60 protein-coding genes and 4 tRNA genes are annotated in these 55,771 nt (G+C 59.7%); 56 read left to right on the plus strand and 8 right to left on the minus strand.

All coding sequences use genetic code 11. From position 1 onward, the window contains the following. Positions 1–140: 140 nt before the first annotated feature. The 50 genes from birA (at position 141) to bfr (ending at position 36,648) form a co-directional block, all read left to right on the plus strand. The gene (gene birA / locus N5D48_RS08075) at positions 141–1,100 is read left to right on the plus strand and encodes a bifunctional biotin--[acetyl-CoA-carboxylase] ligase/biotin operon repressor BirA (RefSeq protein WP_279882958.1); all 960 of its coding nucleotides are present in this window, start codon (positions 141–143) and stop codon (positions 1,098–1,100) included. Continuing rightward, positions 1,090–1,839 (plus strand): pantothenate kinase, encoded by a 750-nt coding sequence (locus tag N5D48_RS08080; RefSeq protein WP_279882960.1) that lies wholly within the window; start codon positions 1,090–1,092, stop codon positions 1,837–1,839. Before birA ends, N5D48_RS08080 begins: the two co-directional genes overlap by 11 nt. A gap of 7 nt (positions 1,840–1,846) precedes the next feature. Further along, positions 1,847–2,272 carry a hypothetical protein gene (locus N5D48_RS08085; protein ID WP_279882962.1) on the plus strand — a complete coding sequence of 142 codons (426 nt, stop codon included), beginning with the start codon at positions 1,847–1,849 and terminating at the stop codon, positions 2,270–2,272. Positions 2,273–2,424: 152 nt separating this feature from the next. Next, positions 2,425–2,508 (plus strand) — tRNA-Tyr (locus tag N5D48_RS08090). A gap of 24 nt (positions 2,509–2,532) precedes the next feature. After that, a tRNA-Gly gene (locus N5D48_RS08095) sits at positions 2,533–2,606 on the plus strand. Between the two features lie 28 nt (positions 2,607–2,634). Continuing rightward, positions 2,635–2,710: transfer RNA gene (locus tag N5D48_RS08100), tRNA-Thr, on the plus strand. Positions 2,711–2,790: 80 nt separating this feature from the next. Next, positions 2,791–3,984, plus strand: coding sequence for an elongation factor Tu (gene tuf / locus N5D48_RS08105; RefSeq protein WP_010951775.1), 1,194 nt, complete (start codon positions 2,791–2,793; stop codon positions 3,982–3,984). Between the two features lie 54 nt (positions 3,985–4,038). Beyond that, a tRNA-Trp gene (locus N5D48_RS08110) sits at positions 4,039–4,114 on the plus strand. 44 nt (positions 4,115–4,158) lie between these two features. Then, entirely contained in the window at positions 4,159–4,527 is a 369-nt protein-coding gene (secE, locus tag N5D48_RS08115; protein ID WP_279882964.1) for a preprotein translocase subunit SecE, read from the plus strand. A 9-nt stretch (positions 4,528–4,536) separates the two neighbouring features. After that, positions 4,537–5,070 carry a transcription termination/antitermination protein NusG gene (nusG, locus tag N5D48_RS08120; protein WP_011531880.1) on the plus strand — a complete coding sequence of 178 codons (534 nt, stop codon included), beginning with the start codon at positions 4,537–4,539 and terminating at the stop codon, positions 5,068–5,070. A gap of 120 nt (positions 5,071–5,190) precedes the next feature. Beyond that, positions 5,191–5,622: a 50S ribosomal protein L11 gene (gene rplK, locus N5D48_RS08125; RefSeq protein ID WP_084859380.1), complete on the plus strand. Its 432-nt coding sequence runs from the start codon at positions 5,191–5,193 to the stop codon at positions 5,620–5,622. After that, positions 5,622–6,317, plus strand: coding sequence for a 50S ribosomal protein L1 (rplA, locus tag N5D48_RS08130; RefSeq protein ID WP_194791184.1), 696 nt, complete (start codon positions 5,622–5,624; stop codon positions 6,315–6,317). Before rplK ends, rplA begins: the two co-directional genes overlap by 1 nt. A 197-nt stretch (positions 6,318–6,514) precedes the next feature. After that, positions 6,515–7,015, plus strand: a complete 501-nt coding sequence (rplJ, locus tag N5D48_RS08135) for a 50S ribosomal protein L10 (RefSeq protein ID WP_009397369.1) — start codon at positions 6,515–6,517, stop codon at positions 7,013–7,015. A gap of 78 nt (positions 7,016–7,093) precedes the next feature. After that, positions 7,094–7,462 (plus strand): 50S ribosomal protein L7/L12, encoded by a 369-nt coding sequence (gene rplL / locus N5D48_RS08140; RefSeq protein WP_011531883.1) that lies wholly within the window; start codon positions 7,094–7,096, stop codon positions 7,460–7,462. A gap of 219 nt (positions 7,463–7,681) precedes the next feature. Further along, entirely contained in the window at positions 7,682–11,755 is a 4,074-nt protein-coding gene (rpoB, locus tag N5D48_RS08145) for a DNA-directed RNA polymerase subunit beta (protein WP_279882970.1), read from the plus strand. A gap of 64 nt (positions 11,756–11,819) precedes the next feature. Continuing rightward, the gene (rpoC, locus tag N5D48_RS08150) at positions 11,820–16,019 is read left to right on the plus strand and encodes a DNA-directed RNA polymerase subunit beta' (protein WP_279882972.1); all 4,200 of its coding nucleotides are present in this window, start codon (positions 11,820–11,822) and stop codon (positions 16,017–16,019) included. Between the two features lie 211 nt (positions 16,020–16,230). Beyond that, a complete protein-coding gene (gene rpsL, locus N5D48_RS08155; protein WP_003255492.1) occupies positions 16,231–16,602 on the plus strand; it encodes a 30S ribosomal protein S12 in 372 nt (123 codons plus the stop codon). A gap of 106 nt (positions 16,603–16,708) precedes the next feature. After that, positions 16,709–17,179, plus strand: coding sequence for a 30S ribosomal protein S7 (rpsG, locus tag N5D48_RS08160; protein WP_003246741.1), 471 nt, complete (start codon positions 16,709–16,711; stop codon positions 17,177–17,179). A 30-nt stretch (positions 17,180–17,209) separates the two neighbouring features. Next, positions 17,210–19,357, plus strand: coding sequence for an elongation factor G (gene fusA / locus N5D48_RS08165; protein ID WP_054893561.1), 2,148 nt, complete (start codon positions 17,210–17,212; stop codon positions 19,355–19,357). 27 nt (positions 19,358–19,384) lie between these two features. Continuing rightward, on the plus strand, positions 19,385–20,578 hold the full coding sequence (gene tuf / locus N5D48_RS08170) for an elongation factor Tu (protein WP_010951775.1): 1,194 nt from the start codon (positions 19,385–19,387) through the stop codon (positions 20,576–20,578). A 141-nt stretch (positions 20,579–20,719) separates the two neighbouring features. After that, complete coding sequence (gene rpsJ, locus N5D48_RS08175) at positions 20,720–21,031, plus strand: 30S ribosomal protein S10 (RefSeq protein WP_003186070.1); 312 nt, start codon at positions 20,720–20,722, stop codon at positions 21,029–21,031. Positions 21,032–21,111: 80 nt separating this feature from the next. Further along, positions 21,112–21,747, plus strand: coding sequence for a 50S ribosomal protein L3 (rplC, locus tag N5D48_RS08180; protein WP_011531887.1), 636 nt, complete (start codon positions 21,112–21,114; stop codon positions 21,745–21,747). Between the two features lie 12 nt (positions 21,748–21,759). Continuing rightward, positions 21,760–22,362, plus strand: a complete 603-nt coding sequence (gene rplD / locus N5D48_RS08185; protein WP_003255485.1) for a 50S ribosomal protein L4 — start codon at positions 21,760–21,762, stop codon at positions 22,360–22,362. Continuing rightward, a complete protein-coding gene (gene rplW, locus N5D48_RS08190) occupies positions 22,359–22,658 on the plus strand; it encodes a 50S ribosomal protein L23 (RefSeq protein ID WP_003255484.1) in 300 nt (99 codons plus the stop codon). The genes rplD and rplW overlap by 4 nt, the downstream gene beginning before the upstream one ends. Before the next feature lie 14 nt (positions 22,659–22,672). Beyond that, positions 22,673–23,497, plus strand: a complete 825-nt coding sequence (gene rplB, locus N5D48_RS08195; RefSeq protein WP_016393391.1) for a 50S ribosomal protein L2 — start codon at positions 22,673–22,675, stop codon at positions 23,495–23,497. Positions 23,498–23,513: 16 nt separating this feature from the next. After that, positions 23,514–23,789, plus strand: a complete 276-nt coding sequence (rpsS, locus tag N5D48_RS08200) for a 30S ribosomal protein S19 (RefSeq protein ID WP_003255482.1) — start codon at positions 23,514–23,516, stop codon at positions 23,787–23,789. Positions 23,790–23,800: 11 nt separating this feature from the next. Beyond that, positions 23,801–24,133 (plus strand): 50S ribosomal protein L22, encoded by a 333-nt coding sequence (rplV, locus tag N5D48_RS08205; protein ID WP_003103908.1) that lies wholly within the window; start codon positions 23,801–23,803, stop codon positions 24,131–24,133. Positions 24,134–24,146: 13 nt separating this feature from the next. Then, the gene (gene rpsC, locus N5D48_RS08210; RefSeq protein ID WP_011531889.1) at positions 24,147–24,833 is read left to right on the plus strand and encodes a 30S ribosomal protein S3; all 687 of its coding nucleotides are present in this window, start codon (positions 24,147–24,149) and stop codon (positions 24,831–24,833) included. A gap of 12 nt (positions 24,834–24,845) precedes the next feature. Beyond that, positions 24,846–25,259: a 50S ribosomal protein L16 gene (rplP, locus tag N5D48_RS08215; RefSeq protein ID WP_009397508.1), complete on the plus strand. Its 414-nt coding sequence runs from the start codon at positions 24,846–24,848 to the stop codon at positions 25,257–25,259. Continuing rightward, complete coding sequence (gene rpmC / locus N5D48_RS08220; RefSeq protein WP_002555481.1) at positions 25,259–25,450, plus strand: 50S ribosomal protein L29; 192 nt, start codon at positions 25,259–25,261, stop codon at positions 25,448–25,450. The genes rplP and rpmC overlap by 1 nt, the downstream gene beginning before the upstream one ends. Before the next feature lie 2 nt (positions 25,451–25,452). Then, complete coding sequence (rpsQ, locus tag N5D48_RS08225) at positions 25,453–25,719, plus strand: 30S ribosomal protein S17 (protein ID WP_003255478.1); 267 nt, start codon at positions 25,453–25,455, stop codon at positions 25,717–25,719. Between the two features lie 23 nt (positions 25,720–25,742). Then, on the plus strand, positions 25,743–26,111 hold the full coding sequence (gene rplN / locus N5D48_RS08230) for a 50S ribosomal protein L14 (protein WP_008089810.1): 369 nt from the start codon (positions 25,743–25,745) through the stop codon (positions 26,109–26,111). Between the two features lie 11 nt (positions 26,112–26,122). Then, a complete protein-coding gene (rplX, locus tag N5D48_RS08235; RefSeq protein WP_003255476.1) occupies positions 26,123–26,437 on the plus strand; it encodes a 50S ribosomal protein L24 in 315 nt (104 codons plus the stop codon). Positions 26,438–26,457: 20 nt separating this feature from the next. Next, complete coding sequence (gene rplE / locus N5D48_RS08240) at positions 26,458–26,997, plus strand: 50S ribosomal protein L5 (RefSeq protein ID WP_012316517.1); 540 nt, start codon at positions 26,458–26,460, stop codon at positions 26,995–26,997. Positions 26,998–27,010: 13 nt separating this feature from the next. After that, positions 27,011–27,316, plus strand: a complete 306-nt coding sequence (gene rpsN, locus N5D48_RS08245; protein WP_279882975.1) for a 30S ribosomal protein S14 — start codon at positions 27,011–27,013, stop codon at positions 27,314–27,316. 209 nt (positions 27,317–27,525) lie between these two features. After that, complete coding sequence (gene rpsH, locus N5D48_RS08250; protein ID WP_134693400.1) at positions 27,526–27,918, plus strand: 30S ribosomal protein S8; 393 nt, start codon at positions 27,526–27,528, stop codon at positions 27,916–27,918. 12 nt (positions 27,919–27,930) lie between these two features. Next, entirely contained in the window at positions 27,931–28,464 is a 534-nt protein-coding gene (gene rplF / locus N5D48_RS08255) for a 50S ribosomal protein L6 (protein ID WP_011531892.1), read from the plus strand. Between the two features lie 10 nt (positions 28,465–28,474). Next, complete coding sequence (gene rplR / locus N5D48_RS08260) at positions 28,475–28,825, plus strand: 50S ribosomal protein L18 (protein ID WP_011531893.1); 351 nt, start codon at positions 28,475–28,477, stop codon at positions 28,823–28,825. A gap of 3 nt (positions 28,826–28,828) precedes the next feature. After that, positions 28,829–29,329, plus strand: coding sequence for a 30S ribosomal protein S5 (rpsE, locus tag N5D48_RS08265; RefSeq protein WP_011531894.1), 501 nt, complete (start codon positions 28,829–28,831; stop codon positions 29,327–29,329). 2 nt (positions 29,330–29,331) lie between these two features. Next, positions 29,332–29,508 carry a 50S ribosomal protein L30 gene (rpmD, locus tag N5D48_RS08270; RefSeq protein ID WP_011531895.1) on the plus strand — a complete coding sequence of 59 codons (177 nt, stop codon included), beginning with the start codon at positions 29,332–29,334 and terminating at the stop codon, positions 29,506–29,508. Positions 29,509–29,511: 3 nt separating this feature from the next. After that, positions 29,512–29,946: a 50S ribosomal protein L15 gene (gene rplO / locus N5D48_RS08275; protein WP_011531896.1), complete on the plus strand. Its 435-nt coding sequence runs from the start codon at positions 29,512–29,514 to the stop codon at positions 29,944–29,946. Next, on the plus strand, positions 29,947–31,278 hold the full coding sequence (gene secY / locus N5D48_RS08280) for a preprotein translocase subunit SecY (RefSeq protein ID WP_003255459.1): 1,332 nt from the start codon (positions 29,947–29,949) through the stop codon (positions 31,276–31,278). A gap of 29 nt (positions 31,279–31,307) precedes the next feature. Further along, positions 31,308–31,424 (plus strand): 50S ribosomal protein L36, encoded by a 117-nt coding sequence (gene rpmJ / locus N5D48_RS08285; RefSeq protein WP_002555468.1) that lies wholly within the window; start codon positions 31,308–31,310, stop codon positions 31,422–31,424. 131 nt (positions 31,425–31,555) lie between these two features. Further along, entirely contained in the window at positions 31,556–31,912 is a 357-nt protein-coding gene (gene rpsM / locus N5D48_RS08290; protein ID WP_003255457.1) for a 30S ribosomal protein S13, read from the plus strand. Positions 31,913–31,930: 18 nt separating this feature from the next. Further along, positions 31,931–32,320 carry a 30S ribosomal protein S11 gene (rpsK, locus tag N5D48_RS08295; protein WP_003255454.1) on the plus strand — a complete coding sequence of 130 codons (390 nt, stop codon included), beginning with the start codon at positions 31,931–31,933 and terminating at the stop codon, positions 32,318–32,320. A 15-nt stretch (positions 32,321–32,335) separates the two neighbouring features. Then, entirely contained in the window at positions 32,336–32,956 is a 621-nt protein-coding gene (gene rpsD, locus N5D48_RS08300) for a 30S ribosomal protein S4 (RefSeq protein WP_134693401.1), read from the plus strand. A gap of 22 nt (positions 32,957–32,978) precedes the next feature. Further along, positions 32,979–33,980, plus strand: coding sequence for a DNA-directed RNA polymerase subunit alpha (rpoA, locus tag N5D48_RS08305; protein ID WP_003255452.1), 1,002 nt, complete (start codon positions 32,979–32,981; stop codon positions 33,978–33,980). A gap of 42 nt (positions 33,981–34,022) precedes the next feature. Then, on the plus strand, positions 34,023–34,409 hold the full coding sequence (gene rplQ, locus N5D48_RS08310; protein ID WP_003255451.1) for a 50S ribosomal protein L17: 387 nt from the start codon (positions 34,023–34,025) through the stop codon (positions 34,407–34,409). A 171-nt stretch (positions 34,410–34,580) separates the two neighbouring features. Next, positions 34,581–36,020, plus strand: coding sequence for a catalase (locus N5D48_RS08315; protein WP_279882978.1), 1,440 nt, complete (start codon positions 34,581–34,583; stop codon positions 36,018–36,020). 163 nt (positions 36,021–36,183) lie between these two features. Continuing rightward, the gene (gene bfr, locus N5D48_RS08320; RefSeq protein ID WP_028690240.1) at positions 36,184–36,648 is read left to right on the plus strand and encodes a bacterioferritin; all 465 of its coding nucleotides are present in this window, start codon (positions 36,184–36,186) and stop codon (positions 36,646–36,648) included. Positions 36,649–36,720: 72 nt separating this feature from the next. On the opposite strand, the gene uvrA is transcribed toward bfr, so the two are convergent. Then, positions 36,721–39,555 carry an excinuclease ABC subunit UvrA gene (gene uvrA / locus N5D48_RS08325; protein WP_279882980.1) on the minus strand — a complete coding sequence of 945 codons (2,835 nt, stop codon included), beginning with the start codon at positions 39,553–39,555 and terminating at the stop codon, positions 36,721–36,723. 129 nt (positions 39,556–39,684) lie between these two features. Here uvrA and N5D48_RS08330 point away from each other — a divergent pair, with 129 nt between their 5' ends. Further along, positions 39,685–41,079 (plus strand): MFS transporter, encoded by a 1,395-nt coding sequence (locus tag N5D48_RS08330; protein WP_279882982.1) that lies wholly within the window; start codon positions 39,685–39,687, stop codon positions 41,077–41,079. Between the two features lie 9 nt (positions 41,080–41,088). Further along, positions 41,089–41,637 carry a single-stranded DNA-binding protein gene (locus N5D48_RS08335; protein WP_279882984.1) on the plus strand — a complete coding sequence of 183 codons (549 nt, stop codon included), beginning with the start codon at positions 41,089–41,091 and terminating at the stop codon, positions 41,635–41,637. Positions 41,638–41,728: 91 nt separating this feature from the next. Here the strand turns inward: N5D48_RS08335 and N5D48_RS08340 are convergent, their stop codons facing one another. The 7 genes from N5D48_RS08340 to N5D48_RS08370 all read right to left on the minus strand — a co-directional run bounded on the left by N5D48_RS08340 (position 41,729) and on the right by N5D48_RS08370 (position 49,770). Then, a complete protein-coding gene (locus tag N5D48_RS08340; RefSeq protein ID WP_279882986.1) occupies positions 41,729–42,223 on the minus strand; it encodes a heme-binding protein in 495 nt (164 codons plus the stop codon). Between the two features lie 159 nt (positions 42,224–42,382). Further along, positions 42,383–43,732, minus strand: a complete 1,350-nt coding sequence (locus N5D48_RS08345) for a TolC family outer membrane protein (RefSeq protein ID WP_279882988.1) — start codon at positions 43,730–43,732, stop codon at positions 42,383–42,385. Next, the gene (locus N5D48_RS08350; RefSeq protein WP_279882990.1) at positions 43,732–45,819 is read right to left on the minus strand and encodes a peptidase domain-containing ABC transporter; all 2,088 of its coding nucleotides are present in this window, start codon (positions 45,817–45,819) and stop codon (positions 43,732–43,734) included. Before N5D48_RS08350 ends, N5D48_RS08345 begins: the two co-directional genes overlap by 1 nt. A gap of 37 nt (positions 45,820–45,856) precedes the next feature. Further along, positions 45,857–46,837 carry a cupin domain-containing protein gene (locus N5D48_RS08355; RefSeq protein WP_347881611.1) on the minus strand — a complete coding sequence of 327 codons (981 nt, stop codon included), beginning with the start codon at positions 46,835–46,837 and terminating at the stop codon, positions 45,857–45,859. 1,049 nt (positions 46,838–47,886) lie between these two features. After that, the gene (locus N5D48_RS08360; protein ID WP_279882992.1) at positions 47,887–48,198 is read right to left on the minus strand and encodes a hypothetical protein; all 312 of its coding nucleotides are present in this window, start codon (positions 48,196–48,198) and stop codon (positions 47,887–47,889) included. Between the two features lie 143 nt (positions 48,199–48,341). Continuing rightward, on the minus strand, positions 48,342–48,545 hold the full coding sequence (locus N5D48_RS08365) for a LuxR C-terminal-related transcriptional regulator (RefSeq protein ID WP_279882994.1): 204 nt from the start codon (positions 48,543–48,545) through the stop codon (positions 48,342–48,344). 43 nt (positions 48,546–48,588) lie between these two features. Then, on the minus strand, positions 48,589–49,770 hold the full coding sequence (locus tag N5D48_RS08370; protein WP_279882996.1) for an HlyD family efflux transporter periplasmic adaptor subunit: 1,182 nt from the start codon (positions 49,768–49,770) through the stop codon (positions 48,589–48,591). 390 nt (positions 49,771–50,160) lie between these two features. Between N5D48_RS08370 and fdnG the strand changes: the two genes are divergently transcribed. Genes fdnG through fdhE form a run of 4 tightly spaced genes read left to right on the plus strand, consistent with a single transcriptional unit; the run spans position 50,161 to position 55,757 of the window. After that, positions 50,161–53,229, plus strand: coding sequence for a formate dehydrogenase-N subunit alpha (gene fdnG, locus N5D48_RS08375; protein ID WP_279882998.1), 3,069 nt, complete (start codon positions 50,161–50,163; stop codon positions 53,227–53,229). Continuing rightward, entirely contained in the window at positions 53,229–54,179 is a 951-nt protein-coding gene (gene fdxH / locus N5D48_RS08380; RefSeq protein WP_279883000.1) for a formate dehydrogenase subunit beta, read from the plus strand. Before fdnG ends, fdxH begins: the two co-directional genes overlap by 1 nt. After that, a complete protein-coding gene (locus N5D48_RS08385) occupies positions 54,176–54,832 on the plus strand; it encodes a formate dehydrogenase subunit gamma (protein WP_279883002.1) in 657 nt (218 codons plus the stop codon). Before fdxH ends, N5D48_RS08385 begins: the two co-directional genes overlap by 4 nt. A 4-nt stretch (positions 54,833–54,836) precedes the next feature. Next, positions 54,837–55,757: a formate dehydrogenase accessory protein FdhE gene (gene fdhE, locus N5D48_RS08390; RefSeq protein WP_279883004.1), complete on the plus strand. Its 921-nt coding sequence runs from the start codon at positions 54,837–54,839 to the stop codon at positions 55,755–55,757. Positions 55,758–55,771 lie beyond the last annotated feature (14 nt).

Genomic DNA, 55,771 nt, shown 5'->3' on the forward strand with positions numbered 1-55,771 from the left:
GGGCCGCTACGCGCCCCTTTCGCGACACAAGGCCGCTCCTACAGAGATCGTGCCGGCGGCAAGCCCGGCGGTAGCCCTTTTCCTATGCAAGCCCTCGGGGCGTGGCTATCATGCCAGCCTTATTCCAAGTCGAGACTGGCATGCTGAAGTTGTTGAATCTCCTCAAGGATGGCCGGTTCCATTCCGGAGAAGCCCTGGGGGCCGCCCTCGGGGTAAGCCGCAGCGCCGTCTGGAAGCAGCTGCAGCACCTTGAGAGCGAACTGAACCTGACCATTCACAAGGTCCGCGGCCGTGGCTATCAGCTGGCAATACCGCTGAACCTGCTTGAATCGCAGGCGATCGCCGAGTTCTCGGAGGGTGAGCCATGGCCGGCCTTCATTCATGACACCATCGACTCCACCAATGCCGAGGGTCTGAGGCTCGCCGCCCAGGGGCAGGCGGCGCCGTTCCTGGTGCTGGCCGAGCGCCAGAGTGCCGGGCGCGGGCGTCGTGGTCGTGAATGGGTCAGTCCGTTCGCCGAAAACCTCTATTACAGCCTGGTGCTTCGCATCGATGGTGGGATGCGCCAGCTCGAGGGCTTGAGCCTGGTGGTTGGCCTGGCGGTCATGCGCACGCTGAAGGCGTTCGGCCTGAAGGATGTCGGGCTGAAATGGCCCAATGATGTTCTGGCCGGCGGGCGCAAGATCACCGGCATCCTCCTGGAGCTGGTCGGAGATCCGGCGGACGTCTGCCATGTGGTGCTGGGCATCGGCATCAATGTGAATATGCAGGGCGCGGAGCAGATCGACCAGCCATGGACTTCCATGCGCGGCGAAACGGGCCAGTTGGTGGACCGTAATCGCTTGGTGGCGATGCTCAGCCAGCAACTGCAGCACGAGCTGGCACGTCATCGTCGCTATGGATTCGCCGCGTTCCAGGAGGAGTGGGAGCAGGCGCATCTATGGCAGGGGCGGAGGGTCTCGCTGGTCGCCGGCACCACGCGCATCGATGGTGTGGCACTTGGGGTGGATGGGCAGGGCGGCTTGCGTATTGAGGTCGATGGTGTGGAAAAGAGCTTCAGCGGTGGCGAGCTCAGTCTGAGGTTGCGTGATGATTCTTGAGCTCGACTGTGGGAACAGCTTTATAAAGTGGCGTGTGATCGAACCGGCCGATGCCACGATCGCTGGTGGCGGTATCGTTGATTCCGACCAGGCGCTGCTGGCCGCAGTCGCAGCGCTTGGCACTCTGAGCCTGGTTGGCTGCCGAATGGTGAGTGTGCGCAGCGAGGAGGAGACTTCGTCGCTGTGCGCGCTGCTCCAGAACAGTTTCAGTGTGGTGGTGAGTGTCGCTCAGCCGGTGAAGGAAATGGCTGGGGTGCGGAACGGCTACGAAGATTTCCAGCGCTTGGGCATGGACCGTTGGCTGGCGGCGCTCGGTGCGTACCATCTGGCCAAGGGGGCCTGCCTGGTCATCGACTTCGGTACTGCGGCAAAGGCGGACTTCGTCGGCGCCGACGGTGAGCACCTGGGGGGATACATATGCCCGGGAATGCCCTTGATGCGCAGCCAGTTGCGTACGCACACGCGGCGCATTCGTTACGATGATGCCTCGGCCGAGCGGGCATTGAGCAGCCTGGCGCCTGGCCGCTCCACGGTTGAAGCGGTCGAGCGTGGTTGCGTCTTGATGCTCCAGGGGTTTGCTCGAGCCCAGATCGAGCAGGCCAAGGGGTTGTGGGGCGAGGACTTCACGGTATTCCTCACTGGCGGTGATGCACCCTTGGTGCGCGAGGCCGCCCCTCAGGCGAGGATTGTTCCAGACCTGGTATTCGTTGGCCTGGCCATGGCCTGCCCGTTGAGCTGAGGTGCTTATGCGCTGGTTGTTTCTTCTATTGGTCGTGCTGAACATTTTCTATTACGTCTGGCATCAGCAGCAGGCTCCCCTCAAGGTGAAGGAGGTCGCGCCGCTGTCGCTGTACAAGGGTAGCCAGCAGGAAATCCGCCTTTTGCGGGAGACCGGCGCAGCATCGCCAGTCCGGCGTCGTGATGAGTGCCTGGTCGTTGGGGGGCTGGCGGTACGAGAGCAGTTGGATGCCTTGCGCCAGCGCTTGCTGAGTCTGGATATCTCCGCGGTGCCGATTGCGGGTCAGCTGCCAGGAGCTGATGGTCTCTGGCTCAAGGTTTCGCCTGAAAGCGAGCGTTTGCTGGACTCAGCGCTGCTCGTGAGTCTTTCCAAGGATTTCAAAGACTTAAAACACAAAATAATTTTGTGCGAGGGTATTGCAACTGCTGAATAGCTTGATAGAATGGCGCCCGCTTCGCAGGGAACACCACTCAGGTGGTTGAGCTGGAAGTGGTGTCAGAGCGGCTAAGTTTCAGATTTGATTGAAAAAATTTGAAAAACAGCTTGACACTGGTTCGGCAGCCAAATAGAATGCCGGCCACATCTGGAGGGATTCCCGAGCGGCCAAAGGGGACGGACTGTAAATCCGTTGCGAGAGCTTCGAAGGTTCGAATCCTTCTCCCTCCACCAGTTTTAGCGAGAGCCGCAAGCTCCGCGGGTATAGTTTAGTGGTAGAACCTCAGCCTTCCAAGCTGATGATGCGGGTTCGATTCCCGCTACCCGCTCCAAGTTTGCTGTTGTTGCGCAAAGTGTTTCGCTCTTGTAGCTCAGTTGGTAGAGCACACCCTTGGTAAGGGTGAGGTCAGCGGTTCAAGTCCGCTCAAGAGCTCCATTCAGACAAAGGCAGATATGAAAATATCTGCCTTTGTTTTATCAGCGGTATGACTATTTCTTCTGCGGAGGACTGTATCGATGGCTAAGGAAAAGTTTGATCGTTCCCTTCCCCACGTTAACGTCGGCACCATCGGCCACGTTGACCACGGTAAGACCACTCTGACCGCAGCTCTGACTCGCGTCTGCTCCGAAGTATTCGGTTCGGCAGTCGTTGAGTTCGACAAGATCGACTCGGCTCCGGAAGAAAAAGCGCGCGGTATCACCATCAACACCGCTCACGTCGAGTACAACTCGAACATTCGTCACTACGCTCACGTTGACTGCCCAGGTCACGCTGACTACGTGAAGAACATGATCACCGGTGCTGCCCAGATGGACGGCGCGATCCTGGTTTGCTCGGCCGCCGATGGTCCGATGCCACAAACCCGTGAGCACATCCTGCTGTCCCGTCAGGTTGGCGTTCCGTACATCGTGGTCTTCCTGAACAAGGCTGACCTGGTAGACGACGCTGAGCTGCTGGAACTGGTCGAGATGGAAGTTCGCGACCTGCTGTCCACCTACGACTTCCCAGGCGACGACACTCCGATCATCATCGGTTCGGCTCGTATGGCGCTGGAAGGCAAAGACGACAACGAAATGGGCACTACCGCTGTCAAGAAGCTGGTAGAGACTCTGGATGCCTACATCCCTGAGCCAGTTCGTGCCATCGACCAGCCGTTCCTGATGCCGATCGAAGACGTATTCTCGATCTCGGGTCGTGGTACCGTTGTTACCGGTCGTATCGAGCGTGGTATCGTCCGCGTTCAGGATCCGCTGGAAATCGTTGGTCTGCGTGACACCACCACCACCACCTGCACCGGCGTTGAGATGTTCCGCAAGCTGCTGGATGAAGGTCGTGCTGGCGAGAACTGCGGCGTCCTGCTGCGTGGTACCAAGCGTGACGACGTTGAGCGTGGCCAGGTTCTGGTCAAGCCAGGTTCGGTCAAGCCGCACACCAAGTTCACCGCAGAAGTCTACGTCCTGTCGAAGGAAGAAGGCGGTCGTCACACTCCGTTCTTCAAAGGCTACCGTCCTCAGTTCTACTTCCGTACCACTGACGTGACCGGTAACTGCGAACTGCCGGAAGGCGTTGAAATGGTAATGCCAGGTGACAACATTCAGATGACTGTCACCCTGATCAAGACCATCGCGATGGAAGACGGTCTGCGCTTCGCCATCCGTGAGGGCGGTCGTACCGTCGGCGCCGGCGTCGTAGCAAAAATTATTGAATAAGTAGTTGATTTACTTGATCGGGCCGGTATAATGGCCGGCCTGATACAGCGTTATAGGTCAGTAGCTCAATTGGCAGAGCGACGGTCTCCAAAACCGTAGGTTGGGGGTTCGATTCCCTCCTGACCTGCCATTCACCTCGGTGTGATTGGCTTTCTTCTCACAGGATCCTCCTTGATGACTCCCAGAACTGAAGCCCAAGAATCGCGTTTTGATCTGTTCAAGTGGCTGGCTGTCGTCGCATTGGTAATCGTAGGCGTTGTGGGTAACCAGTATTACTCCGCCTCTCCAATCCTGTATCGCGTGCTTGTGCTCCTTGCTCTGGCTGCTGTCGCTGGCTTCGTTGCTCTGCAGACCGCCAAGGGTAAGTCGTTCTTTGCGCTGGCGAAGGAAGCTCGTACCGAGATCCGTAAAGTCGTGTGGCCGACCCGCCAAGAAACCACTCAGACCACGCTGATTGTCGTGGCTGTCGTTCTGGTTATGGCGCTGCTGCTGTGGGGGCTTGATTCCCTGCTCGGTTGGTTGGTCTCCTTGATCGTTGGCTAAGGGTGTCTCGTGGCTAAGCGTTGGTATGTTGTTCATGCTTACTCGGGTTACGAGAAGCATGTCATGCGCTCCCTGATCGAGCGTGTCAAGCTGGCTGGCATGGAAGACGAGTTCGGCGAGATCCTGGTCCCGACCGAAGAAGTCGTCGAAATGCGCAACGGCCAGAAGCGCAAGAGTGAGCGTAAGTTCTTCCCTGGCTATGTGCTGGTCCAGATGGAAATGAACGAAGGGACTTGGCACCTCGTCAAGGATACCCCTCGCGTCATGGGTTTCATTGGTGGTACTGCAGATAAGCCTGCGCCGATCACCGATAAAGAAGCTGAGGCGATTCTGCGTCGCGTAGCCGACGGCAGCGACAAGCCGAAGCCGAAGACGCTGTTCGAGCCAGGTGAAGTGGTTCGTGTCATTGACGGTCCATTCGCCGACTTCAATGGCAGTGTCGAAGAAGTTAACTACGAGAAGAGTCGCCTGCAGGTCGCGGTGCTCATTTTCGGTCGCTCCACCCCGGTGGAGCTCGAGTTCAGCCAGGTCGAGAAGGTCTAGCGGAACTGAAGCATCCCATACCCCGCAGCCCTATGTGCTGCGGGGTTTTGTCGTCACTGGGATAAAACGCAAGTCATCCGGGGAGCCATCTGGCGTTCGTACCCGATTTTGGAGTAGCTCATGGCTAAGAAGATTCAGGCTTACATCAAGCTGCAAGTAAAGGCCGGCCAGGCCAACCCAAGCCCACCCGTTGGTCCAGCACTGGGTCAACACGGTGTGAACATCATGGAATTCTGCAAGGCCTTCAACGCCCGTACCCAGGGTCAAGAGCCAGGCCTGCCGACTCCAGTGATCATCACTGTCTACAGCGACCGTAGCTTCACCTTCGAGACCAAGAGCACCCCTGCCTCGGTTCTGCTGAAGAAAGCTGCTGGCCTGGCCAGTGGTTCGGCCCGTCCGAACACCGTCAAAGTCGGTACCGTTACCCGTGCTCAGCTGGAAGAGATCGCCAAGACCAAGCAGGCCGATCTGACCGCCGCTGACCTGGATGCTGCTGTGCGCACCATCGCCGGCTCTGCCCGTAGCATGGGCCTGAACGTGGAGGGTGTGTAATGGCTAAGCTGACCAAGCGCCAAAAGGCTATCGCCGAGAAAATCGAAGCAGGCAAGGCCTACAACTTCGAAGAAGCCGCTGCTCTGCTGGCTTCGCTGCCGACTGCCAAGTTCGTAGAGTCCTACGACATCGCCGTCAACCTCGGTGTTGACCCGCGTAAATCCGACCAGGTCGTTCGTAGCGCTACCGTGCTGCCGCACGGCACTGGCAAGACCGTACGTGTTGCCGTCTTCACCCAGGGTCCAGCTGCTGAAGCCGCTCTGGCTGCCGGCGCTGATCGCGTAGGCATGGACGATCTGGCTGCCGAAATGAAAGGCGGCGACCTGAACTATGACGTCGTCATTGCATCCCCTGATGCCATGCGCGTTGTAGGTCAGCTGGGTCAGGTCCTGGGTCCTCGTGGCCTGATGCCTAACCCGAAAGTCGGTACCGTGACCCCAGACGTAGCCACTGCCGTGAAAAACGCCAAGGCTGGTCAGGTTCGCTACCGTACCGACAAGAACGGTATCATCCATACCTCCGTTGGCAAGGTTGGCTTCGAAGCCGGCAAGCTGAAGGAAAACGTTGAAGCCCTGATCGCCGATCTGAAGCGTATCAAGCCAGCTTCCTCGAAAGGTATCTACGTCAAGCGCGTTACCCTGAGCACCACCATGGGCCCAGGTCTGATCATCGATCAGAGCTCGCTGAACGTGTAATGCTCGGCCGGTGCGACCTGGTCGCACCGGCTACTAAATTGGGGTCCCTGCCTGGCGGGGGCTATCCAAGACCGTAGGCGGCGCAAGCCTTAAACCTCAAGCCTACGCAGATGGTGCTCCCGATTCGTTCGCGAATCAGACACCAAAACGACATCCGGCTTCGGCCAGATGAAACGGTAGAAACCAGGAGTAAACCCGTGGCAATTAAACTCGAAGACAAGAAGGCCATCGTCGCTGAAGTCAACGAGGCTGCCAAAGTCGCTCTGTCCGCTGTCGTGGCTGATGCCCGTGGCGTGACTGTAGGCGCAATGACCGGACTCCGTAAAGAGGCCCGCGAAGCTGGCGTTTACGTACGTGTCGTACGTAATACCCTGCTCAAGCGCGCTGTTGAAGGCACCGAGTTCTCGGTCCTCAACGATGCGTTCAAAGGCCCGACCCTGATCGCTTTCTCCAATGAGCACCCGGGCGCTGCTGCCCGTCTGTTCAAAGAGTTCGCCAAGGGTCAGGACAAGTTCGAGATCAAGGCAGCTGCGTTCGACGGCAAGTTCCTTGCCGCTAACCAGATCGACGTGCTGGCAACCCTGCCAACTCGCGACGAGGCTATCGCACAGCTGATGAGCGTAATCCAAGGTGCAACCAGCAAGCTGGCTCGTACCCTGGCAGCTCTGCGCGACCAGAAAGAAGCTGCTGCTGCCTAAGGCACGCGCAACACTTTCAAAATCATACGTTTAATTTGATGGCTGCGTAGGCTGTCACCCCAATACAGGATTTAAGTCATGTCTCTGACTAACGAGCAAATCATCGAAGCAATCGGCCAGAAAACCGTTCTGGAAATTGTTGAGCTGATCAAAGCGATGGAAGAAACCTTCGGCGTTACCGCTGCTGCCGCTGTTGCCGCTGGCCCAGCTGTTGCTGCTGCCGCTGCCGAAGAGCAGACCGAGTTCAACGTCGTTCTGACCGAAGCTGGCGACAAGAAGGTCAACGTGATCAAGGCCGTTCGTGAACTGACCGGTCTGGGCCTGAAAGAAGCCAAAGAGAAAGTCGACGGCGCTCCTCAGGTTATCGCTGAAGGCGTTTCGAAAGAAGCCGCTGAAGACGCGAAGAAGAAGCTGGAAGAAGCTGGCGCTAAAGTCGAGCTGAAGTAATTTCGACTTTGCGACAACAGTCCGAGCGTTGAGCGAAGGGCTGATGGCTGGTGGCTTATGCCACCGGCCTTTTTCCGTTATTGGTGGCCGATCAGGTCGGCCCCGATAACGAGCGGCAAGACACCCAAGAGGGTGGCGCAAACCAAGGGGTTTGCACGATTTTCGGCTGCTCCCGCCGGGAGATGCCAAACAAGCAGGTGACCAAGCTGGGGAATGCTGATGGCTTACTCATACACTGAGAAAAAACGTATCCGCAAGGACTTTAGCAAGTTGCCGGACGTCATGGATGTGCCTTACCTCCTGGCCATCCAGCTGGATTCGTATCGCGAATTCCTGCAGGCGGGAGCATCCAAGGACCAGTTCCGCGACGTCGGCCTGCATGCGGCCTTCAAATCGGTATTCCCGATCATCAGCTACTCCGGCAATGCTGCCCTGGAGTACGTCGGCTATCGCCTGGGCGAGCCGGCGTTCGATGTGAAGGAATGTGTCCTGCGTGGTGTGACCTTCGCGGTCCCGCTGCGTGTGAAGGTGCGCCTGATCATCTTCGACAAGGAATCGTCGAACAAAGCGATCAAGGACATCAAAGAGCAAGAAGTCTACATGGGTGAAATCCCCCTGATGACTGAAAACGGTACCTTCGTTATCAACGGTACCGAGCGTGTGATCGTGTCTCAGCTGCACCGCTCGCCGGGTGTGTTCTTCGACCACGACCGTGGCAAGACGCACAGCTCGGGCAAGCTGCTGTACTCCGCGCGCATCATCCCTTACCGCGGTTCGTGGCTGGACTTCGAGTTCGACCCGAAGGACTGCTTGTTCGTGCGTATCGACCGTCGCCGCAAGCTGCCGGCCTCGGTACTGCTGCGCGCGCTGGGCTACAGCACTGAAGAAGTGTTGAACACCTTCTACACCACCAACGTGTTCCACATCTCTGGTGAAAAACTGAGCCTGGAGCTGGTGCCACAGCGTCTGCGTGGTGAAGTTGCGGTCATGGATATCCATGACGGCAGCGGCAAGGTCATCGTCGAGCAAGGCCGCCGTATTACCGCGCGCCACATCAACCAGCTGGAAAAGGCTGGCGTGAAAGAGCTCGACGTGCCGATGGAGTACGTGCTGGGCCGCACCACCGCCAAGGCCATCGTTCACCCGGCCACCGGTGAAATCCTGGCTGAGTGCAACACCGAGCTGACCACCGAGCTGCTGATCAAGATCGCCAAGGCTCAGGTCGTCCGCATCGAGACCCTGTACACCAACGACATCGACTGCGGTCCGTTCATCTCGGACACCTTGAAGATCGACACCACCAGCAACCAGCTGGAAGCCCTGGTCGAGATCTATCGCATGATGCGTCCAGGCGAGCCGCCAACCAAGGATGCCGCCGAGACCCTGTTCAACAACCTGTTCTTCAGCGCCGAGCGTTACGACCTGTCCGCCGTTGGCCGCATGAAGTTCAACCGTCGTATCGGTCGCACCGAGATCGAAGGTTCGGGCGTGCTGAGCAAGGAAGACATCGTCGAGGTCCTCAAGACCCTGGTCGACATCCGTAACGGCAAAGGTATCGTCGACGACATCGACCACCTGGGTAACCGTCGCGTGCGTTGCGTCGGCGAAATGGCCGAGAACCAGTTCCGTGTTGGCCTGGTGCGCGTAGAGCGCGCGGTCAAGGAACGTCTGTCGATGGCCGAAAGCGAAGGCCTGATGCCGCAGGACCTGATCAACGCCAAGCCGGTCGCGGCGGCGGTGAAGGAGTTCTTCGGTTCCAGCCAGCTCTCGCAGTTCATGGACCAGAACAACCCGCTCTCCGAGATCACCCACAAGCGCCGTGTCTCCGCACTCGGCCCTGGCGGTCTGACCCGTGAGCGCGCAGGCTTCGAAGTTCGTGACGTACACCCGACCCACTATGGCCGTGTGTGCCCGATCGAGACTCCAGAAGGTCCGAACATCGGTCTGATCAACTCCCTGGCAGCCTATGCCCGCACCAACCAGTACGGTTTCCTGGAAAGCCCGTACCGCGTGGTGAAGGAAGGCGTTGTCAGCGACGACATCGTGTTCCTGTCCGCTATCGAAGAGGCCGATCACGTGATCGCCCAGGCTTCGGCCGCGATGAACGACAAGAAGCAGCTGATCGATGAGCTGGTAGCTGTTCGTCACCTGAACGAGTTCACCGTCAAGGCGCCGGAAGACGTCACCCTGATGGACGTTTCGCCGAAGCAGGTTGTTTCCGTCGCTGCCTCGTTGATTCCGTTCCTCGAGCACGACGACGCCAACCGTGCATTGATGGGTTCGAACATGCAGCGTCAGGCTGTACCGACCCTGCGCGCCGACAAGCCGCTGGTAGGTACCGGCATGGAGCGCAACGTCGCCCGTGACTCCGGTGTCTGCGTGGTTGCTCGCCGCGGTGGTGTGATCGACTCGGTCGACGCCAGCCGTATCGTCGTTCGCGTTGCCGATGACGAAGTCGAGACCGGTGAAGCCGGTGTGGACATCTACAACCTGACCAAGTACACCCGTTCGAACCAGAACACCTGCATCAACCAGCGTCCGCTGGTGAGCAAGGGTGACGTGGTCGCACGTGGCGACATCATGGCCGACGGCCCGTCCACTGACATGGGTGAACTGGCGCTGGGTCAGAACATGCGCATCGCGTTCATGGCATGGAACGGCTTCAACTTCGAAGACTCCATCTGCCTGTCCGAGCGTGTGGTCCAGGAAGACCGCTTCACCACGATCCACATCCAGGAACTGACCTGTGTGGCCCGTGACACCAAGCTTGGCCCAGAGGAAATCACCGCGGACATCCCGAACGTGGGTGAAGCTGCGCTGAACAAGCTGGACGAAGCCGGTATCGTCTACGTGGGTGCCGAAGTCGGCGCCGGCGACATCCTGGTCGGCAAGGTCACTCCGAAAGGCGAGACCCAACTGACTCCGGAAGAAAAACTGCTGCGCGCGATCTTCGGTGAGAAGGCCAGCGACGTCAAAGACACCTCCCTGCGCGTGCCGACCGGCACCAAGGGTACCGTCATCGACGTACAGGTCTTCACCCGTGATGGCGTCGAGCGCGACAGCCGCGCCCTGGCCATCGAGAAGATGCAGCTGGACGAGATCCGCAAGGACCTGAACGAAGAGTTCCGCATCGTCGAAGGCGCGACCTTCGAGCGTCTGCGTTCCGCCCTGAACGGCCAGGTGGTCGACGGTGGCGCGGGCCTGAAGAAAGGCACCGTGATCACCGATGACGTCCTGAACGGTCTGGAGCACGGCCAGTGGTTCAAACTGCGCATGGCCGAAGATGCACTGAACGAGCAGCTGGAAAAGGCTCAGCAGTACATCGTCGACCGTCGCCGTCTGCTGGACGACAAGTTCGAAGACAAGAAGCGCAAGCTGCAGCAGGGCGATGACCTGGCGCCAGGCGTACTGAAGATCGTCAAGGTCTACCTGGCCATCCGCCGTCGCATCCAGCCGGGTGACAAGATGGCCGGTCGTCACGGTAACAAGGGTGTGGTCTCGGTGATCATGCCGGTCGAAGACATGCCGCACGACGCCCACGGTACTCCGGTCGACGTCGTGCTGAACCCGCTGGGCGTACCTTCGCGTATGAACGTCGGGCAGATCCTCGAAACCCACCTGGGCCTCGCGGCCAAAGGCCTGGGCGAGAAGATCGACCGCATGATCGAAGAGCAGCGCAAGGCCGCTGAACTGCGCACCTTCCTCACCGAGATCTACAACGAGATCGGTGGTCGTCAGGAGAACCTGGAAGAGTTCACCGACGCGGAGATCCTCGCCCTGGCGAACAACCTGAAGAAAGGCGTGCCTATGGCTACCCCGGTCTTCGATGGTGCCAAGGAGCGTGAGATCAAGGCCATGCTGAAGCTGGCAGACCTGCCGGAAAGCGGCCAGATGGTGCTGTTCGACGGCCGTACCGGCAACAAGTTCGAGCGTCCTGTGACCGTGGGTTACATGTACATGCTCAAGCTGAACCACTTGGTGGACGACAAGATGCACGCGCGTTCCACTGGTTCCTACAGCCTGGTTACCCAGCAGCCGCTGGGTGGTAAGGCGCAGTTCGGTGGTCAGCGTTTCGGGGAGATGGAAGTGTGGGCGCTGGAAGCATACGGCGCGGCATACACCCTGCAAGAAATGCTCACAGTGAAGTCGGACGACGTGAACGGCCGTACCAAGATGTACAAGAACATCGTGGATGGCGATCACCGTATGGAGCCGGGCATGCCCGAGTCCTTCAACGTGTTGATCAAAGAGATCCGTTCGCTCGGTATCGATATCGATCTGGAAACCGAATAACACGTGACGCGAAGGGGAGTGGGGCAGGTAATGCCCGCTCCCTGCTCCGCCAGGAGGAAAGGCCTTGAAAGACCTACTGAATTTGCTGAAAAACCAGGGTCAAGTCGAAGAGTTCGACGCCATCCGCATCGGTCTGGCGTCGCCTGAAATGATCCGTTCGTGGTCGTTCGGTGAAGTTAAGAAGCCGGAAACCATCAACTACCGTACGTTCAAACCTGAGCGTGACGGCCTGTTCTGCGCCAAGATCTTTGGCCCAGTCAAGGACTACGAGTGCCTGTGCGGCAAGTACAAGCGCCTCAAGCACCGCGGTGTGATCTGCGAGAAGTGCGGCGTTGAAGTTGCCCTGGCCAAGGTTCGTCGTGAGCGCATGGCGCACATCGAACTGGCCTCGCCGGTCGCCCACATCTGGTTCCTGAAGTCGCTGCCGTCCCGTATCGGCCTGCTGATGGACATGACCCTGCGTGATATCGAGCGCGTGCTCTACTTCGAGAGCTACGTCGTTATCGACCCGGGCATGACCACGCTGGAAAAAGGTCAGCTGCTGAACGACGAACAGTACTTCGAAGCGCTGGAAGAGTTCGGTGACGACTTCGACGCCCGCATGGGTGCCGAGGCTGTCCGCGAGCTGCTGCACGCTATCGACCTGGAGCACGAGATCGGCCGCCTGCGCGAAGAGATTCCGCAGACCAACTCGGAAACCAAGATCAAGAAGCTGTCCAAGCGCCTGAAGCTGATGGAAGCTTTCCAGGGTTCGGGCAACCTGCCTGAGTGGATGGTCCTGACCGTCCTGCCAGTGCTGCCGCCGGATCTGCGTCCGCTGGTGCCGCTGGATGGCGGCCGCTTCGCGACCTCCGACCTGAACGACCTGTATCGTCGGGTGATCAACCGTAACAACCGTCTGAAGCGCCTGCTCGATCTGTCGGCGCCGGACATCATCGTGCGCAACGAAAAGCGCATGCTGCAGGAAGCGGTCGACGCCCTGCTCGACAACGGCCGTCGCGGTCGCGCCATCACCGGCTCGAACAAGCGTCCGCTGAAGTCGCTGGCCGACATGATCAAAGGTAAGCAAGGTCGCTTCCGTCAGAACTTGCTCGGTAAGCGTGTGGACTACTCCGGTCGTTCGGTAATTACCGTCGGTCCGACCCTGCGTCTGCACCAGTGCGGTCTGCCGAAGAAGATGGCCCTCGAGCTGTTCAAGCCGTTCATTTTCGGCAAGCTGGAAATGCGTGGTCTGGCGACCACCATCAAGGCCGCCAAGAAGATGGTCGAGCGCGAGCTGCCAGAGGTATGGGACGTTCTCGCCGAGGTGATCCGCGAACACCCCGTCCTGCTCAACCGTGCGCCAACCCTGCACCGTCTGGGTATCCAGGCCTTTGAACCGGTACTGATCGAAGGTAAGGCCATCCAGCTGCACCCGCTGGTCTGCGCCGCGTACAACGCCGACTTCGACGGTGACCAGATGGCCGTTCACGTGCCGCTGACCCTGGAAGCCCAGCTCGAAGCGCGCGCGCTGATGATGTCGACCAACAACATCCTGTCGCCAGCCAACGGTGAGCCAATCATCGTTCCGTCGCAGGACGTGGTACTGGGTCTGTACTACATGACCCGTGAAGCCATCAACGCCAAGGGCGAAGGTCGCGTGTTCGCCGACCTGCAGGAAGTCGACCGCGTATTCCGCGCCGGCGAAGCCGCCCTGCACGCGAAAATCAAGGTTCGTATCAACGAAACCGTGAAAGATCGCGATGGCAGCATCACCAAGAACACCCGCATCGTCGACACCACTGTCGGCCGTGCGCTGCTGTTCCAGGTTGTACCGGCAGGCCTGCCGTTCGACGTCGTCAACCAGCCGATGAAGAAGAAGGCGATCTCCAAGCTGATCAACCAGTGCTACCGCGTGGTGGGTCTGAAAGAGACCGTGATCTTCGCTGACCAGCTGATGTACACCGGTTTCGCCTACTCGACCATTTCCGGTGTTTCCATCGGTGTTAACGACTTCGTTATCCCTGATGAGAAAGCGCGCATCATCAACAGCGCCACCGACGAAGTGAAGGAAATCGAGAGCCAGTACGCCTCCGGCCTGGTCACCCAGGGCGAGAAGTACAACAAGGTCATCGACTTGTGGTCCAAGGCCAACGACGAAGTGTCCAAGGCGATGATGGCCAACCTCTCGAAAGAGAAGGTCATCGATCGCGAGGGCAAGGAAGTCGAGCAAGAGTCCTTCAACTCGATGTACATGATGGCCGACTCCGGTGCTCGTGGTTCCGCGGCCCAGATTCGTCAGCTGGCCGGTATGCGTGGTCTGATGGCCAAGCCGGACGGCTCGATCATCGAGACGCCGATCACCGCGAACTTCCGTGAAGGTCTGAGCGTACTGCAGTACTTCATCTCGACCCACGGTGCTCGTAAAGGTCTGGCGGATACCGCACTGAAGACCGCGAACTCCGGTTACCTGACCCGTCGTCTGGTAGACGTGGCGCAGGATCTGGTCGTGACCGAGATCGACTGCGGCACCGACCAGGGTCTGCTGATGACCCCGCACATCGAAGGCGGCGACGTTGTCGAGCCGCTGGGTGAGCGCGTACTGGGTCGTGTCATTGCCCGTGACGTGTTCAAGCCAGGCACCGAGGACGTCATCGTTCCGGCCGGTACCCTGGTGGACGAGCAGTGGGTCGAGTTCATCGAGCTGAACAGCATCGACGAAGTGGTCGTGCGTTCGCCGATCAGCTGCGAAACCCGCTACGGCATCTGCGCCAAGTGCTACGGTCGCGACCTGGCTCGCGGTCACCAGGTGAACATCGGTGAAGCTGTCGGCGTTATCGCTGCCCAGTCGATCGGTGAGCCGGGTACCCAGCTGACCATGCGTACGTTCCACATCGGTGGTGCTGCAAGCCGTACTTCGGCTGCCGACAGCGTCCAGGTGAAGAACGGCGGTATGGTGCGTCTGCACAACCTGAAGCAGGTCGAGCGTGCCGATGGCAACCTGGTTGCCGTGTCGCGTTCCGGCGAGCTGGCCATTGCCGACGAATTCGGTCGTGAGCGTGAGCGCTACAAGCTGCCTTACGGTGCGGTGATTTCGGTCAAGGAAGGTGAGAAGGTCGAAGCTGGCGCCATCGTCGCCAAGTGGGACCCGCACACCCACCCGATCGTTACCGAACTGAAAGGTACCGTGACCTTCGTGGGCATGGAAGAAAACATCACCATCAAGCGTCAGACCGACGAACTGACCGGCCTGACCAACATCGAAGTGATGGACGTCAAGGATCGCCCTGCCGCAGGCAAGGAAATCCGTCCGGCGATCAAGATGGTCGATGCTGCTGGCAAGGACCTGTACCTGCCAGGTACCGACGTACCTGCTCAGTACTTCCTGCCGGCCAACGCCCTCGTCGGTGTGGCTGACGGTGCCCAGATCGGTGTCGGTGACGTTATCGCGCGTATTCCGCAAGAAACGTCGAAGACCCGTGACATCACCGGTGGTCTGCCGCGCGTTGCCGACCTGTTCGAAGCGCGTCGTCCGAAAGAAGCCTCGATCCTGGCTGAAGTCAGCGGCACCATTGCCTTCGGTAAAGAAACCAAGGGCAAGCGTCGTCTGGTCATCACTCCGACCGATGGCAGCGATCCGTACGAAGAGCTGATTCCGAAGTGGCGCCACCTGAACGTCTTCGAAGGCGAACAGGTAAACCGCGGCGAAGTTATCTCCGACGGCCCGAGCGATCCGCACGACATCCTGCGTCTGCTGGGTGTGAGCGCGCTGGCCAAGTACATCGTCAACGAGATCCAGGACGTTTACCGCCTGCAGGGCGTGAAGATCAACGACAAGCACATCGAGACCATCCTGCGTCAGATGCTGCGCAAGGTCGAGATCTCCGAGTCCGGCGATTCCAGCTTCATCAAGGGCGACCAGATGGAACTGACTCAGGTTCTGGTCGAGAACGAGCGTCTCGCCAGCGAAGACAAGTTCATCTCGAAGTTCACCCGTGTGCTGCTGGGTATCACCAAGGCGTCGCTGTCGACCGAGTCGTTCATCTCCGCGGCTTCCTTCCAGGAAACCACCCGCGTACTGACCGAAGCGGCGGTAACCGGCAAGCGCGACTATCTGCGCGGCCTGAAAGAGAACGTGGTCGTGGGTCGTCTGATCCCGGCCGGTACCGGTCTGGCCTATCACAGCGAGCGCAAGCGTCGCCGTGATGCCGACAAGCCGCTGCGTGTGAGCGCCAGTGAGGTGGAAGCCGCACTGACCGAAGCGCTGAACTCCAGCGGTAACTGAGTACAGGGCAGGGCCCCGGCACGTCTCGCAAGGGTATCGGTGACATGAATTGTTGCCGATGACCGGGCGAGGAGGGCCGGGGCCTCGTCTTGACTGGGTGCAAGATCCTCTTTAGACTTTTGTACCCTTAAATTTGGTGAGGCTCCGTCTCGCCAATTTTTGGCTTTCTTGCAAGACAATAGAGTCGCAAGACAATCAGTGGAGCTAGTAGATGGCAACTATCAACCAGCTGGTACGTCAGCCGCGTAAGCGTTCGGTCGAAAAGTCCGACGTTCCTGCGCTGCAGAACTGCCCGCAGCGTCGTGGCGTGTGCACCCGCGTGTACACCACCACGCCGAAAAAACCTAACTCGGCACTGCGTAAAGTATGCCGTGTGCGTCTGACCAACGGTTTCGAGGTTTCCTCGTACATCGGCGGTGAAGGCCACAACCTGCAAGAGCACAGCGTCGTCCTGATCCGTGGCGGCCGTGTAAAAGACTTGCCAGGTGTTCGTTACCACACCGTTCGCGGCTCTCTGGATACTTCGGGCGTCAAAGGCCGTAACCAGGGTCGTTCGAAGTACGGTACCAAGCGTCCGAAGTAATCGGTCGTTTGCAGACATCCATTTTTTTGAGTCGATAAGAGTAAGGTCGGGCAGGGGTCGAAGACCCACGTCCCGGGCTAACCTGAAGACCGTTTGAGGGCTTATCATGCCAAGACGTCGTGTAGCAGCAAAACGTGAGATTCTCGACGATCCGAAGTACGGATCCCAGATTCTCGCCAAGTTCATGAACCACGTGATGGAAAGCGGCAAGAAGGCCGTAGCCGAGCGCATCGTTTACGGTGCCCTGGATACTGTCAAAGCACGCAAGAACAGCGACCCCCTGGAAATCTTCGAGAAAGCTCTCGACGCCATCGCTCCGCTGGTCGAAGTAAAGTCCCGCCGTGTCGGCGGTGCCACTTACCAGGTTCCGGTTGAAGTTCGTCCGTCCCGTCGTAACGCTCTGGCAATGCGCTGGCTCGTAGACTACGCCCGCAAGCGCGGCGAGAAGTCGATGGCTCTGCGCCTGGCCGGTGAGCTGCTGGATGCTGCCGAAGGCAAGGGTGCTGCAGTCAAGAAGCGTGAAGACGTGCACCGTATGGCCGAGGCCAACAAAGCGTTCTCGCACTACCGCTTCTAATTCAAGCATCAATCTTTTTGCGAGGGCTTTATGGCTCGTACTACAGCAATTAACCGCTACCGTAACATCGGTATCTGCGCGCACGTTGATGCGGGCAAGACTACCACTACCGAGCGGATCCTGTTCTACACAGGTCTGAGCCACAAGATGGGCGAGGTGCACGACGGCGCCGCGACCACCGACTGGATGGTGCAGGAGCAGGAGCGCGGTATCACCATTACCTCCGCTGCCGTTACCACCTTCTGGAAAGGTTCCCGTGGTCAGTACGACAACTACCGCGTAAACGTCATCGATACCCCCGGCCACGTTGACTTCACCATTGAAGTAGAGCGTTCGCTGCGCGTACTCGACGGCGCGGTCGTTGTGTTCTGCGGTACCTCCGGTGTTGAGCCGCAGTCCGAAACCGTATGGCGTCAGGCCAACAAGTACGGCGTTCCACGTGTTGTCTACGTGAACAAGATGGACCGTGCTGGTGCCAACTTCCTGCGCGTTGTCGGCCAGATCAAGAACCGCCTGGGTCACACCCCGGTTCCGGTCCAGCTGGCTATCGGTGCGGAAGACGACTTCCAGGGTCAGGTTGACCTGATCAAGATGAAGGCCATCTACTGGAACGACGACGACAAGGGTACTACCTACCGTGAGGAAGAGATTCCTGCCGAGCTGGTGGACCTGGCCAACGAATGGCGCAGCAACATGGTCGAGGCTGCTGCCGAGGCCAACGAAGAGCTGATGAACAAGTACCTTGAAGAAGGTGACCTGTCCGTCGAAGACATCAAGGCTGGTCTGCGCGCCCGTACCCTGGCGAGCGAGATCGTTCCTGCTGTCTGCGGTTCCTCGTTCAAGAACAAGGGCGTTCCCCTGGTTCTCGACGCCGTCATCGACTTCCTGCCTGCTCCGACCGAAATCCCGGCGATCAAGGGTATTCACCCTGACCTGATCGACGTGCCGAAGGATGAAGTCACTCCAGAGCAGTACGACGAGCGTCCTGCTGACGACAACGAGCCGTTCTCGGCTCTGGCGTTCAAGATTGCCACTGACCCGTTCGTGGGTACTCTGACTTTCGTCCGCGTCTACTCGGGCTTCCTGACCTCCGGTGACTCCGTCATCAACTCGGTCAAGGGCAAGAAAGAGCGCGTTGGTCGTATGGTGCAGATGCACGCCAACCAGCGTGAAGAGATCAAAGAAGTGCGCGCTGGCGACATCGCTGCTCTGATCGGCATGAAGGACGTCACCACCGGTGACACCCTGTGCAACGCCGACAAGCCGATCATCCTCGAGCGTATGGACTTCCCTGAGCCGGTAATTTCGCTCTCCGTAGAGCCGAAAACCAAGGCTGACCAGGAGAAGATGGGTATCGCACTGGGCAAGCTGGCCCAGGAAGACCCGTCGTTCCGCGTCAAGACCGATGAAGAAACCGGCCAGACCATCATCTCCGGTATGGGTGAGCTGCACCTGGACATCCTCGTTGACCGCATGAAGCGCGAGTTCAACGTCGAGTGCAACGTCGGCAAGCCGCAGGTTTCGTACCGCGAGAAGATCACCAAGTCCAACGTCGAGATCGAAGGCAAGTTCGTTCGTCAGTCGGGTGGTCGTGGTCAGTTCGGTCACTGCTGGATCCGCTTCTCGGAGCCGGACGTTGACGAGAAGGGCAACATCACCGAAGGTCTGGTGTTCACCAACGAAGTCGTTGGTGGTGTGATTCCTAAGGAATTCATCGCCCCGATCCAGAAGGGTATCGAAGAGCAGATGAAAAACGGCGTTGTTGCCGGCTATCCGCTGCTCGGCCTGAAGGCTACGGTATTCGACGGTTCGTACCACGACGTCGACTCCAACGAAATGGCGTTCAAGATCGCCGCTTCGATGGCGACCAAGCAACTGGCCCAGAAGGGCGGTGGCGTGGTGCTTGAGCCGATCATGAAGGTCGAAGTTGTAACCCCGGAAGACTACCTGGGTGACGTGATGGGTGACCTGAGCCGTCGTCGCGGGATGATCCAGGGTAATGAAGACTCGGTGTCCGGCAAGGTAATCACTGCTGAGGTACCGCTCGGAGAGATGTTCGGTTACGCAACCGACGTTCGTTCCATGTCTCAGGGTCGCGCAAGCTACTCCATGGAATTCTCCAAATACGCCGAAGCTCCGTCGAACATCGTCGAAGCACTCGTTAAAAAACAAGGCTAATCCCCTTTAGGCAAGAGGTTCACTGTCGTGGCTAAAGAAAAATTTGATCGTTCCCTTCCCCACGTTAACGTCGGCACCATCGGCCACGTTGACCACGGTAAGACCACTCTGACCGCAGCTCTGACTCGCGTCTGCTCCGAAGTATTCGGTTCGGCAGTCGTTGAGTTCGACAAGATCGACTCGGCTCCGGAAGAAAAAGCGCGCGGTATCACCATCAACACCGCTCACGTCGAGTACAACTCGAACATTCGTCACTACGCTCACGTTGACTGCCCAGGTCACGCTGACTACGTGAAGAACATGATCACCGGTGCTGCCCAGATGGACGGCGCGATCCTGGTTTGCTCGGCCGCCGATGGTCCGATGCCACAAACCCGTGAGCACATCCTGCTGTCCCGTCAGGTTGGCGTTCCGTACATCGTGGTCTTCCTGAACAAGGCTGACCTGGTAGACGACGCTGAGCTGCTGGAACTGGTCGAGATGGAAGTTCGCGACCTGCTGTCCACCTACGACTTCCCAGGCGACGACACTCCGATCATCATCGGTTCGGCTCGTATGGCGCTGGAAGGCAAAGACGACAACGAAATGGGCACTACCGCTGTCAAGAAGCTGGTAGAGACTCTGGATGCCTACATCCCTGAGCCAGTTCGTGCCATCGACCAGCCGTTCCTGATGCCGATCGAAGACGTATTCTCGATCTCGGGTCGTGGTACCGTTGTTACCGGTCGTATCGAGCGTGGTATCGTCCGCGTTCAGGATCCGCTGGAAATCGTTGGTCTGCGTGACACCACCACCACCACCTGCACCGGCGTTGAGATGTTCCGCAAGCTGCTGGATGAAGGTCGTGCTGGCGAGAACTGCGGCGTCCTGCTGCGTGGTACCAAGCGTGACGACGTTGAGCGTGGCCAGGTTCTGGTCAAGCCAGGTTCGGTCAAGCCGCACACCAAGTTCACCGCAGAAGTCTACGTCCTGTCGAAGGAAGAAGGCGGTCGTCACACTCCGTTCTTCAAAGGCTACCGTCCTCAGTTCTACTTCCGTACCACTGACGTGACCGGTAACTGCGAACTGCCGGAAGGCGTTGAAATGGTAATGCCAGGTGACAACATTCAGATGACTGTCACCCTGATCAAGACCATCGCGATGGAAGACGGTCTGCGCTTCGCCATCCGTGAGGGCGGTCGTACCGTCGGCGCCGGCGTCGTAGCCAAAATCATCGAGTAATCACTCGATCGGTTGAAAAAACCCCCGCTCAGCGGGGGTTTTTTTTATTGGGTTGACACTAAATTTGGGCGTCTATAGAATCACGCCTCCTTTTAACGGGCGTAGTGCGCCCGATGGGAACAGCCTGGAGTCTGAAATCCAATGCAAAATCAGCAAATCCGTATCAGGTTGAAGGCTTTCGACCATCGCCTGATCGACCAATCCACCCAGGAAATCGTGGAAACCGCGAAACGTACTGGTGCACAAGTGCGTGGTCCAATTCCACTGCCAACCCGCAAAGAGCGTTTCACCGTTCTGGTCTCCCCGCACGTCAACAAAGACGCGCGTGACCAGTACGAGATTCGCACTCATAAGCGCGTTCTGGACATCGTCCAGCCAACGGATAAAACCGTTGATGCGCTGATGAAGCTTGATCTCGCGGCAGGCGTGGAAGTGCAGATCAGCCTCGGCTAAGACTTCGGTCTGGTCGTGTAACGCTCTGAAATGGGCGGCCATAGCGGGTGAAAGCCCCGTACACTCATGAGGTTTACAACATGACTATTGGTGTAGTCGGTCGAAAAGCGGGCATGACCCGTATTTTCACCGAAGAAGGTGTCTCCATTCCGGTCACGGTCATCGAGATCGAGCCGAATCGTGTCACCCAGTTCAAAACCGAAGAAACTGATGGCTACCGTGCAGTGCAAGTCACTGTCGGCGAGCGTCGTGCTTCGCGCGTGACTGCCGCTCAGGCAGGCCACTTTGCCAAGGCCAACGTTGCCGCTGGTCGCGGTGTCTGGGAGTTCCGTCTTGAAGAAGGCGATTTCCAGGCTGGCGATCTGATCAAAGCTGAACTCTTCACTGCAGGCCAGCTGGTAGACGTAACCGGTCAGTCCAAAGGTAAAGGCTTCGCCGGTACCATCAAGCGTTGGAACTTCCGTGGTCAAGACAACACCCACGGTAACTCCGTATCGCACCGTGTCCCTGGCTCCATCGGCCAGTGCCAGACTCCTGGTCGTGTATTCAAGGGCAAGAAGATGTCCGGTCACATGGGCGCCGAGCGCGTGACTGTTCAGTCCCTGGAAGTAGTACGCGTAGACGCTGAACGCAACCTGCTGCTGATCAAGGGTGCCGTCCCAGGCGCTACTGGCGGCGACGTGGTCGTGCGTCCGGCTGTCAAGGCTCGCGGTTAAGGGGAAACTGACATGCAACTCAATGTAAATGACGCTCAGGCGATCGAAGTTTCCGAACTGACCTTCGGTGGCGAATTCAACGAGACGCTGGTACACCAAGCAGTCGTGGCCTACATGGCCGGCGGCCGTCAGGGCACCAAGCAGCAGAAGACCCGTTCTGATGTAGCCGGTGGCGGTAAGCGCCCATGGCGTCAGAAAGGTACTGGCCGCGCTCGTGCTGGTACTACCCGTGGTCCGATCTGGCGTGGCGGTGGTGTAACCTTCGCAGCTCGTCCTCAGGATCACTCGCAGAAGCTCAACAAGAAGATGTACCGCGCAGCCCTGCGCTCCATCCTCGCTGAGCTGGTGCGTAGCGACCGTCTGGTCGTGGTTCAGGACTTCGCTGTTGAAGCCCCGAAAACCAAAGACCTGCTGAACAAGCTGAACGGCATGGGTCTGAGCGATGTTCTCATCGTTTCGGATGCTGTTGATCAGAACCTGTACCTGGCTGCTCGCAACCTGCCGCACGTCGACGTACGTGACGTTCAAGGTTCCGACCCGGTCAGTCTGATCGCATACGAGAAAGTGTTGATCACTGTCTCGGCCGTGAAGAAATTCGAGGAGCTGCTGGGATGAACCAGGAACGCGTATTCAAAGTCCTCCTTGGCCCGCACGTTTCCGAGAAGGCTACCGTTCTGGCTGAGAAAAAAGGCCAGTTCGTATTCAAGGTTGCTACCGATGCAACCAAGCTGGAAATCAAGAAAGCTGTCGAAGGCCTGTTCAACGTAAAAGTTGAAAACGTGTCGACTGTTAACGTTCTGGGTAAAACCAAGCGTACCGCACGTGGTCTGGGCAAGCGCAATGACTGGAAGAAGGCGATCGTCTCCCTTCAGCCAGGCCAAGATCTCGATTTCAGCAGCAGTGCTGAGTAAGGAAGGGGTGCATCATGGCAATCGTTAAATGCAAACCGACTTCCCCTGGCCGCCGTTTTGTGGTCAAGGTGGTCAACAAGGAGCTGCACAAAGGCGCTCCTCACGCACCGCTGCTCGAGAAAAAATCGAAGTCTGGTGGTCGTAACAACAATGGCCGCATCACCACTCGTCACGTTGGTGGTGGTCATAAGCAGCATTACCGTCTGGTTGACTTCCGTCGCAACGACAAAGATGGCATCCCTGCCACTGTCGAGCGTATCGAATACGACCCGAACCGTACTGCTCACATCGCCCTGCTGTGCTACGCAGACGGTGAGCGTCGCTACATCATCGCCCCTAAAGGCGTGAGCGCTGGCGACCAGCTGATCGCAGGTGCCCTGGCCCCAATCAAGGCCGGTAACTCCCTGCAGCTGCGCAACATCCCAGTAGGTAGCACCATTCACGGCATCGAACTGAAGCCGGGTAAAGGTGCTCAGATCGCTCGTTCCGCTGGTGCCTCGGCTCAGCTGATCGCTCGCGACGGTGTCTATGTGACCCTGCGTCTGCGCTCTGGTGAAATGCGTAAAGTCCTGGCTGAGTGCCGTGCGACCCTGGGCGAAGTCTCGAACTCCGAGCACAGCCTGCGTTCGCTGGGTAAAGCTGGTGCCAAACGCTGGCGCGGCGTTCGCCCAACCGTTCGTGGCGTTGCCATGAACCCGGTTGACCACCCGCATGGTGGTGGTGAAGGTCGTACCTCCGGTGGTCGTCATCCGGTATCGCCATGGGGCTTCCCAACCAAGGGTGCTAAAACCCGTGGTAATAAGCGTACCGACAACATGATCGTCCGTCGTCGCAAGTAACTAGAGGGATACGACAGTGCCACGTTCTCTGAAAAAAGGTCCTTTTATCGATCTTCACCTGCTGAAGAAGGTCGAAGTGGCGGTGGAGAAGAACGATCGCAAGCCAGTTAAAACCTGGTCGCGCCGTTCGATGATCCTGCCACAAATGGTCGGTCTGACCATCGCGGTACACAACGGTCGTCAACATGTCCCAGTTCTCGTGAACGAAGACATGGTCGGCCACAAACTGGGCGAGTTCGCCGGTACCCGCACTTATCGTGGGCACGTGGCTGACAAGAAAGCCAAGCGTTAAGGGGTAAGGAAATGGAAGTAGCCGCTAAGTTGTCGGGCGCTCGCATCTCCGCCCAGAAAGCCCGCTTGGTCGCCGACCAGATCCGCGGGAAGAAGGTGGGCGAAGCGCTCAACCTGTTGGCCTTCAGCAGCAAAAAAGCCGCTGAAATCATGAAGAAAGTCCTCGAGTCGGCCGTTGCCAACGCCGAACACAACGAAGGCGCAGACGTTGATGACCTGAAGGTCTCCACCGTCTTCGTCAACGAAGGGCGTTCGCTGAAGCGCATCATGCCACGTGCCAAAGGCCGTGCTGATCGCATCGTCAAGCGGTCTTGCCATATCACTGTCAAGGTTGCGGACAAGTAACGGAGTCGATCAGATGGGTCAGAAAGTACATCCCACTGGCATTCGCCTGGGAATCGTCAAGGAGCACACCTCCGTCTGGTACGCAGACGGCGCGACTTACGCAGATTACCTGCTGAAGGATCTGCAAACTCGCGAGTACCTCCAGGACAAACTAAAAAGCGCGTCCGTAAGCCGTATCGATATTCATCGTCCGGCTCAAACTGCACGCATCACCATCCACACCGCTCGTCCCGGTATCGTTATCGGCAAGAAAGGTGAAGATGTTGAGAAGCTGCGTCAGGACCTGACCAAGCAGATGGGTGTGCCTGTGCACATCAACATCGAAGAGATCCGCAAGCCGGAACTCGACGCTATGCTGGTTGCTCAGAGCGTTGCCCAGCAGCTGGAGCGCCGCGTTATGTTCCGTCGCGCCATGAAGCGCGCCGTGCAGAACGCCATGCGTATTGGTGCCAAGGGCATCAAGATCCAGGTGAGCGGTCGTCTCGGCGGTGCCGAGATCGCACGTACCGAGTGGTATCGCGAAGGTCGTGTGCCTCTGCACACCCTGCGTGCCGATATCGACTACAACACCTACGAAGCTCACACCACCTACGGTGTGATCGGTGTGAAGGTTTGGATCTTCAAAGGCGAAGTAATTGGTGGTCGCCAGGAAGAGCTGAAGCCTCAAGCACCAGCGCCTCGTAAAAAAGCTGCTAAGTAAGGGGTACGCCAAATGTTGCAACCAAAGCGTACAAAATTCCGCAAGCAGATGACCGGCCACAACCGTGGTCTGGCACTGCGCGGTAGCAAGGTCAGCTTCGGCGAGTTCGCTCTGAAAGCTGTCGCCCGCGGTCGTCTCACCGCTCGCCAGATCGAGTCGGCACGTCGTGCCCTGACCCGTCACGTAAAACGTGGCGGCAAGATCTGGATCCGTGTCTTCCCGGACAAGCCGGTTACCAAGAAGCCTCTCGAGGTTCGTATGGGTAAAGGTAAAGGTTCCGTGGAATACTGGGTTGCCCAGATTCAGCCAGGCAAAGTCCTGTACGAGATCGAGGGTGTTTCTGAAGAGCTGGCGCGCGAAGCTTTCGCCCTGGCCGCTGCAAAGCTGCCTCTCGCCACCTCCTTTGTTAAGCGGACGGTGATGTGATGAAAGCGAATGAACTTCGTGAAAAATCCGCACAGCAACTGAATGAGCAACTGCTCGGCTTGCTGCGCGACCAGTTCAATCTGCGCATGCAGAAAGCAACTGGCCAGTTGGGGCAGTCGCACCTGCTCTCGCAAGTTAAGCGTGACATCGCTCGCGTGAAAACTGTGCTCAACCAGCAGGCAGGTAAGTGATCATGGCTGAAGCTGAAAAAACCGTCCGTACGCTGACTGGCCGTGTCGTCAGCGACAAAATGGACAAGACCATCACCGTTCTGATCGAGCGTCGCGTCAAGCACCCGATCTACGGTAAATACGTTAAGCGTTCGACTAAGCTGCACGCGCACGACGAAGCCAACCAGTGCAAGATCGGCGACAAGGTTTCCATCCGTGAAACCCGTCCGCTGGCCAAGACCAAGTCCTGGGCACTGGTTGAAGTCCTCGAACGCGCTGTTGAAGTCTAAGGGCTAGGGGTCGGAGAAATTTTATGATTCAGACTCAATCCATGCTCGATGTGGCCGATAACAGCGGCGCTCGTCGCGTCATGTGCATCAAGGTGCTCGGCGGTTCCCACCGCCGTTACGCCGGTATCGGTGACATCATCAAAGTAACCGTCAAGGAAGCAATTCCGCGCGGTAAGGTCAAGAAAGGCCAGGTGATGACCGCTGTTGTCGTCCGTACCCGCCACGGTGTACGTCGCGCTGACGGTTCCATCATTCGTTTCGACGGCAACGCTGCTGTTCTGCTGAACACCAAGCAAGAGCCGATCGGTACTCGCATCTTCGGGCCAGTGACCCGTGAACTTCGTACCGAGAAGTTCATGAAGATCGTCTCGCTCGCCCCTGAAGTGCTCTAAGGAGATCCGACATGCAAAAGATTCGTCGTGACGACGAGATCATCGTGATCGCCGGCAAAGACAAAGGTAAGCGCGGTAAGGTGCTGAAGGTTCTCGCTGACGACCGTCTGGTCATCGGTGGTGTCAACCTGGTCAAGCGCCACACCAAGCCTAACCCGATGGCGGGCGTCCAGGGCGGTATCGTCGAGAAAGAAGCGCCACTGCACGCTTCCAACGTCGCCATCTTCAACGGCGAAACCAACAAGGCTGACCGCGTTGGTTTCAAAGTAGAAGACGGTAAAAAAATTCGTGTCTTCAAGTCGACCCAAAAAGCGGTTGATGCTTGAACACTGCTAGGTAGAAGACCATGGCACGACTGAAAGAGATTTACCGGAACGAAATCGCTCCTAAGCTTAAGGAAGAACTTAAGCTGTCGAACGTGATGGAAGTTCCGCGCGTTACCAAAATCACCCTGAACATGGGTCTGGGCGAAGCGATCGGCGACAAGAAAGTCATCGAGCACGCTGTTGCCGACCTGGAAAAGATCACCGGTCAAAAGCCGGTCGTGACTTTCGCTCGTAAATCCATCGCGGGCTTCAAAGTCCGTGAAGGCTGGCCGATCGGTGTCAAGGTGACCCTGCGTCGCGAAAAGATGTACGAGTTCCTGGACCGCCTGCTGGCGATCTCCCTGCCACGGGTTCGCGACTTCCGCGGCCTGAATGCCAAGTCCTTCGACGGTCGTGGCAACTACAGCATGGGCGTGAAAGAGCAGATCATCTTCCCGGAAATCGATTACGACAAGATCGATGCTCTGCGCGGTTTGGACATCACCCTGACCACCACTGCTCGTTCGGACGACGAAGGCCGCGCTCTGCTGCGTGCTTTCAAGTTCCCGTTCCGCAACTGATTGGAGTAGGAAAATGGCCAAGAAGAGCATGAAAAACCGCGAGCTGAAGCGTCAGCTCACGGTAGCCAAGTTCGCTAAGAAGCGTGCTGAGCTGAAAGCGACCATCGTCAACCTGAACGCCTCTCCTGAAGAGCGTTTCGCTGCCGTTGTCGCCCTGCAGAAGCAACCACGTGACGCCAGCGCCGCGCGCCTGCGTAACCGTTGCCGCATCACCGGCCGTCCGCACGGCGTGTACCGCAAGTTCGGCCTCGGCCGTAACAAGCTGCGCGAAGCCGCCATGCGCGGTGACGTGCCAGGTCTGGTCAAGGCCAGCTGGTAATCCGGTTGGCGTGACCGCCGGCGCGAGGGGAGTGATCTTCCGACCGCCGGTGACCTCGCAAAGAAACAAGCCCCTATACGGGGCTTGTTTCGTTTCTGTCTTGTGTCTAGAATGACCGGCTCACCTGAGCCTGGGTTTTTTGCCCTGCCTGCTCGGGTGGTTGTGATAGCCGCAAGGCTAATAATTCTTGTATCAGGAGCATCTAGCCCATGAGTATGCAGGACCCGTTAGCGGACATGCTAACTCGCATCCGTAATGCCCAGATGGCTGAAAAGTCTGTCGTAAGCATGCCTTCCTCCACCCTGAAGGTCGCGGTTGCCAAAGTACTGAAAGACGAAGGTTACATCGCTGGCTACGAAGTCACCGGCGAAGCCAAGCCTTCCCTGTCGATCGAACTGAAGTACTTCGAAGGCCGTCCGGTCATCGAGGAGCTGAAGCGTACCAGCCGTCCTGGCCTGCGCCAGTACAAGGCCGTTACCGAGCTGCCGAAAGTACGCGGCGGTCTGGGCGTGTCTATCGTCTCCACCAACAAAGGTGTGATGACTGACCGCGCTGCGCGCGCTGCCGGTGTCGGCGGCGAAGTTCTGTGCACAGTGTTCTAAGGGGAGATAGGCATGTCTCGCGTCGCTAAGAACCCCGTTAAGCTGCCAGCAGGCGTCGAAGTCAAATTCGCCGGCCAGCAGCTTTCGGTGAAGGGTGCCAAGGGCACTCTCGAACTGAACGTTCACTCGTCTGTTGAAGTTACCGAAGAAGCTGGTGAGCTGCGTTTCTCCGCTCGCAACGGTGACCAGCAAGCTCGCGCCATGGCCGGTACCACCCGCGCCCTGGTGAACAACATGGTCCAGGGCGTAAGCCAAGGCTTCGAGCGCAAGCTCCAGCTGGTCGGTGTTGGTTACAAGGCACAGGCCAAGGGCACCGTCCTGAACCTGGCTCTGGGCTTCTCGCACCCAGTGGATTACGAACTGCCAGCCGGTATCACCGCTGAAACCCCAAGCCAGACCGACATCCTGATCAAGGGTATCGACAAGCAGCTGGTAGGTCAGGTGGCCGCTGAAGTCCGCGGTTTCCGTCCGCCAGAGCCTTACAAGGGCAAGGGTGTGCGTTACGCGGACGAAGTAGTCCGTCGTAAAGAAGCCAAGAAGAAGTAGGGCCTAGCAAATGACCGACAAAAAAGTTACTCGACTGCGTCGCGCTCGCAAAGCACGCCTGAAAATGCACGAGCTCGAAGCCGTGCGTCTGTGCGTGTTCCGCTCCTCGCAGCACATCTACGCCCAGGTCATTTCGGCCGACGGCAGCAAGGTTCTGGCAAGCGCCTCGACCTTGGACAAAGAACTGCGTGATGGCGCCACCGGCAACATCGACGCGGCCACTAAGGTTGGCAAGCTGGTAGCTGAGCGTGCGAAAGCCGCCGGTGTATCTCAAGTTGCCTTTGACCGTTCCGGCTTCAAGTACCACGGCCGCGTCAAGGCGCTGGCTGATGCTGCTCGTGAAGGCGGGCTGGAGTTCTAAGTTATGGCAAATAACGATCAAAAGCGCGACGAAGGCTACATCGAGAAGCTGGTTCAAGTTAACCGCGTAGCCAAAACCGTAAAAGGCGGCCGTATCTTCACCTTCACCGCGCTGACCGTGGTAGGTGATGGCAAGGGTCGTGTTGGCTTTGGCCGTGGCAAATCGCGCGAAGTACCAGCCGCGATCCAGAAAGCCATGGAAGCTGCTCGCCGCAACATGATTCAGGTCGACCTGAAAGGCACCACCCTGCAGTACGCCACCAAGGCCGCCCACGGCGCCTCGAAGGTCTACATGCAGCCTGCCTCGGAAGGTACCGGTATCATCGCCGGTGGCGCAATGCGTGCCGTCCTGGAAGTCGCTGGCGTCCAGAACGTCCTGGCCAAGTGCTACGGCTCGACCAACCCGGTGAACGTGGTTCACGCCACCTTCAAGGGTCTGAAAGCCATGCAATCCCCTGAGTCCATTGCTGCCAAGCGCGGCAAGACTGTCGAGGAGATCTTCTGATCATGGCAACCGTAAAAGTAACGCTGATCAAGAGCGTCTCGGGCCGTATCCCTAACCACAAGCTGTGCGTTAAGGGTCTGGGTCTGCGTCGCATCGGTCACACTGTAGAAGTCCAGGATACTCCCGAGAACCGCGGGATGATCAACAAGGCCTACTACATGCTGAAGGTCGAGGGTTAATCGATGAAACTCAATGATCTGAGTCCAGCGCCGGGTTCCCGTCGCGAGAAGCACCGTCCGGGCCGTGGTATCGGTAGCGGTCTGGGTAAGACCGGCGGCCGCGGCCACAAAGGTCAGACCTCCCGTTCCGGTGGCTCCATCGCTCCAGGCTTCGAAGGCGGTCAACAGCCGCTGCACCGTCGCCTGCCGAAGTTCGGCTTCGTTTCCCTGAAAGCCATGGACCGCGCTGAAGTGCGTCTGTCCGAGCTGGCCAAGGTGGAAGGCGATCTGATCACCGTTCAGTCCCTCAAGGACGCCAACGTGATCGGTCAGCACGTACAGCGCGTGAAAATCATGCTGTCGGGCGAAGTCACTCGCGCAGTCACCCTCAAGGGTATCGCCGTCACCAAAGGTGCACGTGCGGCTATCGAAGCAGCTGGCGGCAAGTTCGAGGAATAAATGGCTAAGCAAGGTGCTCTCTCTTCGCTCGGTAAGGGCGGGATGTCGGAACTCTGGGCTCGTCTGCGCTTTCTGTTCATGGCGATCATCGTCTATCGGATTGGCGCGCACATCCCGGTACCAGGCATTAACCCGGACCGTCTCGCGGATCTGTTCCGGCAGAATGAGGGGACCATTCTTAGCTTGTTCAACATGTTTTCCGGCGGCGCGCTGGAGCGCATGAGCATCTTTGCATTGGGGATCATGCCGTACATCTCGGCGTCGATCATCATGCAGCTCATGACCGCTGTCAGCCCGCAGCTGGAGCAGTTGAAGAAGGAAGGTGAAGCTGGCCGTCGCAAGATCAGCCAGTACACCCGCTACGGCACCGTTATCCTGGCGCTGGTTCAAGCCATTGGCATGTCCATTGGTCTGGCCAACCAGGGCGTGGCGTTTTCTGCTGGCCTCGGCTTCCATGTCGTCGCCGTCTCGACCTTCGTGGCGGGCGCGATGTTCATGATGTGGCTGGGCGAGCAGATCACCGAGCGCGGTGTGGGCAACGGTATCTCGATGTTGATCTTCGCAGGTATCGTTGCCGGTCTTCCGAGAGCAATCGGGCAGTCTTTCGAGTCTGCGCGTACAGGCGATATCAATATCTTCGCCCTGGTCGCTATCGGTTTGCTGGCAGTAGCGATTATCGGTTTCGTGGTGTTCATTGAGCGTGGTCAGCGTCGTATCGCCGTTCACTACGCCAAGCGTCAGCAGGGCCGCAAGGTTTTCGCTGCGCAGACCAGCCACTTGCCGTTGAAGGTGAACATGGCGGGCGTAATCCCGGCCATTTTCGCGAGCAGCATCCTGCTGTTCCCGGCTTCGCTGGGTGCCTGGTTCGGTCAGTCCGAAGGTATGGGCTGGCTGCAGGACATCTCGCAGTCGATCGCTCCTGGTCAGCCGTTGAACATTCTGCTGTTTAGTGCAGGGATCATTTTCTTCTGCTTCTTCTACACAGCGTTGATGTTCAACCCGAAAGACGTAGCGGAAAACCTGAAGAAGTCCGGTGCCTTTATTCCGGGTATCCGTCCTGGTGAGCAGTCGGCGCGCTACATTGATGGCGTTCTGACTCGTCTGACCATGTTCGGTGCTCTTTACATGATGGCCGTCTGCCTTCTGCCCCAGTTCCTGGTGGTGGCAGCAAACGTGCCGTTCTACCTTGGCGGGACCTCGTTGCTGATTGTGGTAGTGGTTGTGATGGACTTCATGTCCCAAGTACAATCGCACCTCGTTTCGCACCAGTACGAATCCCTGATGAAGAAAGCCAACCTGAAAGGCTACGGCGGCAGCGGCTTGCTGCGCTGATAGACCTCCTAAGGTTCGAGGAGTCGGTAATGAAAGTTCGTGCATCGGTGAAAAAGCTGTGCCGCAACTGCAAGATCATTCGTCGCGAAGGCGTCGTTCGCGTGATCTGCAGCGCGGAACCGCGTCACAAGCAGCGCCAAGGCTGAGTGTGATCCGCGTTTCAAACCCAGCAGCTAGTGTGCTGCTGGGTTGATTATTCGTTTCTACAGCGATATTATCTCGCGCCCTATTTCTTGGCTTCCGGGGCGTAGGTAGCTGTCAATTGGAGTCCCACTGAATGGCCCGTATTGCAGGCGTCAACATTCCAGATAACAAGCATACTGTTATCTCGCTGACCTACATCTATGGTGTCGGTCGCACTACTGCACAGAAAATCTGTGCGGATGCTGGTGTAAACCCAGCCGCTAAGATCAAGGATCTGAGCGACGAGCAAATCGAAACCCTGCGTGGCGAAGTCGCGAAGTTCACCACCGAAGGTGACCTGCGTCGTGACATCAACATGAAGATCAAGCGCTTGATGGACCTGGGTTGCTACCGCGGCCTGCGTCATCGTAAAGGTCTGCCGGTTCGCGGTCAGCGCACCAAGACCAACGCACGCACCCGTAAGGGCCCGCGTAAGCCGATCCGCAAGTAATCGCCCAGGAATATAGACATGGCAAAACCTGCTGCTCGTCCTCGTAAAAAAGTCAAAAAGACAGTGGTTGATGGCATCGCCCACATCCATGCGTCTTTCAACAACACCATCGTGACCATCACCGACCGTCAGGGCAACGCACTGTCCTGGGCTACCTCCGGTGGTTCCGGTTTCCGTGGTTCGCGCAAATCCACCCCGTTCGCAGCCCAGATCGCTGCCGAGCGTGCTGGTCAAGCTGCGCTGGAATATGGTCTGAAGAACCTCGACGTCAACGTCAAGGGTCCAGGTCCAGGTCGTGAGTCCGCCGTTCGTGCACTGAACAGCTGCGGCTACAAGATCGCCAGCATCACCGACGTGACGCCAATCCCGCACAACGGGTGCCGTCCGCCGAAGAAGCGTCGCGTGTAATCAGGAGACAGATAAATGGCACGTTACATTGGTCCAAAATGCAAACTGTCTCGCCGTGAAGGCACTGACCTGTTCCTGAAGAGCGGCGTTCGCGCTCTGGAATCGAAGTGCAACATCGAAGCAGCCCCAGGTATCCACGGCCAGCGCCGTGGCCGTCAGTCCGACTACGGTACCCAGCTGCGCGAGAAACAAAAAGTCCGTCGTATCTACGGTGTACTGGAGCGTCAATTCCGCGGTTACTACCAAGCGGCAGCCTCGAAGAAAGGCGCCACCGGTGAGAACCTGCTGCAGATGCTCGAGTGCCGTCTGGACAACGTCGTTTACCGTATGGGCTTCGGTTCCACCCGTTCCGAGTCCCGTCAGCTGGTTTCGCACAAGGCGATCAGCGTTAACGGCAAGACCGTAAACATTCCATCCTACCAAGTTCGTCCGGGTGACGTGGTCGCAGTTCGCGAGAAGTCGCTGAACCAGCTGCGCATTGTTCAAGCCCTTGAACTGTGCGCGCAGCGTGGCCGCGTTGAGTGGGTTGACGTGGATGCTGCTAAGAAGTCGGGCGTTTTCAAGAACGTTCCTGCTCGTAGCGACCTGTCCGCCGACATCAACGAAAACCTGATTGTCGAGCTCTACTCCAAGTAAGGGCTAGAAAATAGGTGCATCCATGCAGATTTCGGTAAATGAGTTTCTGACACCCCGCCACATCGATGTGCAGGTTGTCAGTCCAACCCGCGCCAAGATCACGCTCGAGCCTCTCGAGCGTGGCTTCGGCCATACCCTGGGCAACGCGCTGCGCCGCATCCTGTTGTCCTCCATGCCTGGCTGTGCAGTAGTCGAGGCCGAGATCGATGGCGTACTCCACGAGTACTCCGCGATCGAAGGTGTACAGGAAGACGTCATTGAAATCCTGTTGAACCTGAAAGGCCTGGCTATCAAGCTGCACGGTCGTGACGAAGTTACGCTGACCTTGTCGAAAAAGGGTTCGGGGGTGGTTACCGCTGCCGATATTCAGCTGGATCACGATGTCGAGATCGTCAACCCCGATCACGTAATCGCGAACCTGGCGTCCAACGGCGCCCTGAACATGAAGCTCACCGTAGCTCGTGGTCGCGGTTACGAGCCGGCCGACTCCCGTCAAACCGACGAGGACGAAAGCCGCAGCATTGGCCGTCTTCAGCTGGACGCTTCGTTCAGCCCGGTGCGTCGTATCGCCTACGTGGTCGAGAACGCCCGTGTTGAACAGCGTACCAACCTGGACAAGCTGGTCATCGATCTGGAAACCAACGGCACCCTGGACCCTGAAGAGGCTATCCGCCGCGCCGCGACCATCCTGCAACAGCAGCTGGCCGCGTTCGTCGACCTCAAAGGTGACAGCGAGCCGGTCGTGGTCGAGCAGGAAGACGAGATCGATCCGATCCTGCTGCGCCCGGTTGACGACCTGGAACTGACCGTACGTTCGGCCAACTGCCTCAAGGCGGAGAACATCTACTACATCGGCGACCTGATTCAGCGTACCGAAGTAGAGCTGTTGAAGACTCCTAACCTGGGCAAGAAGTCCCTGACCGAAATCAAGGACGTCCTGGCCTCCCGTGGTCTGTCTCTCGGCATGCGCCTCGACAACTGGCCGCCTGCAAGTCTTAAGAAAGACGACAAGGCGACTGCCTGATCGTCGTAATCACCGAACGTAGTGTTTGGTAAGGAATGAATCATGCGTCATCGTAAAAGTGGACGTCACCTGAGCCGTACCAGCTCTCACCGCAAGGCTATGTTCCAGAACATGGCAGTGTCGCTGATCGAGCACGAGCTGATCAAAACCACCCTGCCGAAAGCCAAGGAACTGCGCCGCGTTGCCGAGCCGCTGATCACCCTGGCCAAGGAAGACAGCGTAGCCAACCGTCGTCTGGCTTTCGACCGTACCCGTTCGAAGTCCGCCGTTGGCAAACTGTTCAACGACCTGGGCAAGCGTTACGCCACCCGTCAGGGCGGCTACCTGCGCATCCTGAAGTGCGGTTTCCGCGCTGGCGACAACGCGCCTATGGCGTACGTCGAGCTGGTTGATCGTCCGGTCGGTGGTGCTGTAGAAGCTGCCGAGTAAGACGTTCTGTCTGCTACAAGAAACCGGGCCTAGGCCCGGTTTTTTGTTGCCAGGTGAATTGCTATTTTCTATTGATACAAGTCACTTAATGAATTTGTTCTTGTAACACTGCTCGTCAATACTCTCTCCAAGCCGATTAGCCGGCAGTTCGAGACCCGATAAGGAGAGCCCATGAGCAAGATTCTCACCACCGCCAGCGGTGCCCCCGTTGCTGACAACCAGAATTCCCGTTCCGCCGGCCCACGTGGCCCGCTGCTGCTCGACGACTTCCATCTGATCGAGAAGCTGGCCCACTTCAACCGCGAGAACATCCCTGAGCGCCGCGTACATGCCAAGGGCTCCGGCGCCTACGGTACCTTCACCGTCACCCGTGATATCAGCGGCTATACCAGTGCCAAGCTGTTCGATGCCATCGGCAAGCGCACCGAAACCTTCCTGCGCTTCTCCACGGTCGGTGGCGAGCGCGGCTCCGCCGATACCGAGCGTGATCCACGTGGCTTCGCGGTTAAGTTCTATACCGAGGAAGGCAACTGGGACATCGTCGGCAACAACACCCCGGTATTCTTCATCCGTGACCCGTTGAAGTTCCCTGACTTCATTCACACCCAGAAGCGCCACCCGCAGAGCAATCTGAAGAACGCCCAGATGATGTGGGACTTCTGGTCGCATTCTCCCGAGGCCTTGCACCAGGTCACCATCCTGTTCTCCGACCGCGGTATCCCGGACGGCTACCGACACATGCATGGTTTCGGCAGCCACACCTACAGCCTGATCAACGCCAAGGGCGAGCGCACCTGGGTCAAATGGCACTTCAAGACTCAGCAGGGCATCAAGAACCTGGCGCCGGCCGACGCCGCCCGCCTGGCCGGCACCGATCCGGACTACGCCCAGCGTGACCTGTTCGAGGCCATCGAGCGTGGCGACTTCCCGCGTTGGACCGTGTGCATCCAGGTCATGAGCGAAGCCGAAGCGGCCGCCCGGGCAGAGAACCCATTCGATGTGACCAAGACCTGGTCGCAGAAGGACTACCCGCTGATCGAAGTTGGCGTGCTGGAGCTTAACCGCAACCCACTCAATTACTTCGCCGAAGTCGAGCAGGCGGCGTTCGGCCCCAGCAACATGGTCCCGGGCGTCGGCCTGTCGCCGGATCGCATGTTGCAGGGCCGGGTCTTCGCCTATGCCGATGCGCACCGCTACCGTGTGGGTACCAATCACCAGCAGCTGCCGGTCAATGCGCCGCGCTGCCCGGTGAACAGCTACCAGCGCGATGGCTCCATGGCCACTGGCAGCTACGGCGGCGCGCCGAACTACGAGCCCAACAGCTACGCTAGCGCGCCGAAGCAGTCGCCACGCCACGCGGAGCCCGCGCTGGCCCTGAGTGGCTCGGCGGATCGCTACGATCACCGTGAGGACGACGACTACTACAGCCACGCCGGCGCGCTGTTCCGTCTGATGAGCGCCGAGCAGAAGGCACTGTTGATCGCTAACATCGCCGGAACCATGGCGGGCGTGAGCGAAGATGTGGTGCAGCGCCAGCTGCAGTACTTCTTCAAGGCTGACCCGGCCTATGGAGAAGGAGTCGCCAAGGCCTTGGGCGTGAATCTCGCCTGAGTCGAAGTGATAAGAAGAACCGCCCTCATTTGGGCGGTTTTTCAATGAATATCACTACTGTTTAACCGATTTTTTGCTTCTAATTGCGCGTTTTTCAGTGACCGCGAGCAAAACCTGGTTCACACTATGTCCCATTGACGTATTCACAGGGAGAAGCAGGGCGATGCAAGGTCACCCGGACGTAATCAACTATCTCGTCACGTTGCTCAAGGGCGAACTGGCAGCGCGCGATCAGTACTTCATTCACTCGCGGATGTACGAAGACTGGGGCCTGACCAAGCTCTACGAGCGCATCAACCACGAGATGGAGGAAGAGACCCAGCACGCCGATGCCCTGATGCGCCGCATCCTGATGCTCGAAGGCACGCCGGACATGCGCGCCGACGACCTGGAAGTGGGCAGCACCGTGCCAGAGATGATCGAGGCTGATCTCAAGCTCGAGTACAAGGTTCGCGCCGCGCTGTGCAAGGGCATCGAACTGTGCGAGCTGCACAAGGACTACATCAGCCGCGACATCCTGCGTGCGCAGTTGGCCGATACCGAAGAAGATCACACCTACTGGCTGGAGAAGCAGCAGGGGCTGATCAAGGCCATTGGCCTGGAGAACTACCTGCAGTCGCAGATGTAATTTCGCTATTGCAGATGCCCCTGTGGGAGCGGGCTCGCCCGCTCCCACAGGGGTTTTTTGTTGGGCCTGGAATCAGGCCCGGTCACGTTCCAGCAGTGGCTTGAGGTAATGCCCGGTATACGACTGCTTCTTCTCGGCCAGTTCCTCCGGCGTGCCACAGGCAATGATCTGCCCACCCTTGGAGCCGCCCTCCGGCCCCAGGTCCACCAGCCAGTCGGCGGTCTTGATCACATCCAGGTTGTGCTCGATCACCACCACGGTATTACCGTGGTCACGCAGGCGGTGCAGCACATCCAGCAGCTGCTGGATATCGGCGAAGTGCAGGCCGGTGGTCGGCTCGTCGAGGATGTACAAGGTCTTGCCGGTATCGCGCTTGGACAGCTCGCGTGACAGCTTGACCCGCTGCGCCTCGCCACCGGACAGCGTCGTCGCCGACTGCCCCAGTTTGATGTACGACAGGCCCACGTCCATCAGTGTCTGCAGCTTGCGCGCCAGGGCCGGCACCGCGTCGAAGAACTCGCGGGCATCCTCGATGGTCATTTCCAGCACCTCGTGGATGTTCTTGCCCTTGTACTTGATCTCCAGGGTTTCGCGGTTGTAGCGCTTGCTCTTGCACACGTCGCACGGCACGTAGATGTCCGGCAGGAAGTGCATCTCAACCTTGATCAGGCCGTCGCCCTGGCACGCTTCGCAGCGCCCGCCCTTGACGTTGAACGAGAAGCGCCCTGGACCATAGCCACGCGAGCGGGACTCCGGCACGCCGGCGAACAGCTCGCGGATCGGGGTGAAGATGCCGGTGTAGGTCGCCGGGTTCGAGCGCGGTGTGCGACCGATCGGGCTCTGGTCGATGTCCACCACCTTGTCCAGATGCTGCAAGCCGTCGATGCTGGTGTGGGCGGCCGGCTCCAGGCTGCTCGCGCCGTTCAGGGCGGTAGCGGCCAGCGGGAACAGGGTGTTGTTGATCAGCGTCGATTTGCCCGAGCCGGACACCCCTGTCACGCAAGTGAGCAGGCCGATCGGCACTTCCAGGTCGACGTTCTGCAGGTTGTTGCCGCGCGCACCCTTGAGCTTGAGCGCGAGTTTCTTGTCGCGCGGTGTGCGCTTGGCCGGCACGACGATCTTCTTGCGCCCCGACAGGTACTTGCCGGTCAGCGAGTCGGGGTGCGCCATGACTTCCTCGGGCGAGCCCTCGGCGACGATCTGCCCGCCATGCACGCCCGCGCCGGGGCCGATGTCCACCACATAGTCGGCCAGGCGGATGGCGTCTTCGTCGTGCTCGACGACGATCACCGTGTTACCCAGGTCGCGCAGGTGGTTCAGGGTGGCCAGCAGACGGTCGTTGTCCCGCTGGTGCAGGCCGATCGACGGTTCGTCGAGGATGTACATCACCCCGACCAGGCCGGCGCCGATCTGGCTGGCCAGGCGAATGCGCTGGGCCTCGCCGCCGGACAGCGTCTCGGCGCTGCGGTCCAGGGTCAGGTAGTCGAGGCCGACGTTGACCAGGAACTGCAAGCGCTCGCAGATCTCCTTGAGGATTTTCGCGGCGATCTCGCCACGACGCCCGGTCAGGGTCAGGTCGCTGAAATAGTTACTGGCTTCGCCGATCGGCAGGTTGGTCACCGCCGGCAGGGTCTTCTCGCCGACCCAGACGTGGCGGGCCTCGCGACGCAGGCGGGTGCCGCGGCAGTCCGGGCAGGGCTGGGTGCCGAGGAACTTGGCCAGTTCTTCGCGCACGGTGGCCGACTCGGTCTCGCGGTAGCGGCGCTCGAGGTTGGGCACGATGCCCTCGAACGGGTGCGAGCGCTTGACGATGTCGCCACGGTCGTTGAGGTACTTGAAGTCGACGCTCTGCTTGCCGCTGCCTTGCAGGATCACCTTCTGGTGATCCGCCGAGAGCTGGCCGAACGGCTCCTCGAGGCTGAAGCCGTAATGCGCCGCCAATGAACCGAGCATCTGGAAGTAGTAGACGTTGCGCCGGTCCCAGCCACGGATCGCGCCTTCGGCCAGGGTCAGCTCGGCGTTGACCAGGCGCTTGGTGTCGAAGAACTGCTTTACCCCCAGGCCGTCACAGGTCGGACAGGCACCGGCCGGGTTGTTGAAGGAGAACAGCTTGGGCTCCAGCTCGCTGATCGCATGGCCGCAGACCGGGCAGGCGAAGCGCGCGGAGAAGATCATCTCTTCGCCTTCTTCACCGTCCATGGGCGCGACCAGGGCGATGCCGTCGGCCAGCTTGAGCGCGGTCTCGAACGATTCCGCCAGGCGCTGTTGCAGGTCGGCACGGACTTTGAAACGGTCCACCACCACATCGATGCTGTGCTTTTTCTGCTTGTCGAGCTTGGGCAGTTCGTCCAGCTCGTAGAGCTTGCCGTTGACCCGAGCGCGGACGAAGCCTTGGGCGCGTAGTTCGTCGAATACCGCCAGGTGCTCGCCCTTGCGCTCGCGGATCACTGGCGCCAGCAGCATCAGTTTGCTGCCTTCGGGTTTTTCCAGCACCAGGTCGACCATCTGGCTGATCGTTTGCGCCTCCAGCGGGATATCGTGGTCCGGGCAGCGCGGGGTGCCGACGCGGGCGTAGAGCAGGCGCAGGTAGTCGTAGATTTCGGTGATGGTGCCCACGGTCGAGCGCGGGTTGTGCGAGGTCGATTTCTGCTCGATGGAAATGGCCGGCGACAGCCCTTCGATGGTATCGACGTCGGGCTTTTCCATCATCGACAGGAACTGCCGGGCATAGGCCGACAGCGATTCGACATAGCGGCGCTGGCCTTCGGCGTACAGCGTGTCGAACGCCAGCGAAGACTTGCCGGAGCCGGACAGGCCGGTGATCACGATCAGCTTGTCCCGAGGCAGGGTGAGGTCGATGTTCTTCAGGTTGTGGGTGCGTGCCCCACGAATCAGGATCTTGTCCACTACGGCCTCGCTCGGCGGGCATAAACAAAGGAGTATACGGCGCGCTGCCAGTACGCGGCAAAGCGTCGCGTATATGCCGCCAAGGCGTCGGACTGATAGAATCGCCGCCGGTTCACACGAGGTTAATCCATGCACGACACCCACAACGAGCGCATGAGTGGCAGCGAAACCCGCGCCGCGAGCGGCCTGGCCCTGGTCTTTGCCTTTCGTATGCTGGGCATGTTCATGGTATTGCCGGTGCTGGCCACCTACGGCATGGACCTGGCCGGCGCAACGCCCGCGCTGATCGGCCTGGCCATCGGCGCCTATGGCCTGACCCAGGCCGTGCTGCAGATTCCGTTCGGGGTGATTTCCGATCGCATCGGCCGCCGTCCGGTGATCTACCTGGGGTTGGTGATCTTCGCCCTGGGCAGTGTGCTGGCGGCGCAGGCCGACTCCATCTGGGGGGTGATCGCGGGACGCATCCTGCAGGGCGCGGGGGCGATTTCCGCGGCGGTCATGGCGTTGTTGTCGGACCTGACCCGTGAACAGCACCGCACCAAGGCCATGGCCATGATCGGCATGAGCATCGGCCTGTCGTTCGCCGTGGCGATGGTGGTCGGTCCGTTGCTGACTCGTGCCTTTGGCCTGTCAGGATTGTTCCTCGCCACCGCGGGACTTGCCCTGGTCGGTATCGCCCTGATCGCCTTCGTCGTGCCCAACACCCACAAGACCCTGCAGCACCGCGAGTCCGGCGTCGCCCGCCAGGCCCTGGGCCCGACCCTGCGCCATCCGGACCTTCTGCGCCTGGACGTGGGCATTTTCGTCCTGCACGCCATTCTCATGGCCAGCTTCGTCGCGCTGCCCCTGGCCTTCGTCGAGCGCGGCGGCCTGCCGAAAGAGCAGCACTGGTGGGTGTACCTGACCGCGTTGCTGGTTTCATTTTTTGCAATGATCCCCTTCATCATCTACGGGGAGAAGAAGCGCAAGATGAAACGCGTCCTGCTCGGCGCGGTCAGTGTACTGCTGCTGGTGGAGGTGTTCTTCTGGCAGTGGGCTGACAACTTGCGCGGACTGGTGCTCGGCACCGTGGTATTCTTTACCGCATTCAACCTGCTGGAGGCGTCACTGCCTTCGCTGGTGAGCAAGGTGTCGCCAGCCGGTGGCAAGGGGACTGCGATGGGGGTGTATTCCACCAGCCAGTTCCTCGGCGCCGCGCTGGGAGGAATCATCGGTGGCTGGTTGTTCCAGCACGGTGGCCTGAGCACGGTGTTCCTGGGTTGCGCGGGCCTTTGCGCCCTGTGGCTGATCACTGCGTTGCGCATGAACGAGCCGCCTTACGTGACCAGCCTGCGCATGCCGCTGACGCCAGAGGCGGTCCGGGAAGCCGGGCTGACCGAGCGCCTGATGGCCGTGCCGGGTGTGACCGACGCCGTGGTGGTGGCAGACGAAGCCGCCATCTACATCAAACTGGATACGAAAATTTTGGACCGTGCGACCCTCGAGCGTCTGGTGAATCCAGCCTCTTCGGCGTGCGAAGCCTAGGAGAACGTTATGGCCCGTGGGGTTAACAAAGTCATTCTGGTCGGCACCTGCGGTCAGGATCCCGAAGTCCGCTACCTGCCCAACGGTAACGCCGTGACCAACCTGAGCCTGGCCACCAGCGAGCAGTGGACCGACAAGCAGTCCGGCCAGAAGGTCGAGCGCACCGAGTGGCACCGCGTCTCGCTGTTCGGCAAGGTCGCCGAGATCGCCGGCGAATACCTGCGTAAAGGTTCGCAGTGCTACATCGAGGGCAAGCTGCAGACCCGCGAGTGGGAAAAGGACGGTATCAAGCGCTACACCACCGAGATCATCGTCGACATCAACGGCACCATGCAGCTGCTCGGCGGTCGTCCGCAGGGTCAGCAGCAGGGTGGCGATCCGTACAACCAGGGTGGCGGCAACTACAACCAGGGTGGTGGTCAGCAGCAGTACAACCAGCAGGCCCCACGTCAGCAGGCTCCACGCCCGCAGCAGGCCCCGCAGCGCCCGGCGCCGCAACAGCCGGCTCCGCAGCCAGCCGCTGATTTCGACAGCTTCGACGACGATATTCCGTTCTAAGTTCGAGCCGTACGGCTTGCCAGAAACCCCTGAAACGCAAGTTTCAGGGGTTTTTTATTGAGCCCGCCAGGGACGTTGGCGCAGCTGCTGATCAGCTTGCGTCGAGCGCGGCCTGGGCGAACTGGGCGTCCAACTCCGGTGTCGCGCCACTGATACCGATACCGCCGATATGCGCACCCTTGGCATCCATGATCGGCAGGCCGCCCTCCAGCAATAGAAAGCCTGGTAGCGAGGCATAGGGATTGGCGGGCAACGCGGCGCTTCGTTCGCCCAGCGAACGAGAGGAGGCCGGAAAGCGGGCGGATGTCGAGGCCTTGAGTTGCGCGACTTGTACGCTGCCGCTGCTGGTGCCGTCCATGCGATGGAAGTGCTTCAGGTTGCCGTGGTTGTCGACGATGCTGACGACGATGGCATGCCCTTTGGCCAGAGCTGCCTGCTCTGCGGCGGCAGCCATGCGCCGCGCTTGCTCGGCGCTGAGGTGTGCAGTGGCTCGGTGGTCGTCGCTGTTGGCTGGAGCGGGTGCCGTAGCCTGGGCCAGTTGCGGTGCGCAGAGGCAGAGAACGATCAGAAACTGCTTTATGGTCATGGTGGTTTATCCCGTCCCGGTGGAACAGAAAACCTAGCAAGTCAGTATGGGGAGGCCGTGTAGTTCATTTCCTAAAATGATGTCGGCCTACACAACCGCCTTTGTCATGATCCTTGTCCGTACCAAGCGACCGGGCGGGGCGTTGTCCTGCCCCTGTATTCATGGTCGCATCGCTTCAGCGTTCAGGTGCTGCTCGGAGTAGGCAAGCAGCCCGTTGACCGCATGCAGGTCCTTTTCCATCAGCCCACCCACGGCGGCCTTCAAGCGTAGTTGGGCGAGCAGTATGGCGTAGCGCACTCGAGCCAGTCGTTGCGTCACCTCGGTGAGCCGCCCTTGGGCGTCCAGCACGTCTCGGCTGACACGCACGCCTACCTGGTATCCCAGGCGATTGGCTTCCAGGGCGGTCGTGGCGGAAGACTTCGCGGTCCCCAGAGACCGTGCCTGCGCCTGGCCATCACGTATCTCCAACCAGGCTTCATGGACTTGAAGTTGCGCGATGCGCATGGCGTCTTCGTGCAGGGCCTCGCTTTGCGTCCGCAAGGCCTGGGCTTGGCGCACCGCCGAGGTAGCGCGTCCACCACCGTACAGCGGTAGCTGAAAGCGCAGGCTGATGCTGGACAGGTCGCTGCGCTCATTGCCAATGCTGGGCTGATGCTGGATACCTCGGCTCGCTACCAGGTCGAGCGTTGGCAGATGCTCGGCATTGCGATTGCGAACTTCGTTCTGCGCGATTGCCAGGCGCAGCGCCTGCACCTGGACTGCATAGGCATCCTGTCGCGCCGATGCCAGCCAGAAAGCGATGTCGGCTGGCGCAGGTGCGGGGAATTGCACGCCTTCAGGTAGGTCGCGCAAGACGCCGGGCGATCGACCGGTCATGCTCGCCAATGCATGCCGCGCCTTTTCGACCTGGCTGATGGCCGCAATCAACGCTGCCTCTGTCTGCTCGGCGCTGGCTTGTGCGTCATGCACGTCGGTGATGCTGGCATTGCCAAGTTCGAAATGCTTGCGAGCGCTGGCCAGGAGCTGAACACCAGCAGTTTGCTGCTGGCGCAAGGCATGCACCTGCGCCTCTGTGCCGAGCACTTCGAAATAGGCCTCGGCGACCCGCAGGAGTAAGGCTTGGCGCGCCTCGTGAAAGCGACAGGTGGCCAGGGCCGCTTGCTGGGTGCCTTGCTGGTACTGGACCCAATGCTTCCAGCGAAACAGTGGCTGGACCAATTGAATGCTGAGTGTCTGGTTCCGGCGGCTATCGCTCATCGTCTCGTGTTCGAGTTGGTACTGGGTTCGCGTCCACGCCTGCTGCGCCTGCAAAGACAGCTCTGGCCACAGGCCTGCACGGGCCTGGACTTCGGACTCCTGGCCCGCCAGGTGCTCGGCGTTGGCCGCAGACCATTGTGGGTCGTGTAGCAACGCGGCCCGATAAGCGCTGACCAGGTCGTCCGCAGCGCAGGCCATCGTAGTCAGCAGCAGCACCAGAGCAAGGCCAAACCGATAGTCCAGGCAAGGCATCAAGCCAAGGCCTGCGTTGCTGCGTGCCGATAATCCTCGACGATTGCGCCGTTTTGCAGGCGTATCACCCGATTTGCCAAGGCAATGGTTTCCTGGCGATGGGCGATGCTGATACGGGTCATGCGCAGCTGTTGCAGGGCCTTCGTTACCCACTGCTCGCCAAGCGGGTCCAGTTGGCTGGTGGCCTCGTCCAGGGCCAGGATCCTGGGTTGCTTGAACAGCGCTCTGGCCAACAGCAACCTTTGTCGTTGGCCGCCTGACAGGCTATTGCCCATTTCCGTCACCAGGGTCTGGTAGCCCATGGGCATCTGGTTGATTGTGTCGTGGATATGCGCCTGACGCGCGGCAGCCTCGATTTCGCCCTGATCGGCTTGAGGGTCGAAGCAGGCGATGTTTTCCATGAGGGAGCCGGCCAGCAGGTGATCGTCCTGCATCACCGTGCCTATCAGGCTGCGCAGCCCTTCGACGCCCAGTTGGCGCACAGGCACATCACCGATCCGAATCTCGCCCTCGGTAGGCTGCAGCAGGCCGAGCATCAGTTTGAACAGCGTCGACTTGCCGCAACCCGACTCCCCGACGATCACGACCGCTTCGCCAGCAGCAATGGTCAGTGACAGGTTGCGAATGATCCAGGGTTCCCCTTCGGCATAGCGAAAAGAAACGTCCCTGAATTCGACACTGGGCACGATGCGGCGCACATCGGTTTCCAGTTGGGCGCTTGGCTCGATGGGCTCCAGCGCGATATCGGCCAAACGCTCGGCATGCAACGACAGCATGCTGATTTCGATGCCCAGGTCGATCAGTTTGCTGGCGCGTCCGGTGAACTGGCTCTTGTAGGCCAGAAAAGCCAGCAGCATGCCCAGCGACAGGTCTGCGTCAAGGACGGCCATGCCGCCGACATACAGCAGCAACATGCCTTCGATGCCGAAGACCAGGGTATTGAGGCTGGCGAACAACAGCAGCATCTTCTGCGTGGCGAGGTCGCGGTTCTGCACATCGGCCAGCATGTTTTGCCAGCAGGCCAGGCGCGCCGAGGTCATGTTGAACAGCTTGATCGACATGGCCGTGCGGATCGTTTCGAGGAAGTATGAGTTTTCCCGGGCGCTCAGCACGATTCGTTCCTCTGAAGCACCGCGCAAGGGATGGTAGAACGCCAGGCGCAACAACGCGTAGAACAGCACCGCGCTGCCTACGATGCAGGTCAGCAGAGGGCTGTACAGCAGCATCATGGCCACGGTGATGACGGTGACCAGGCCATCCAGCAGCACGCTCACCGCGCCATTGGTCAACACGTTGCGGATGGCGGACAGCGACTGGAAGCGTGCGCTGATGTCGCCTAGCTGGCGCCGTTCAAAAAAAGACCAGGGCAGTTGCAGCAAGTGGCTGCACAGATTACCCGACCATTGCAGGGCCAGTTGCTGGTTGAGGCGCAGGTTCATCCAGCCACGGCCCATGCGCAGGGCAAAGTCCACCAGCATCAGCATGCAGCCGCCCAGCACTGCCAATAGCAGCAGGTGCCGGTCCGCCGAAACCAGTGCGCCATCGACCACCCATTGGGTTACCTGGGGTGAGAGCAGGGCCACCATTTCCATGGCGAGCGCCAGTACCAGGATGTTGCCCAGCGCTCGCTTGAGCCCTTGTATCCGTCCGGTCAAGGCGCTCAAGCGTATGCGAGGCTTGTGCCGAGCGGGCGCGAATTCGGTATTGGGCGAGAGCTCCAGGGCGACACCCGTGAAGTGCCGGGATGCTTCCTCCAGCGAGACCCGTTGGCGCCCGTGGGCGGGGTCGAGGATCACCAGGCGATTGGCCTGGCATTTCTCCAGCACCACGAAATGGTTGAGTTTCCAGTGCAGGATGCAGGGCAGGCGCAGTTGGCGGATCTCGTCGAGCTCCAGGCGCACTGGCCGGCAGGTGAACGCCAATTGCTGGGCATGGCGGATCAGTTGCGCCAGGCTGGTGCCCTTGCTCGAAATAGCGAAACGCCGACGCAGTGTCGCCAGGTCCAGGTGCAGGCCGTGCGCGGCGGCGATCATCACCAGGCAGGCCAGGGCGCATTCATGGCTTTCGGCCTGCAAGGTCACGCGCATGGCTTGTGTCCTTCGATCAAAGCTGTCGACTGGGTGTTCACGCGCGAACCAGCTCCAGAATGTCCTGGCGGCACAGGTCGTGGAGCAGCGCGCGTAGTTTGGCTGAGTCCATTTCGGCCAGCCCGTTTGCCAAGTGGTCCAGGCGAATACCGGGGGCTTGCTCGATGCAGCGCACCACGCGCAGCGCCGACTCATCCAGGTTGATCCGAGCACCATTGGCGATCAGTTGGCCGTGCTCGAGCGATGCCGTGCTGTTGGCGGCCAGGCGCAACCGGGCGTCCTCTGGCAGCTGTGTGATGCTTGGGTTGCCGAACAAATCGATGGCCAGAGGCGTCTCGATGCGCTGGGCGATGGCGAACGCCTCCATGAACGTCTGGTACTGACCTGAGTCCGTGAGGCGCTCGGCCAGTTGCGCGGCGAGTGATGCGAGGTTCTCGCGGTCCTGCTCGAAGGTGGTCATCGCCTGACGCGCGGCCAGCAGCTCGGGTAGTTTTTGCATGGTCCAGTGCACATAGTCCAAGGCATTGGCCGGGAACGTGCCAATGGAGAGGTGAAAGGTTTCTTCCTCGAACGGCAGCGGGTTGTGCCACCAGCCACGGGGCAGGTAGAGCATGTCGCCTGGCTCGAGCACCAGGTCCATGTACGGCTCGCTCGGGCAGGGGTAGTCCTGCTCCAGGTCCTTGCTCTGCTGCATGAACAACGGTTCGGCGAAGCTGGGTGGGTAGATGATCCAGCGTTTTCGGCCAATCAGTTGGATGGCGAAGATATCCCGGGTGTCCCAATGGGTCTGGAACGATGCCTGACGGCCAAAGGCCGCATACACGCTGCAGACGGTTTGTCGGCCGGTGAACTGCGCCACCTGGCGGGCCAGGGCGTGGATCTTGGGTTCGTTGACGAGCTTGTTGGCAATCAGGGTGGCGCCATTTTTCATGCGTTCATAGAGCGCCGGCTTGATCAACCGGTGCCTGACCATGCCGACGTCGTAGAAGGTTTCGATGTACTCCTGCTTGGGGACCAAGCCGTTGTGGAGAATCTTGAAGTCGTCTGTATCAATAGACGCTCGCTCGATGATCTCATTAGCGTCGGGCCAGAAAAAAGATAACGGTGTGCGAATGGCGTTACTGATCAAGAGTGGCGATTTACCTTGGTGAAGACTAGTGAAATCGTGCTTCGTGATTTTGAAGTCAATAATCATGGCTGTCGGTATAAAAGGTATGTTGAGATCGGTGTTTGGAGTGTTAGATGTGTGTGAGTGAGGCATGGTCTGATTTTCTAGGTATAGGTAATTTATAAACTGATACGACCATCTGCTGGAGAGGTAAGTTGAAAAGATGGCTTAAGGAAATAACAGTGGGAATAGCTCGAGCGATTTTGAAGTGCGCCAGCCGAGTATCAAAATTAGCATCTTGAAGATTAGTGCTTAGCCCATCATTTCCCAATAAAAACTAATTTCTCCGACCCCTATGGAAACTGTGGCGCTGGCATAGGCTTCAGCAGGTTCGACAATGATTCGATTGGCTGGATTGCCCGGGAGAGGATGTATTTCTGCTTTTAGCGAGGTGAAGGTTGTTTTAAGTTTCTGTAGTTAGTTTGTCAGCCCGAGTAGGGAGCCTAAAGTTTGTGAATAGGTGTTTGTGATGTAGGCGGCAATTATGGCGGGCGCTCCGGTGAGCAATGAAAATTCTAGAGGCTCTGGGATTCTTGGTTTAAAGGTTAGAAGAAGTATTTTTATTAGGATGCAGCTGATCAGTGCTACGCCTACTGTAAGGCTGAGTCTGATCGCTTCAAGGGGATCCATGTCTATCATTCGATTATGCCTAAGGCGATGGCCAGTGTGCGTGACAATTTATCGGCGATGTGGAGCGCTGTTAATGTGGATAAGGTGATGGCGAACGGAAGATATAGTGGGTCTGATATATTTCTCTTGAAGTATAAAAATATGTACTTTATTGCAAGCAGGATTGTCAGGCTTACGCCTATCGTAAGTGCGAATTTTAATGCGCCTAAGGCATCCATATTTTAATTGTCCATAGCTGATGGCGCGCATTGGAAGTGTGGTTTTTACGGCTATCGGTTGTAGTTAGTCCCGGCGGCATTCATCCAATTGCTCATCATTCCGCCTGCCATACCGCTATAAAAACTGACCTGTGTGCCTGCGATAGCTCCGGCTGCAACGGCTGGCGCACTCGCAGGGCCTGCTATGAAGCCGCTTATGGCACCTGCCGCTACAGTCGTTGCGAAACCATTCATTGAGCCTTCACCTGTCATGCTTTGGTACCCGATGTAGCCGGCCCCGGCGATGGCTGCATTGACAACAGCTCCGGGGACACCGTACCCGCCTGCGACCAGCTCGAGCTCTTCGATTAGTAAATCCTTCATAGCGTGTCTCCTGGAACATGGGGTAGTAGGTAGTTGTTTACCTTCGGTTGAATCGTTTGGTGTAAATCTAATTTGAGTCTAGATTTTTATGTTTGGCTTTCGGAACGGGTTGAGCTGTAATGCTGCACTCGTTTGATGCACCTTCATATCCGACAGGTGTCGTGGTGGCCTAATAGTTTCACTGCCATCAGCGTCGAACGAGAACGCGTACCGTGTTTGCGCAGCAGTGCTGACACATGGTCGCGTACCGTGTAATCGCTGATCTGTAAATCAAGCGCGATCTGCTTGTTGGTCTTGCCGAGCAACAGTAGTCGCAGTACGTCCGACTCGCGTGGCGTCAAGTTCATCGTTCCCTCGTTATAGGTTATGCATCGCCTTCGTCGGCAATGTTCAATCCCGCAACCGTCCGGTTATCGAATACAAAGGCTCCAGCGCCCATTCATACAGTCGCCGTCGGTCCTGGACGACATCCGCTTCCAGCAACATGCCCGCCTGTAGCAGTTGGTCATGCCCATAGACCTTGATGCTGCTCGATTCGAGCGCCACCGTGACGCCATAGAACAGTTCTACTGGCCCGCCCTGACCTTGCAGCGATGGGGCGATATGCGGTGGCAGTTCCTGGGCGGCATAAGGGCTTTTGGTGATACTCAGCACACGGCCATGGGCCATGCCGAATTTCTGGTAGGGAAACGCGGCGTAGCGCATCAGCACCCGCTGCCCAGGTTCGATAAACCCGGCCTGACGGGATGCTGCATACAAGTGGGCGTTCAAGCTCGCCCCCTCCGGCAGCAGGCTGGCAAGCACCGTGCCCGCGCTGACTTGCTGGCCGACTTGCACGTTCAAGCCGGTCACGGTCCCCGCATGGGGCGCCACGACCCTTGTTTCGCTGCGCGCCCCGTTTTCCGCTTGCTCTTGCTTGATCTGGGCGATGGCACCCTCCATGTCGCTCGTCTCGTCGCGGTGGCGCAGGGCCGCTTCCTGTTGTTGGGCCAGCAACCCCGTGCGTTCGCGCTCCAGGCTGGTCCGTGCCCGGTGGCTGGCCTGGCGCTGACCCTGGAGCGCCAGCAGTTCACTCTCAGCGATCTGTAACTGGACTGCGGCGATGAAGCCGGCCGCCGCCAGCTGTTGCTGACGGTCCAGATGCGCCTGCGCCAGTTGCACCCGTCGTTTCAGGAGGCGGTGCTCTTCGCTGAACTGGCGAAGCTTGTGGCCGATGGTGGTGAGACGGCTGTCGAGCATCCGCTGTTGCCCGGCCAGGCGTTCGTCGGCCTGGGCCTGGCGCCTCGCCAGTACCTCCAGGCGCTTTTGCAGCTGGTCGGCGATCAGTGCCTGCGTGTCACCCAGCCCTGATTGGCGTTCCCCGGAGATCACGGCCAGCACGTCACCTTGGTCGACCTGCTGGCCCTCGACGGCGAGAACCTTGGTGAGACGCCCGGCTGCCGGCGCGCTCAGGCGCAACATGCCCTGCTCGGGCATCAGCAGGCCGTGTAGCGTGGCCTTGCGTGTGTAGCTGGCGAAGTAGCCGAACGCGATGATCAGGATGACCAGGAGAGCGGCCAGCAGGGCAAGCAACCGATAGCTCAGGGGTTGATCGACGAGGACATTGCCGAGGCGTTGTTCCTGGGCTGCGCAAACGGCTTCTGGTCGGAACAGGGGGCGCGTGGGCAATGGCGGGGAGGGCATCGGTTGGCGGTGTCTGGGCATGTAGGGTCGGCAGAAGGAAAGTAGCGCCTGCGCCTGGGCGTCGATACCGTCCAACACACCTGAGACAGGTAGGAAGGCTCCTGTTGATCCGTGCTCCCGGGAGAACCACTGCACTCACCCTGACCATGACCCATGTCATCGCACTTCCACGATTCTTGACTAGTCTTAACCGTTGGCGGTGTCTGTCTACCGCCACCGTGAAGTCCCTGAGGCGCCGGCCAAGTCCCGCGCGCCCGAGAACCTGATCAGGAGTGCACGATGGATCTCAACCGTCGGCAATTCTTCAAGGTCGCCGCCGTCGGCCTTGGAGGCTCGAGCCTCGCGGCGTTGGGCATGGCCCCGACACCTGCGTTCGCCGAGCAGGTGCGTCACTTCAAGCTGACGCACACCAAAGAAACCCGTAACACCTGCCCTTACTGCTCGGTCGGCTGCGGCCTGATCATGTACAGCCAGGGTGACGCGGGCAAGAACGTCAAGCAGAACATCATCCATATCGAGGGCGACGCGGACCATCCGGTCAACCGCGGCACCCTGTGCCCGAAAGGCGCGGGCCTGCTGGACTTCATCCACAGCCCGAACCGCCTCAAGTACCCCGAGGTGCGCAAGCCGGGCAGCAACGAGTGGACCCGCATCGAGTGGGACGAAGCCCTCGACCGCATCGCCGACCTGATGAAACAGGACCGCGACGCCAACTTCATCGAGAAGAACGCCCAGGGGCAGACGGTCAACCGCTGGCTGACCACGGGCTTTCTCGCCGCATCCGCCGCGTCCAGCGAGGCCGGTTACCTGACGCACAAGGTGATCCGTTCGCTGGGCATGCTGGGGTTCGACAACCAGGCGCGTGTCTGACACGGCCCGACGGTGGCAAGTCTTGCCCCGACGTATGGCCGTGGCGCGATGACCAATCACTGGTCCGATATCGCCAACGCAAACCTGGTCCTGGTGATGGGCGGCAACGCCGCTGAAGCGCACCCGTGCGGCTTCAAGTGGGTGACCGAAGCCAAGGCGCACAACAACGCCCGGCTGATCGTGGTCGACCCGCGGTTCACCCGTACCGCCTCGGTGGCCGACTACTACGCGCCGATTCGCACCGGCAGCGACATCGCCTTCATGGGCGGGCTGATCAACTACCTGCTGAGCAACGACAAGATCCAGCACGAGTACGTGCGCAACTACACCGATGTGTCGTTCATCGTCAAAGAGAGCTACGGCTTCGAGGACGGGCTGTTCAGCGGCTACGACGCGGCCAAGCGCGTGTACGCCGACAAGTCCGGCTGGGGCTACGAGCTGGGCGAGGATGGCTATGCCAAGGTCGACCCGACCCTGCAGCATCCGCGTTGCGTCTACCAGCTGATGAAGCAGCACTACAGTCGCTACACGCCGGAGCTGGCGAGCATGACCTGCGGCATGCCGCAGGAACAGATGATGAAGGTCTGGGAAGAGATCGCCACCTGCTCGGTGCCGGGCAAGACCATGACCATCCTCTATGCCCTGGGCTGGACCCAGCACTCGATCGGCGCGCAGATCATCCGCAGCGCCGCCATGGTGCAGCTGTTGCTGGGCAACGTCGGCATGCCGGGTGGCGGAGTCAACGCCCTGCGCGGGCACTCCAACATCCAGGGCCTGACCGACCTGGGCCTGCTGTCGAACTCGCTGCCGGGCTACCTGACGCTCGCCGGCGACGCCGAGCAGGACTACGCCGCCTATATCGACAAGCGCGCCTCCAAGCCGTTGCGCCCTGGGCAGCTGTCGTACTGGCAGAACTACGGCAAGTTCCACGTCAGCCTCATGAAGGCCTGGTACGGCGCCAATGCCACCGCCGAGAACGACTGGGGCTACGACTGGTTGCCCAAGCTCGACGTGCCGGCCTACGACGTGCTGCGCATGTTCGAGATGATGGGCCAGGGCAAGGTCAACGGCTACATGTGCCAGGGCTTCAACCCGATCGCCGCGCTGCCGGACAAGAACCGTGTCACTGCCGCCCTGGCCAAGCTCAAGTGGCTGGTGATCATGGACCCGTTGGCCACCGAGACCTCCGAGTTCTGGCGCAATGCCGGGCCGTACAACGACGTCGACACGGCCAGCATCCAGACCGAAGTCATCCGCCTGCCCACCACCTGCTTCGCCGAGGAGGATGGCTCGCTGGTCAACAGCAGCCGCTGGTTGCAGTGGCACTGGAAGGGCGCCGACGGCCCGGGCGAGACCCGCACCGACGTGCACATCATGAGCGAGCTGTTCCTGCGCCTGCGTCAGCGCTACGCGAAGGAGGGCGGCGCCTATCCGCAGCCGATGCTCAACATCAGCTGGCCGTACAAGATTCCCGAGGAGCCTTCCCCCGAAGAGCTGGCCAAGGAGATGAACGGCTGGGCGGTCAGCGACCTTGCCGACGCCAGCGGCGCCACGCTCAAGGCTGGCCAGCAGCTTGCCGGTTTCGCCCAGATGAAGGACGACGGCAGCACCGCGTCCGGCTGCTGGATCTTCGCCGGCTGCTGGACCGAGCAGGGCAACCAGATGGCCCGGCGTGACAACAGCGACCCGTACGGCATGCACCAGGTGCAGAACTGGGCCTGGGCCTGGCCGGCCAACCGGCGCATTCTCTACAACCGCGCCTCCAGCGACCCGCAGGGCAAGCCCTGGGACCCAGAGAAGAAGCGCCTGGTGTGGTGGAACGGCAAGGCCTGGACCGGCACCGATGTGCCGGACTTCAAGGCCGACTCGCCGCCAGAAGCCGGGATGAACCCGTTCATCATGAACCCCGAGGGGGTGGCGCGATTCTTCGCCGTCGACAAGATGGCCGAGGGGCCGTTCCCCGAGCACTACGAGCCGTTCGAAACGCCGATCGGCATCAACCCGTTGCATCCGCAGAACAAGAAGGCCACCAGCAACCCGGCCGGGCGGATCTTCGATTCGGTGTGGGACACCCTCGGCACCCATGACGAGTTCCCCCATGCGGCGACGACGTACCGGCTGACCGAGCACTTCCACTTCTGGAGCAAGCATTGCCGCCTCAACGCCATCGCCCAGCCCGAGCAGTTCGTCGAGATCGGCGAGGTGCTGGCGAGCGAGAAGGGCATCAAGGCCGGCGACCGGGTGCGGGTGTCGAGCAAGCGCGGGTATATCGATGCGGTGGCGGTGGTGACCAAGCGGATCCGTCCGCTGCAGGTCAACAACCAGACCGTGCACCAGGTCGGCATCCCGCTGCACTGGGGCTTCACCGGCCTCACGCGCCAGGGCTTCCTGACCAACACCCTGGTGCCGTTCCTCGGTGATGGCAACACGCAGACGCCGGAGTCCAAGTCGTTCCTCGTCAAAGTGGAGAAACTCTGATGGCCAGCCAAGACATCATCGCCCGCTCGGCCACCACCACCGTGCCACCTTCGGTACGCCAGCAGCAGGAAGTCGCCAAGCTGATCGACACCACCAAGTGCATCGGCTGCAAGGCCTGCCAGGTGGCGTGCTCGGAGTGGAACGAACTGCGTGACGAGGTCGGCCACAACCACGGCACCTACGACAACCCCCAGGACCTCTCCGCCGAGAGCTGGACCCTGATGCGCTTCACCGAGCATGAGCGTGACGACGGCAACCTGGAGTGGCTGATCCGCAAGGACGGCTGCATGCACTGCGCCGAGCCGGGCTGCCTGAAGGCCTGCCCCAGCCCAGGGGCGATCATCAAGCACGTCAACGGCATCGTCGACTTCAACCAGGACCACTGCATCGGCTGCGGCTACTGCATCACCGGCTGCCCGTTCAACATCCCGCGCATCTCGCAGAAGGACCACAAGGCGTACAAGTGCACCCTGTGTTCCGACCGCGTGGCCGTGGGCCTGGAGCCGGCCTGCGTGAAGACCTGCCCGACCGGAGCAATCGTCTTCGGCAGCAAGGAAGAGATGAAGGTGCATGCCGACGAACGCATCGTCGACTTGAAGTCGCGCGGCTACGAGAATGCCGGGCTGTACGATCCGGACGGCGTCGGCGGCACTCATGTGATGTACGTGCTGCACCACGCCGACACGCCACGGATCTACGCCGGTCTGCCGGACGCGCCGGTGATCAGCCCGCTGGTCGGGCTGTGGAAAGGCTTCAGCAAGCCGCTGGCGCTGCTGGCCATGGGCGCGGCGGTGCTGGCCGGGTTCTTCCACTACGTGCGCGTCGGTCCGCAACGGGTCGAAGAGGACGAGCATCCAGAGCCTGTGGACGACAGCGTGCACCAGGTCGACCCGGCGGTGCATGTGTATGACCCGAATCGCCCGGGCGGGCAGGGGGAGCAGCGGCCATGAACGACAACAAGCCTATCCTGCGCTACAACGCCAACGAACGGACCAACCACTGGATTGTCGCGATCCTGTTCATCATGGCCGGGCTGTCGGGGCTGGCGCTGTTCCATCCGGCGCTGTTCTGGCTGAGCCAGCTGTTCGGCGGCGGGCCCTGGACGCGCATCCTGCACCCGTTCATGGGTGTGGCGATGTTCGTGTTCTTCCTGGGCCTGGTGCTGCGTTTCTGGCGCGCCAACTTCATCACCGCCAACGACCGGCTGTGGCTGCGCCGCATCGATCGGGTGATGCTCAACAAGGAAGAAGGCGTGCCGCCGATCGGCAAGTACAACGCCGGGCAGAAGCTGCTGTTCTGGACCCTGCTGGCCTGCATGCTGGTGCTGTTGCTCAGCGGCGTGGTGATCTGGCGCGCGTATTTCAGCCATTTCTTCGATATCGGCGCGATCCGCCTGGCCACCCTGGCCCACGCGCTGGCGGGGTTCGTGCTGATCCTGAGCATCATCGTGCATATCTATGCCGGGATCTGGATCAAGGGCTCGATCGGCGCCATGCTGCATGGCTGGGTCAGCCGCGCCTGGGCGCGCAAGCACCATGAACTGTGGTACCGGGAGGTGACCGGCGACAAGACGTCGCGTAACCCCGGTGGAAAAGAAGGATGATCGTTTGAGCACGATTCTCGAACCCGGACAGATCGAAGCATCGGCGGTGATGCCGCCGTTCCTGCACCTGCCGCCGGCCAACCTCTTCGACGTGCGGGCCGCACGGCTGGAGCAGTTGGCCGAGGGCAACGCCCTTGGCGACTACCTGCGGTTGATGGCCAGGCTTTGCCGGATTCAGCAGCAGCTTGTGGATAACCCACCGGCGGGTGTGCCGGTGGCTGACGAGCGTCAACGCCTGTGCATAAGTCATGGATTGCCGCCGCTGGCGGCGGACAGCCTGGTGCGTGAAGGGCCGTGGCTGGTCTGGTTGCAGGCGCTGCTTGAGCGTTTCGAGGCCCCGCCTGATGGACCGCTGGCCGAGGCGATGAGTACGCTGCTTGGCAGTGACGATGCCCAGCGCAAGGGCTGGGCCATTGCCCTGCTCGGTGGTCAGTACGACGCCGTGCCAGCGGCATTGGTGCCCTTCCTCGGTGCCGCCTTGCAGGCGGCGTGGTCCAGCTGGTTGCTGGCGCTGCCTGCGCCAGAGCTCAAGCCCGCGGGCAGCCTAGCCCAGTGCCCGGCATGCGGATCACCGGCCATGGCCGGGGTGGTGCGCAACCGCGGCAAGCACAATGGCCTGCGTTATCTGGCTTGCTCGCTGTGTGCCTGCGAATGGCATGTGGTGCGGGTCAAGTGCGTGTATTGCGAGTCGAGCAAGGACTTGCGCTACAGCAACCTCGAGGATGACCGCCACGCGCCGGGCAAGGCGCCGCTGCGCGCTGAGTGCTGCCCGGGGTGCCAGAGCTACCTGAAGCAGAATTACCTGGAGAACGATGCCGCGGCCGAGCCGCTGGCCGATGACCTGGCGAGCCTGGCTCTGGACATGCGGCTGGACGAGGAGGGGTTCCATCGGCTGGCGCCGAACCTGCTGCTGGCGCCGGGGTAGTGTCTACACTGCAG

This window comes from Pseudomonas sp. GD03858, from assembly GCF_029840925.1.
Lineage (GTDB): Bacteria > Pseudomonadota > Gammaproteobacteria > Pseudomonadales > Pseudomonadaceae > Aquipseudomonas.

What these genes read in the sequence shown, in the direction of transcription:
- rplB (WP_016393391.1), top strand. Translation starts at nt 22,673, where the DNA reads ATGGCAATCGTTAAATGCAAACCGACTTCCCCTGGCCGCCGTTTTGTG.
- N5D48_RS08340 (WP_279882986.1), bottom strand. Translation starts at nt 42,223, where the DNA reads ATGACCATAAAGCAGTTTCTGATCGTTCTCTGCCTCTGCGCACCGCAA.
- rplQ (WP_003255451.1), top strand. Translation starts at nt 34,023, where the DNA reads ATGCGTCATCGTAAAAGTGGACGTCACCTGAGCCGTACCAGCTCTCAC.
- rplO (WP_011531896.1), top strand. Translation starts at nt 29,512, where the DNA reads ATGAAACTCAATGATCTGAGTCCAGCGCCGGGTTCCCGTCGCGAGAAG.
- rpmD (WP_011531895.1), top strand. Translation starts at nt 29,332, where the DNA reads ATGGCAACCGTAAAAGTAACGCTGATCAAGAGCGTCTCGGGCCGTATC.
- rpsC (WP_011531889.1), top strand. Translation starts at nt 24,147, where the DNA reads ATGGGTCAGAAAGTACATCCCACTGGCATTCGCCTGGGAATCGTCAAG.
- birA (WP_279882958.1), top strand. Translation starts at nt 141, where the DNA reads ATGCTGAAGTTGTTGAATCTCCTCAAGGATGGCCGGTTCCATTCCGGA.
- rpsK (WP_003255454.1), top strand. Translation starts at nt 31,931, where the DNA reads ATGGCAAAACCTGCTGCTCGTCCTCGTAAAAAAGTCAAAAAGACAGTG.
- N5D48_RS08335 (WP_279882984.1), top strand. Translation starts at nt 41,089, where the DNA reads ATGGCCCGTGGGGTTAACAAAGTCATTCTGGTCGGCACCTGCGGTCAG.
- rpsG (WP_003246741.1), top strand. Translation starts at nt 16,709, where the DNA reads ATGCCAAGACGTCGTGTAGCAGCAAAACGTGAGATTCTCGACGATCCG.
- N5D48_RS08080 (WP_279882960.1), top strand. Translation starts at nt 1,090, where the DNA reads ATGATTCTTGAGCTCGACTGTGGGAACAGCTTTATAAAGTGGCGTGTG.
- fusA (WP_054893561.1), top strand. Translation starts at nt 17,210, where the DNA reads ATGGCTCGTACTACAGCAATTAACCGCTACCGTAACATCGGTATCTGC.
- rplK (WP_084859380.1), top strand. Translation starts at nt 5,191, where the DNA reads ATGGCTAAGAAGATTCAGGCTTACATCAAGCTGCAAGTAAAGGCCGGC.
- bfr (WP_028690240.1), top strand. Translation starts at nt 36,184, where the DNA reads ATGCAAGGTCACCCGGACGTAATCAACTATCTCGTCACGTTGCTCAAG.
- rpsJ (WP_003186070.1), top strand. Translation starts at nt 20,720, where the DNA reads ATGCAAAATCAGCAAATCCGTATCAGGTTGAAGGCTTTCGACCATCGC.
- rplN (WP_008089810.1), top strand. Translation starts at nt 25,743, where the DNA reads ATGATTCAGACTCAATCCATGCTCGATGTGGCCGATAACAGCGGCGCT.
- rplV (WP_003103908.1), top strand. Translation starts at nt 23,801, where the DNA reads ATGGAAGTAGCCGCTAAGTTGTCGGGCGCTCGCATCTCCGCCCAGAAA.
- secE (WP_279882964.1), top strand. Translation starts at nt 4,159, where the DNA reads ATGACTCCCAGAACTGAAGCCCAAGAATCGCGTTTTGATCTGTTCAAG.
- N5D48_RS08360 (WP_279882992.1), bottom strand. Translation starts at nt 48,198, where the DNA reads ATGAAGGATTTACTAATCGAAGAGCTCGAGCTGGTCGCAGGCGGGTAC.
- tuf (WP_010951775.1), top strand. Translation starts at nt 2,791, where the DNA reads ATGGCTAAGGAAAAGTTTGATCGTTCCCTTCCCCACGTTAACGTCGGC.
- rpsE (WP_011531894.1), top strand. Translation starts at nt 28,829, where the DNA reads ATGGCAAATAACGATCAAAAGCGCGACGAAGGCTACATCGAGAAGCTG.
- rpmJ (WP_002555468.1), top strand. Translation starts at nt 31,308, where the DNA reads ATGAAAGTTCGTGCATCGGTGAAAAAGCTGTGCCGCAACTGCAAGATC.
- rpsM (WP_003255457.1), top strand. Translation starts at nt 31,556, where the DNA reads ATGGCCCGTATTGCAGGCGTCAACATTCCAGATAACAAGCATACTGTT.
- secY (WP_003255459.1), top strand. Translation starts at nt 29,947, where the DNA reads ATGGCTAAGCAAGGTGCTCTCTCTTCGCTCGGTAAGGGCGGGATGTCG.
- rpsL (WP_003255492.1), top strand. Translation starts at nt 16,231, where the DNA reads ATGGCAACTATCAACCAGCTGGTACGTCAGCCGCGTAAGCGTTCGGTC.
- rplE (WP_012316517.1), top strand. Translation starts at nt 26,458, where the DNA reads ATGGCACGACTGAAAGAGATTTACCGGAACGAAATCGCTCCTAAGCTT.
- rplP (WP_009397508.1), top strand. Translation starts at nt 24,846, where the DNA reads ATGTTGCAACCAAAGCGTACAAAATTCCGCAAGCAGATGACCGGCCAC.
- rpsH (WP_134693400.1), top strand. Translation starts at nt 27,526, where the DNA reads ATGAGTATGCAGGACCCGTTAGCGGACATGCTAACTCGCATCCGTAAT.
- rpmC (WP_002555481.1), top strand. Translation starts at nt 25,259, where the DNA reads ATGAAAGCGAATGAACTTCGTGAAAAATCCGCACAGCAACTGAATGAG.
- rpsN (WP_279882975.1), top strand. Translation starts at nt 27,011, where the DNA reads ATGGCCAAGAAGAGCATGAAAAACCGCGAGCTGAAGCGTCAGCTCACG.
- N5D48_RS08085 (WP_279882962.1), top strand. Translation starts at nt 1,847, where the DNA reads ATGCGCTGGTTGTTTCTTCTATTGGTCGTGCTGAACATTTTCTATTAC.
- rpsD (WP_134693401.1), top strand. Translation starts at nt 32,336, where the DNA reads ATGGCACGTTACATTGGTCCAAAATGCAAACTGTCTCGCCGTGAAGGC.
- rplD (WP_003255485.1), top strand. Translation starts at nt 21,760, where the DNA reads ATGCAACTCAATGTAAATGACGCTCAGGCGATCGAAGTTTCCGAACTG.
- N5D48_RS08315 (WP_279882978.1), top strand. Translation starts at nt 34,581, where the DNA reads ATGAGCAAGATTCTCACCACCGCCAGCGGTGCCCCCGTTGCTGACAAC.
- rpsQ (WP_003255478.1), top strand. Translation starts at nt 25,453, where the DNA reads ATGGCTGAAGCTGAAAAAACCGTCCGTACGCTGACTGGCCGTGTCGTC.
- rpoA (WP_003255452.1), top strand. Translation starts at nt 32,979, where the DNA reads ATGCAGATTTCGGTAAATGAGTTTCTGACACCCCGCCACATCGATGTG.
- rplX (WP_003255476.1), top strand. Translation starts at nt 26,123, where the DNA reads ATGCAAAAGATTCGTCGTGACGACGAGATCATCGTGATCGCCGGCAAA.
- N5D48_RS08350 (WP_279882990.1), bottom strand. Translation starts at nt 45,819, where the DNA reads ATGCGCGTGACCTTGCAGGCCGAAAGCCATGAATGCGCCCTGGCCTGC.
- rplF (WP_011531892.1), top strand. Translation starts at nt 27,931, where the DNA reads ATGTCTCGCGTCGCTAAGAACCCCGTTAAGCTGCCAGCAGGCGTCGAA.
- fdxH (WP_279883000.1), top strand. Translation starts at nt 53,229, where the DNA reads ATGGCCAGCCAAGACATCATCGCCCGCTCGGCCACCACCACCGTGCCA.
- rpoB (WP_279882970.1), top strand. Translation starts at nt 7,682, where the DNA reads ATGGCTTACTCATACACTGAGAAAAAACGTATCCGCAAGGACTTTAGC.
- N5D48_RS08330 (WP_279882982.1), top strand. Translation starts at nt 39,685, where the DNA reads ATGCACGACACCCACAACGAGCGCATGAGTGGCAGCGAAACCCGCGCC.
- rplC (WP_011531887.1), top strand. Translation starts at nt 21,112, where the DNA reads ATGACTATTGGTGTAGTCGGTCGAAAAGCGGGCATGACCCGTATTTTC.
- rplL (WP_011531883.1), top strand. Translation starts at nt 7,094, where the DNA reads ATGTCTCTGACTAACGAGCAAATCATCGAAGCAATCGGCCAGAAAACC.
- rplR (WP_011531893.1), top strand. Translation starts at nt 28,475, where the DNA reads ATGACCGACAAAAAAGTTACTCGACTGCGTCGCGCTCGCAAAGCACGC.
- N5D48_RS08365 (WP_279882994.1), bottom strand. Translation starts at nt 48,545, where the DNA reads ATGAACTTGACGCCACGCGAGTCGGACGTACTGCGACTACTGTTGCTC.
- N5D48_RS08385 (WP_279883002.1), top strand. Translation starts at nt 54,176, where the DNA reads ATGAACGACAACAAGCCTATCCTGCGCTACAACGCCAACGAACGGACC.
- rplA (WP_194791184.1), top strand. Translation starts at nt 5,622, where the DNA reads ATGGCTAAGCTGACCAAGCGCCAAAAGGCTATCGCCGAGAAAATCGAA.
- rplW (WP_003255484.1), top strand. Translation starts at nt 22,359, where the DNA reads ATGAACCAGGAACGCGTATTCAAAGTCCTCCTTGGCCCGCACGTTTCC.
- N5D48_RS08345 (WP_279882988.1), bottom strand. Translation starts at nt 43,732, where the DNA reads ATGCCTTGCCTGGACTATCGGTTTGGCCTTGCTCTGGTGCTGCTGCTG.